Annotated in this window: 53 protein-coding genes and 1 pseudogene (1 of these 54 running past the window's edge); 25 read left to right on the top strand and 29 right to left on the bottom strand. The window is 58.2% G+C overall.

What is annotated here, in order from left to right; translation table 11 throughout:
• From ACR0EL_RS01730 to argS, 6 genes are all read right to left on the bottom strand, one after another.
• A protein-coding gene (locus tag ACR0EL_RS01730; protein WP_480497682.1) for a hypothetical protein crosses the window boundary here: on the bottom strand, window positions 1-223 show its 5' portion. It extends 5 nt beyond the left edge of the window; the window shows 223 of its 228 coding nt (coding positions 1-223); it begins with the start codon at window positions 221-223; its stop codon lies off the left edge, out of view.
• 64 nt (window positions 224-287) lie between these two features.
• On the bottom strand, window positions 288-938 hold the full coding sequence (gene scpB, locus ACR0EL_RS01725) for an SMC-Scp complex subunit ScpB (RefSeq protein WP_480497680.1): 651 nt from the start codon (window positions 936-938) through the stop codon (window positions 288-290).
• Window positions 931-1,725, bottom strand: coding sequence for a segregation and condensation protein A (locus ACR0EL_RS01720; protein ID WP_353006715.1), 795 nt, complete (start codon window positions 1,723-1,725; stop codon window positions 931-933). The genes scpB and ACR0EL_RS01720 overlap by 8 nt, the downstream gene beginning before the upstream one ends.
• The gene (nagZ, locus tag ACR0EL_RS01715; protein WP_480497678.1) at window positions 1,715-2,722 is read right to left on the bottom strand and encodes a beta-N-acetylhexosaminidase; all 1,008 of its coding nucleotides are present in this window, start codon (window positions 2,720-2,722) and stop codon (window positions 1,715-1,717) included. The genes ACR0EL_RS01720 and nagZ overlap by 11 nt, the downstream gene beginning before the upstream one ends.
• A complete protein-coding gene (locus ACR0EL_RS01710) occupies window positions 2,719-3,750 on the bottom strand; it encodes an SPOR domain-containing protein (protein ID WP_480497676.1) in 1,032 nt (343 codons plus the stop codon). Before ACR0EL_RS01710 ends, nagZ begins: the two co-directional genes overlap by 4 nt.
• 86 nt (window positions 3,751-3,836) lie before the next feature.
• Window positions 3,837-5,582 carry an arginine--tRNA ligase gene (gene argS, locus ACR0EL_RS01705; RefSeq protein ID WP_480497674.1) on the bottom strand — a complete coding sequence of 582 codons (1,746 nt, stop codon included), beginning with the start codon at window positions 5,580-5,582 and terminating at the stop codon, window positions 3,837-3,839.
• 133 nt (window positions 5,583-5,715) lie between these two features.
• Here argS and ACR0EL_RS01700 point away from each other — a divergent pair, with 133 nt between their 5' ends.
• Entirely contained in the window at window positions 5,716-6,267 is a 552-nt protein-coding gene (locus tag ACR0EL_RS01700; RefSeq protein ID WP_480497672.1) for a putative pterin-binding protein, read from the top strand.
• On the opposite strand, the gene ACR0EL_RS01695 is transcribed toward ACR0EL_RS01700, so the two are convergent.
• Window positions 6,268-7,410, bottom strand: coding sequence for a deoxyguanosinetriphosphate triphosphohydrolase (locus ACR0EL_RS01695; RefSeq protein WP_480497670.1), 1,143 nt, complete (start codon window positions 7,408-7,410; stop codon window positions 6,268-6,270).
• 76 nt (window positions 7,411-7,486) lie between these two features.
• Here ACR0EL_RS01695 and ACR0EL_RS01690 point away from each other — a divergent pair, with 76 nt between their 5' ends.
• Both ACR0EL_RS01690 and xth read left to right on the top strand, forming a co-directional pair.
• Window positions 7,487-7,810, top strand: coding sequence for a HesB/IscA family protein (locus tag ACR0EL_RS01690; protein ID WP_170530516.1), 324 nt, complete (start codon window positions 7,487-7,489; stop codon window positions 7,808-7,810).
• Window positions 7,811-8,091: 281 nt separating this feature from the next.
• Entirely contained in the window at window positions 8,092-8,871 is a 780-nt protein-coding gene (xth, locus tag ACR0EL_RS01685) for an exodeoxyribonuclease III (protein WP_480497668.1), read from the top strand.
• A 4-nt stretch (window positions 8,872-8,875) separates the two neighbouring features.
• Here xth and ACR0EL_RS01680 read toward each other — a convergent pair whose 3' ends face one another.
• Together ACR0EL_RS01680 and dksA are read right to left on the bottom strand one after the other, a co-directional pair.
• Window positions 8,876-10,027: an FAD-dependent oxidoreductase gene (locus ACR0EL_RS01680; protein WP_480497666.1), complete on the bottom strand. Its 1,152-nt coding sequence runs from the start codon at window positions 10,025-10,027 to the stop codon at window positions 8,876-8,878.
• Window positions 10,028-10,097: 70 nt separating this feature from the next.
• Window positions 10,098-10,520 (bottom strand): RNA polymerase-binding protein DksA, encoded by a 423-nt coding sequence (gene dksA / locus ACR0EL_RS01675; RefSeq protein ID WP_170450050.1) that lies wholly within the window; start codon window positions 10,518-10,520, stop codon window positions 10,098-10,100.
• Between the two features lie 378 nt (window positions 10,521-10,898).
• On the opposite strand from dksA, the gene ACR0EL_RS01670 reads away from it, so the two are divergent.
• The 5 genes from ACR0EL_RS01670 (at window position 10,899) to ACR0EL_RS01650 (ending at window position 15,022) form a co-directional block, all read left to right on the top strand.
• Window positions 10,899-11,744, top strand: coding sequence for an AAA family ATPase (locus ACR0EL_RS01670; RefSeq protein WP_480497664.1), 846 nt, complete (start codon window positions 10,899-10,901; stop codon window positions 11,742-11,744).
• A gap of 158 nt (window positions 11,745-11,902) precedes the next feature.
• Complete coding sequence (locus ACR0EL_RS01665; RefSeq protein ID WP_480498406.1) at window positions 11,903-12,292, top strand: N-acetyltransferase family protein; 390 nt, start codon at window positions 11,903-11,905, stop codon at window positions 12,290-12,292.
• Complete coding sequence (locus ACR0EL_RS01660) at window positions 12,292-13,656, top strand: DUF2927 domain-containing protein (RefSeq protein WP_480498405.1); 1,365 nt, start codon at window positions 12,292-12,294, stop codon at window positions 13,654-13,656. The genes ACR0EL_RS01665 and ACR0EL_RS01660 overlap by 1 nt, the downstream gene beginning before the upstream one ends.
• Before the next feature lie 7 nt (window positions 13,657-13,663).
• Window positions 13,664-13,834, top strand: a complete 171-nt coding sequence (locus tag ACR0EL_RS01655) for a hypothetical protein (protein ID WP_480497662.1) — start codon at window positions 13,664-13,666, stop codon at window positions 13,832-13,834.
• Window positions 13,835-13,837: 3 nt separating this feature from the next.
• On the top strand, window positions 13,838-15,022 hold the full coding sequence (locus ACR0EL_RS01650) for a vWA domain-containing protein (protein ID WP_480497660.1): 1,185 nt from the start codon (window positions 13,838-13,840) through the stop codon (window positions 15,020-15,022).
• A gap of 86 nt (window positions 15,023-15,108) precedes the next feature.
• Here the strand turns inward: ACR0EL_RS01650 and ACR0EL_RS01645 are convergent, their stop codons facing one another.
• Window positions 15,109-16,239: a tetratricopeptide repeat protein gene (locus ACR0EL_RS01645; protein ID WP_480497658.1), complete on the bottom strand. Its 1,131-nt coding sequence runs from the start codon at window positions 16,237-16,239 to the stop codon at window positions 15,109-15,111.
• A gap of 428 nt (window positions 16,240-16,667) precedes the next feature.
• On the opposite strand from ACR0EL_RS01645, the pseudogene ACR0EL_RS01640 reads away from it, so the two are divergent.
• The 3 genes and pseudogenes from ACR0EL_RS01640 to ACR0EL_RS01630 form a co-directional block, all read left to right on the top strand.
• Window positions 16,668-16,826: pseudogene (locus ACR0EL_RS01640) on the top strand (VWA domain-containing protein); the annotation flags it as partial.
• Window positions 16,827-16,990: 164 nt separating this feature from the next.
• On the top strand, window positions 16,991-17,704 hold the full coding sequence (locus tag ACR0EL_RS01635; protein WP_480497655.1) for an FkbM family methyltransferase: 714 nt from the start codon (window positions 16,991-16,993) through the stop codon (window positions 17,702-17,704).
• An 82-nt stretch (window positions 17,705-17,786) separates the two neighbouring features.
• A complete protein-coding gene (locus tag ACR0EL_RS01630) occupies window positions 17,787-18,482 on the top strand; it encodes a M48 family metallopeptidase (RefSeq protein WP_480497653.1) in 696 nt (231 codons plus the stop codon).
• A 64-nt stretch (window positions 18,483-18,546) separates the two neighbouring features.
• Here ACR0EL_RS01630 and ACR0EL_RS01625 read toward each other — a convergent pair whose 3' ends face one another.
• The 5 genes from ACR0EL_RS01625 to ACR0EL_RS01605 are packed head-to-tail and all read right to left on the bottom strand — an operon-like array spanning window position 18,547 to window position 23,814.
• Window positions 18,547-19,089 carry an RSP_2648 family PIN domain-containing protein gene (locus ACR0EL_RS01625; protein WP_480497651.1) on the bottom strand — a complete coding sequence of 181 codons (543 nt, stop codon included), beginning with the start codon at window positions 19,087-19,089 and terminating at the stop codon, window positions 18,547-18,549.
• Entirely contained in the window at window positions 19,086-20,288 is a 1,203-nt protein-coding gene (locus ACR0EL_RS01620) for an RSP_2647 family RNA methyltransferase (protein WP_480497649.1), read from the bottom strand. The genes ACR0EL_RS01625 and ACR0EL_RS01620 overlap by 4 nt, the downstream gene beginning before the upstream one ends.
• 38 nt (window positions 20,289-20,326) lie before the next feature.
• Window positions 20,327-20,599, bottom strand: a complete 273-nt coding sequence (locus ACR0EL_RS01615) for a hypothetical protein (protein ID WP_480497647.1) — start codon at window positions 20,597-20,599, stop codon at window positions 20,327-20,329.
• A complete protein-coding gene (locus ACR0EL_RS01610; RefSeq protein ID WP_480497645.1) occupies window positions 20,583-23,378 on the bottom strand; it encodes a [protein-PII] uridylyltransferase family protein in 2,796 nt (931 codons plus the stop codon). Before ACR0EL_RS01610 ends, ACR0EL_RS01615 begins: the two co-directional genes overlap by 17 nt.
• 49 nt (window positions 23,379-23,427) lie before the next feature.
• On the bottom strand, window positions 23,428-23,814 hold the full coding sequence (locus ACR0EL_RS01605) for a DUF4440 domain-containing protein (protein WP_480497644.1): 387 nt from the start codon (window positions 23,812-23,814) through the stop codon (window positions 23,428-23,430).
• Between the two features lie 143 nt (window positions 23,815-23,957).
• Between ACR0EL_RS01605 and ACR0EL_RS01600 the strand changes: the two genes are divergently transcribed.
• The 4 genes from ACR0EL_RS01600 (at window position 23,958) to ACR0EL_RS01585 (ending at window position 26,173) form a co-directional block, all read left to right on the top strand.
• Window positions 23,958-24,380 carry a DUF2852 domain-containing protein gene (locus ACR0EL_RS01600; RefSeq protein WP_480497641.1) on the top strand — a complete coding sequence of 141 codons (423 nt, stop codon included), beginning with the start codon at window positions 23,958-23,960 and terminating at the stop codon, window positions 24,378-24,380.
• A 65-nt stretch (window positions 24,381-24,445) separates the two neighbouring features.
• Window positions 24,446-24,877 carry an RDD family protein gene (locus tag ACR0EL_RS01595; protein ID WP_480497640.1) on the top strand — a complete coding sequence of 144 codons (432 nt, stop codon included), beginning with the start codon at window positions 24,446-24,448 and terminating at the stop codon, window positions 24,875-24,877.
• 75 nt (window positions 24,878-24,952) lie between these two features.
• The gene (locus ACR0EL_RS01590) at window positions 24,953-25,777 is read left to right on the top strand and encodes an arginyltransferase (RefSeq protein ID WP_170530531.1); all 825 of its coding nucleotides are present in this window, start codon (window positions 24,953-24,955) and stop codon (window positions 25,775-25,777) included.
• Window positions 25,778-25,783: 6 nt separating this feature from the next.
• The gene (locus tag ACR0EL_RS01585; RefSeq protein ID WP_480497638.1) at window positions 25,784-26,173 is read left to right on the top strand and encodes a VOC family protein; all 390 of its coding nucleotides are present in this window, start codon (window positions 25,784-25,786) and stop codon (window positions 26,171-26,173) included.
• A gap of 136 nt (window positions 26,174-26,309) precedes the next feature.
• On the opposite strand, the gene ACR0EL_RS01580 is transcribed toward ACR0EL_RS01585, so the two are convergent.
• From ACR0EL_RS01580 to ACR0EL_RS01570, 3 genes are all read right to left on the bottom strand, one after another.
• Window positions 26,310-28,664 carry a TRAP transporter large permease subunit gene (locus ACR0EL_RS01580; protein WP_480497636.1) on the bottom strand — a complete coding sequence of 785 codons (2,355 nt, stop codon included), beginning with the start codon at window positions 28,662-28,664 and terminating at the stop codon, window positions 26,310-26,312.
• Window positions 28,665-28,681: 17 nt separating this feature from the next.
• The gene (locus ACR0EL_RS01575; RefSeq protein WP_480497634.1) at window positions 28,682-29,608 is read right to left on the bottom strand and encodes a TRAP transporter small permease subunit; all 927 of its coding nucleotides are present in this window, start codon (window positions 29,606-29,608) and stop codon (window positions 28,682-28,684) included.
• Between the two features lie 120 nt (window positions 29,609-29,728).
• Window positions 29,729-30,811, bottom strand: a complete 1,083-nt coding sequence (locus ACR0EL_RS01570; protein WP_480497632.1) for a TRAP transporter substrate-binding protein — start codon at window positions 30,809-30,811, stop codon at window positions 29,729-29,731.
• 250 nt (window positions 30,812-31,061) lie between these two features.
• Between ACR0EL_RS01570 and ACR0EL_RS01565 the strand changes: the two genes are divergently transcribed.
• The gene (locus ACR0EL_RS01565; RefSeq protein ID WP_480497630.1) at window positions 31,062-32,495 is read left to right on the top strand and encodes a cache domain-containing protein; all 1,434 of its coding nucleotides are present in this window, start codon (window positions 31,062-31,064) and stop codon (window positions 32,493-32,495) included.
• Window positions 32,492-33,130, top strand: a complete 639-nt coding sequence (locus tag ACR0EL_RS01560; protein WP_353006645.1) for a response regulator transcription factor — start codon at window positions 32,492-32,494, stop codon at window positions 33,128-33,130. Before ACR0EL_RS01565 ends, ACR0EL_RS01560 begins: the two co-directional genes overlap by 4 nt.
• An 80-nt stretch (window positions 33,131-33,210) precedes the next feature.
• Here the strand turns inward: ACR0EL_RS01560 and ACR0EL_RS01555 are convergent, their stop codons facing one another.
• A complete protein-coding gene (locus ACR0EL_RS01555) occupies window positions 33,211-33,594 on the bottom strand; it encodes a bleomycin resistance protein (protein WP_353006642.1) in 384 nt (127 codons plus the stop codon).
• A 46-nt stretch (window positions 33,595-33,640) separates the two neighbouring features.
• Entirely contained in the window at window positions 33,641-34,486 is an 846-nt protein-coding gene (locus tag ACR0EL_RS01550) for a HalD/BesD family halogenase (RefSeq protein ID WP_480497627.1), read from the bottom strand.
• A 420-nt stretch (window positions 34,487-34,906) separates the two neighbouring features.
• Here ACR0EL_RS01550 and ACR0EL_RS01545 point away from each other — a divergent pair, with 420 nt between their 5' ends.
• The 3 genes from ACR0EL_RS01545 to ACR0EL_RS01535 all read left to right on the top strand — a co-directional run bounded on the left by ACR0EL_RS01545 (window position 34,907) and on the right by ACR0EL_RS01535 (window position 38,304).
• Window positions 34,907-36,658, top strand: coding sequence for an acetolactate synthase 3 large subunit (locus tag ACR0EL_RS01545; RefSeq protein WP_480497625.1), 1,752 nt, complete (start codon window positions 34,907-34,909; stop codon window positions 36,656-36,658).
• Between the two features lie 66 nt (window positions 36,659-36,724).
• Complete coding sequence (gene ilvN / locus ACR0EL_RS01540) at window positions 36,725-37,285, top strand: acetolactate synthase small subunit (RefSeq protein WP_170530541.1); 561 nt, start codon at window positions 36,725-36,727, stop codon at window positions 37,283-37,285.
• Between the two features lie 311 nt (window positions 37,286-37,596).
• On the top strand, window positions 37,597-38,304 hold the full coding sequence (locus ACR0EL_RS01535; RefSeq protein WP_480497622.1) for a helix-turn-helix domain-containing protein: 708 nt from the start codon (window positions 37,597-37,599) through the stop codon (window positions 38,302-38,304).
• Between the two features lie 31 nt (window positions 38,305-38,335).
• On the opposite strand, the gene ACR0EL_RS01530 is transcribed toward ACR0EL_RS01535, so the two are convergent.
• The 3 genes from ACR0EL_RS01530 to prfB form a co-directional block, all read right to left on the bottom strand.
• Complete coding sequence (locus tag ACR0EL_RS01530) at window positions 38,336-39,112, bottom strand: DUF2189 domain-containing protein (protein ID WP_480497620.1); 777 nt, start codon at window positions 39,110-39,112, stop codon at window positions 38,336-38,338.
• Window positions 39,113-39,137: 25 nt separating this feature from the next.
• Window positions 39,138-40,538 (bottom strand): amidase, encoded by a 1,401-nt coding sequence (locus ACR0EL_RS01525; protein WP_480497618.1) that lies wholly within the window; start codon window positions 40,536-40,538, stop codon window positions 39,138-39,140.
• A gap of 185 nt (window positions 40,539-40,723) precedes the next feature.
• Window positions 40,724-41,848, bottom strand: coding sequence for a peptide chain release factor 2 (prfB, locus tag ACR0EL_RS01520; protein WP_480497616.1), 1,125 nt, complete (start codon window positions 41,846-41,848; stop codon window positions 40,724-40,726).
• A gap of 77 nt (window positions 41,849-41,925) precedes the next feature.
• Between prfB and ACR0EL_RS01515 the strand changes: the two genes are divergently transcribed.
• Complete coding sequence (locus ACR0EL_RS01515; RefSeq protein WP_480497614.1) at window positions 41,926-42,759, top strand: aminoglycoside phosphotransferase family protein; 834 nt, start codon at window positions 41,926-41,928, stop codon at window positions 42,757-42,759.
• Here the strand turns inward: ACR0EL_RS01515 and ACR0EL_RS01510 are convergent.
• The 3 genes from ACR0EL_RS01510 to ACR0EL_RS01500 all read right to left on the bottom strand — a co-directional run bounded on the left by ACR0EL_RS01510 (window position 42,753) and on the right by ACR0EL_RS01500 (window position 47,787).
• Window positions 42,753-45,242 (bottom strand): penicillin-binding protein 1A, encoded by a 2,490-nt coding sequence (locus tag ACR0EL_RS01510; protein ID WP_480497612.1) that lies wholly within the window; start codon window positions 45,240-45,242, stop codon window positions 42,753-42,755. The two genes, ACR0EL_RS01515 and ACR0EL_RS01510, sit on opposite strands and share 7 nt — an antisense overlap.
• A 94-nt stretch (window positions 45,243-45,336) precedes the next feature.
• Window positions 45,337-46,557: an N-acetylmuramoyl-L-alanine amidase gene (locus tag ACR0EL_RS01505; protein WP_480497610.1), complete on the bottom strand. Its 1,221-nt coding sequence runs from the start codon at window positions 46,555-46,557 to the stop codon at window positions 45,337-45,339.
• Between the two features lie 66 nt (window positions 46,558-46,623).
• Window positions 46,624-47,787 (bottom strand): pyridoxal phosphate-dependent aminotransferase, encoded by a 1,164-nt coding sequence (locus ACR0EL_RS01500; RefSeq protein ID WP_480497608.1) that lies wholly within the window; start codon window positions 47,785-47,787, stop codon window positions 46,624-46,626.
• Here ACR0EL_RS01500 and ACR0EL_RS01495 point away from each other — a divergent pair.
• The 3 genes from ACR0EL_RS01495 to ACR0EL_RS01485 are packed head-to-tail and all read left to right on the top strand — an operon-like array spanning window position 47,786 to window position 51,007.
• The gene (locus ACR0EL_RS01495) at window positions 47,786-49,171 is read left to right on the top strand and encodes a M48 family metalloprotease (protein WP_480497606.1); all 1,386 of its coding nucleotides are present in this window, start codon (window positions 47,786-47,788) and stop codon (window positions 49,169-49,171) included. The two genes, ACR0EL_RS01500 and ACR0EL_RS01495, sit on opposite strands and share 2 nt — an antisense overlap.
• On the top strand, window positions 49,168-49,926 hold the full coding sequence (locus tag ACR0EL_RS01490; protein ID WP_480497604.1) for a DsbA family protein: 759 nt from the start codon (window positions 49,168-49,170) through the stop codon (window positions 49,924-49,926). The genes ACR0EL_RS01495 and ACR0EL_RS01490 overlap by 4 nt, the downstream gene beginning before the upstream one ends.
• A gap of 10 nt (window positions 49,927-49,936) precedes the next feature.
• A complete protein-coding gene (locus ACR0EL_RS01485; RefSeq protein ID WP_480497602.1) occupies window positions 49,937-51,007 on the top strand; it encodes an agmatine deiminase family protein in 1,071 nt (356 codons plus the stop codon).
• Between the two features lie 6 nt (window positions 51,008-51,013).
• On the opposite strand, the gene ispG is transcribed toward ACR0EL_RS01485, so the two are convergent.
• From ispG to hemA, 3 genes are all read right to left on the bottom strand, one after another.
• Window positions 51,014-52,135, bottom strand: a complete 1,122-nt coding sequence (ispG, locus tag ACR0EL_RS01480; RefSeq protein WP_480497600.1) for a flavodoxin-dependent (E)-4-hydroxy-3-methylbut-2-enyl-diphosphate synthase — start codon at window positions 52,133-52,135, stop codon at window positions 51,014-51,016.
• A gap of 71 nt (window positions 52,136-52,206) precedes the next feature.
• Complete coding sequence (locus ACR0EL_RS01475) at window positions 52,207-53,412, bottom strand: helix-turn-helix domain-containing protein (RefSeq protein ID WP_480497599.1); 1,206 nt, start codon at window positions 53,410-53,412, stop codon at window positions 52,207-52,209.
• A 131-nt stretch (window positions 53,413-53,543) separates the two neighbouring features.
• Complete coding sequence (gene hemA, locus ACR0EL_RS01470; RefSeq protein WP_170531660.1) at window positions 53,544-54,767, bottom strand: 5-aminolevulinate synthase; 1,224 nt, start codon at window positions 54,765-54,767, stop codon at window positions 53,544-53,546.
• 332 nt (window positions 54,768-55,099) lie between these two features.
• Here hemA and ACR0EL_RS01465 point away from each other — a divergent pair, with 332 nt between their 5' ends.
• Window positions 55,100-56,485: a dipeptidase gene (locus ACR0EL_RS01465; RefSeq protein ID WP_480497597.1), complete on the top strand. Its 1,386-nt coding sequence runs from the start codon at window positions 55,100-55,102 to the stop codon at window positions 56,483-56,485.
• The last annotated feature ends 97 nt before the right edge of the window (window positions 56,486-56,582 follow it).

Raw genomic sequence — 56,582 nt, 5'->3', positions numbered from 1 at the left:
ACTTCATGAACCGGCGCATCTGGCGTGTTACCCGATGCGCTTGTCTTAGGTTTTGCCCGTGACGCGGCGCGCCAGTTTTCTTCTGCGTACCCGCGTCCGAGGGTGCCTGATCCGGATTCCCACCCCGACGGCTGGCCATATCAATGCCCTTGTCGATCCCTTTGTTCACTAGGCGGCGCATGACCTGTCGCACGATCATGTCGATGATCCGATTGGCGTTCATTGCTCAACTCCGTTTCCTATGCCTCAAGATAGCGTTCATCTGCGGCAACAAAAGGGCCAGCTGATCACTCTTCCTCGAACAGCTCGGTTTGATCCTCGTCTTCGGCCTCATCCTGCCCCTCGCCCAACGGCATGGCACCCGGTGGCGGGCGGTTTTCCAGCAGCCCGGCGGCGCGCAATTCCTTGAGGCCCGGCAGATCGCGGGCGTTTTCCAACCCGAAATGATCCAGAAACTCTGGGGTCACCACAAAGGTTACTGGACGACCCGGTGTCATGCGTCGACGGCCCAGACGAATCCACTCCATTTCCAGCAGTTGATCAATCGTCCCGCGTGACACAGAAACCCCGCGAATCTCTTCGATCTCGGCCCGAGTGCAGGGCTGGTGATAGGCCACGATGGCCAGCGTCTCGATCGCAGCGCGGCTCAGCTTGCGTGTCTCAACCGTTTCTTTCTGCATCAGGAACCCAAGGTCAGGGGCCGTGCGGATCGCCCAGGCCTCACCCACCTTGACCACGCGCACTCCGCGCCCTTCATAGCGTTTCTGAAGCAATTCAACCGCTTGCGCCGCATCGCTGCCATGCGGCATCCGCGCTTCGAGATCGGCAACCGTCACTGGTGCGGCGCTGGCAAACAGCACAGCTTCGACCATGCGTTCCTGTTCGGCCAGCGGGGGCGCTTCAAACAGGGTGCCGGTCTGTTCGGGTGTGTCAGTCACGTGTTTCAGTCCTCTTGCGCAATTGGATCGGAGCAAAGGTCTCGCTTTGCTTCATTTCCATATGTCCTTCTTTCACCAGCTCCAGCGAGGCCGCAAAGGTCGCCGCCGTGGCTGAGCGGCGGCGAACTGGATCAGCCTCCCATCCGTCCGGCAGGTAGGTCTCCATATCGGTCCAGGTCCCGGCAAACCCGATCAGTGGGCGCATCCGTTCCAGCGCCTGTTCCATGGTGAACACCGCATCACGGTCCATCACAAAAGGCCGGAACTCATCGCGTGTGCGGATACGGGCATAGCCCTGCATCAGGTCCAGCAGCGTCGCGGAATAGGTCACCGTACGGATGCGGGTGACGTCCTCGCCCTGCCCGCGCTTGAAGAAATCACGCCCCAATTGGTCTCGTGCCATCAGACGTGCGGCAGCATCTCGCATGGCTTGCAAGCGTTCCAGCTGGAACGCCAGATGCGCGGCCAGTTCCTCGCCCGAGGGGCCTTCGTCATCCGGGTCGGGCGGCAGCAACAGGCGCGATTTCAGGAAGGCCAACCATGCGGCCATGACCAGATAATCCGCCGCAAGTTCGATCCGCAGCGCGCGGGCTTTTTCTACGAAAGCCAGATATTGCTGCGCCAGTGCCAGAACCGAGATTTTGCGCAGATCCACCTTTTGCGTACGCGACAGGGTCAGCAGCACGTCCAGCGGGCCCTCAAACCCGTCGACATCAACGATCAACGCCTCGGCGGCCAGCCGATCGGCGACCGAGACCGGGTCTTCGCTGAAAAGGTTATCGTTCATATACCTGCCCGCCCATTAGGGCAGATAGTTCCGCTTCGGTGGCCTCGATGTCAAGTTCCTGCGGGGGTTTGCGCATCGCCAAAGCCCGTTCAGCGCGGGCCTGAGCAAGATCGGTCATCTGACCGGCGGCCTTAAGCACCTCGGCGCGTTCCATCAAGCTGGCATTGCAGTGCAAAACCACGTCGCACCCGGCCTCGATCGCCTGACGCGAGAGCTCGGCCGCCGAGCCGCTCAGCGCCTTCATCGAGATATCGTCGGTCATGATCAGGCCCTCAAAGCCAATGACATCTCGGATCACCGTCATCATTTCGGCCGAGATGGTCGCCGGGTGAGAGTCGATCTGCCCGAACACCAAATGCGCGGTCATGCCCATCGGCAGATCGTTTAACGCGCGAAACGGTGCGAAATCAGTCTCTTTCAGCTCCTCCAAGGGCAGATCGACCAGAGGCAACTCAAAATGAGTGTCCAGCGTTGCACGTCCGTGACCCGGCATGTGTTTGACCACAGGCAGTACACCGCCGTCCAGATGGGCCTGCGCCACGGCACGTCCGATCTTGCCGATGGTGTCCGCGTCTTCGCTGTAACACCGGTTGCGCAGAAACGCATGGGTCTCAACCCTAGCCAGATCCAATGTGGGTGCGCAGTTGCTATCGATCCCGAGCTCGAACAGCTCATGCGAAATCAGGCGATAGCGCAAATACATGGCCCGCTCAGCCTGTTCTCCGGCCCGCTCTGTATGATCCAGCGGAGGCGTCCACTCGCGGGCCAGAGGCGCGCGCAGACGCTGCACGCGCCCGCCCTCCTGATCGATGGTGATCGGGCAATTACGTCCGACCGCCTCGCGGAAATCATCGCATAAAGCCCGGACCTGATCGGCGCTGTCGATATTGCGGGCAAACAGGATGAACCCAAACGGGTTCATCTCGCGGAACAGGGCCCGTTCGTCGTCGGTTAGCCGCAGTCCCTCAGCATCGGTGATCGCGGCGCCAAATGTCACCGGACGGCGACCGGGATACAGTCAGCACCTTGTGCAACGAGTGCGGCACAGAACTGACGAGAATCGCTCAGATCCTCGAACCCCAGCACGCGCAGCCGATAGAAGGTGCGCCCTCCGCTTGAGGTTTTCTGGATAACACGCTGTTTTCCATCCATATACTCGCCGAATTGGCCGCTCAGGCGCACCCATTCGGCCTTTGCCACATCCGGGCTTTCAAATGCACCCAGCTGGGCCAGCCGGGTTCCTTTGCTGAGTGTATCGGGGTCGATATCCAATCCAACAGCCGCCTTCACTGCTGCATTTATCGACGCCTCGGAGGTATCGACAGCAAGCGCGCGGCGCGCCGGGCGCGTATGCGGACGCAGTGACCGGCGCACGCCGGGCAGTTCCGCAATCGCCGGGTCCGGCAGTGCAGCTGCCAGATCGGCCGGGTCGATGGCGGGTTCTTCCTCGGGCGCGGCAAGGGATGCAACCTGCACACCTGGTGCAGCCTCTTGATCGGCACGCGCCGCCTCGCCTGCCAGTTCCGCCACCAGAGCATCAACCGCGTTCTGCCGCAGCGCCGCAGCCTCTTGGTTTGAGATCGGTTCTTCCACCACATGCAACGCCGGAGTGGGCTGCAATTCGCCTGCCGGCAGGTCCTCATCCGTCAACGACACCGGACGCGGTGCAAGGATCAGACGATCCGCAGGGGCAGCAGCCGTACCTTCGGCAGCCACGGCGTTCACCGCCAGCCCCTGATGATCGGCAGGCCGCCCGCCGGGATTTTCAGGTTGGATGCGCATCGGACCTTCGGCGGCCCGCACAACTGGTACACCGCTGACATCGCGCATCACCAGCTTGTAGCTCCAGACACCAACACCGGCAACCAACGCCAAAGAGGCCACCGCCCCCAGAACATTCACCATCCGCGCGAGCCCTACGGTGCCGCGTGCTTCATCCTCGGGATAGACATCCTGAGCCTGTGATTGATTCGGGTAATGCATATGCTCGGGGTCGTGATGCCCCGAGTAATCGTAACTCGCCATTTTGCCTCACCGCCCGATTGCGCCTGAAATCAAAGCGCGCGGGTCATTTCTTGTCTGCCTCAGACCGGCGGTTCGGGCGGTATTGATTACCGCATCTCCTGCGCCGGAGTAACGCCAAGAATACCCAAGCCTGCTGAAATCACAACAGAAACGGCACGGGCCAATGCGATTTTCGACTGGCTTGTGGCAACATCGCCATCCTGAATGAAACGCAGCTGGGTTTCGTCATTGCCCTTGTTCCACAGAGCATGAAAATCCCCAGCCAATTCATAGAGATAGAAGGCAACCCGGTGCGGTTCATTGGTCCGCGCAGCAATCTCGACCAGCCGCGGCCATTCCGCCAGTTTCTTGGCAACCGTTAACTCGGAGGCGTGATCGTTTTTGCTAAGATCCGCGTTCGACAGCGCCGCATCATCAGCGGCAATCCCGGCCTCGGCTGCGCGACGCAGCACGCTCATGACCCGGGCATGGGCGTATTGCACGTAGAACACGGGGTTCTCGCGGCTTTGTTCCAATACCTTGTCGAAATCGAAATCCAGCGGCGCGTCGTTCTTGCGGGTCAGCATCACGAACCGGGTCACATCAGGGCCGACCTGATCGACCACGTCTCGCAAGGTGACAAAGTTCCCGGCCCGTTTGGACATCTTGAATGGTTCGCCATTCTTCCACAGCTTCACCAACTGGGTCAGCTTGATATCCAGCGGCACCTTACCGTCAGACAGTGCCGAAACGGCGGCCTTCATCCGTTTGACATAGCCACCATGGTCCGCGCCAAACACGTCGATCAGCGCGTCAAAACCACGGCTGACCTTGTCATAGTGATAGGCGATATCCGGTGCGAAATAGGTCCAGGCGCCATCCGATTTCTTCACCGGGCGGTCGACGTCATCGCCATGTTCGGTCGATTTGAACAGTGTCTGCTCGCGCGGTTCCCAATCCTCAGGCTTCTTGCCTTTGGGTGGCTCGAGAACGCCTTCATAGATCAGACCCTTGTCGGTCAGCGACTGCAAAGCCGCCTCAATCCGGCCCGTGCCATAAAGGGATTTCTCCGAGAAGAACACGTCCATCTCAACGCCCAGCGCCTTCAGGTCGACACGGATCAGATCCATCATAGCGTCAGTGGCGAAGTTGCGAAGCTCTTCCAGCCATTCGCTCTCGGGCTTGTCGATCAGGCTGTCGCCGTATTTCTCTTTCAGCGCCTCGCCGATTGGGATCAGATAGTCACCAGGATAGAGGCCCTCAGCAATCTCGGGGCTCAGACCGTTGGCTTCGCGATACCGCTCGTAGGCGGACCGAGCGAGCACGTCAACCTGCGCTCCGCCATCGTTGATATAGTATTCGCGCGTCACATCATGGCCGGAATAGTCCAGCAAGCTCGCCAGAGCATCCCCGATCACCGCGCCCCGCGTATGGCCCACATGCAGCGGCCCGGTCGGGTTGGCGGAGACATATTCCACGTTGACCTTCTGCCCCTGTCCCATGGTCGAGCGGCCATAGTCCGTTCCCATCTCCAACACGCGCGCAAGAACACCCTGCCAGACCGTCGCGGCCAGACGCAGGTTTAGGAACCCCGGCCCTGCAACCTCGGCGCTGGTGATCCGGTCATCAGCGGCCAGCTTGACCGCCAAAGTATCCGCAATGTCGCGCGGCTTCATCTTGGCGGGCTTTGCCAGCACCATCGCCGCATTGGTCGCCATATCGCCATGCGCCGCATCGCGCGGAGGCTCGACCGCCACGTTGTCAAAGCTCAACCCCTCGGGCAGCGCGCCTTCGGACTGCATCTGCGCCAGCGCGTCCAGTACCAGGGCACGGATCTCGGAAAACAGGTTCATTACGGATGTCCTTTTGCTTGCCGGGCGGTTTACCACGCAAAGCGTCAAGGTCAATGGATCGCGCAAGTTTGCGCTTGGCTTCAAACCAGAGCCCGCTAATCTCGATAGGGCCTGACCAACCGGAGACTACCTTATGCGCCTTGCCTTGCCCCTTGCCCTGCTGCTGACAACCTCACTGCCTGCGGTGGCTGAGATGCCCTCCCCCACCGGTCACGTCTTACTGACGCTTGGTGGCGCGGTGACCGAAACCAATCTGCCAGCCCGTGGCGAGAATGACGGCGGTCTACTGGGCTTTCTAGATGTTCAGCACGATGGCGCCGCCGGGTTCGACGCGGTGACACTGGACAGCATGAAGCAGGTCGAGATCACGATCCCCTATGGCCCCGAAGGCAATCAGCGAGAGATCGTTTTTTCCGGACCTTTGTTGGCAGATGTTATGACATTGGCGGGCGCTGCCGGCAAAACCGCAAAACCCATGGCCATGGACGGCTATCAGTCGGAGATTTCGTGGGACAGCATCACGTCACATCAACCCATCTTGGCCACGCATGCCGATGGGTTCCCGATGGGGATCGGCGGCTACGGCCCAACGATGATCGTGTTCCGTCCGACAGATGATGAAGAACTGGCGCAAGAGCAAGCCGGGCAGCAGGTCTGGGCGCTGGCTTACATCGAGGTTGAATAATCAACGCCCGGTCAGCCGGGCGTGATCCTGCAGCGCGAACCGATCCGTCATCCCGGCGATATAGTCTGAAACGATCCGGGCCAGTGCAGTTTCATCCTCCGCAGCCTCGATATCCCCATGCCAGCGCACAGGCATCTGTTTGGGGTCATTGAGGTAAATCGGAAACAGTTCCTCAACAACCGCGCTGACCTCGGCCCGAACCTGCATCACGCTGGGCGCGCGATACATGCGCGCAAACAGGAAGGCGCGGATCTCTTTCAGTTGTGCCCAAAGCGCAGCTGAAAACTGGACCACCGGATGGCTGAGATGGCGAATATCTTCAACGCTCTGCGCCCCAGACTGGTCGATCAGGTCCCGCGAGGTGTCGATCACATCCGAGACCATCACCCCAAACACCCGCCGCAACGCCTCGTGCCTGCGGCGATATGGGTCCAGACCCGGATATTTGCGATCCACCTCAGCATAACAATCCCCCACGATAGGCAATTGCTGAATGTCCTCATCCGTGAACAGATCAGCACGTAAGCCATCCAGCAGATCATGATTGTTATAGGCAATGTCGTCTGACAATGCAGCAACCTGCGCCTCGGCGCTCGCATGAGTGTACAGTTCCAGATCGAAACCGGCATTGCATTCTGCCAAGGCCCACGGAAGCTCTCCGACAACCGGCCCGTTGTGTTTGGCAATGCCTTCCAGACATTCCCAGGTCAGATTGCAGCCGTCAAATTGAGCATAATGCCGCTCCAGCCGGGTCACGATCCGAATGGCCTGTGCGTTATGGTCAAAACCGCCATAGGGTTGCATCAATGCGTGCAGGGCGTCTTCACCGGTATGCCCAAACGGGGTATGGCCCAGATCATGCGCCAATGCCACCGCCTCGGTCAGTTCCGGGTTGAGGCCAAGCGCGCCGGCAATCGTACGCGCCACCTGAGCGACCTCGATGGAATGCGTCAACCTGGTGCGATAGCTATCACCTTCATGTTCGACAAAGACCTGCGTCTTGTGTTTCAGCCGCCGAAAGGCGCTGGCATGAATGATCCTGTCCCGATCCCGCTGAAAGCACGATCGGAAACTGCTTTCTTCCTCTGGCACAAGCCGCCCCCTGGCGCGGCCTGGATCCGAGGCAAAACCCGCTCTGTTCAAAGGTCTTGTCCTTGTCGCCCGTCCTTTGGTTGCATATATTGCAGCGCGAGAAGGAAATAAACCTTTGGAGTCTGGCATGAATCTGCCCCCAACAGTGACTGAACGCGCCTTTGAGCGGCTCGCCGAAATCGGCGCGGCGGATCAGGGGCAAGCTTTGCGCGTCGCAGTGGAAGGCGGCGGATGTTCCGGTTTTCAATACGAAATTGCGCTGGACCAGCCAAAAGAGGACGATCTGGTGCTGGAAGGCAAAGGGCAAAAAGTCATCGTCGACTCGATATCTCTGCCATTTTTGGAAAATGCTGTCATCGATTTCACCCAGGAACTGATTGGCGCGCGGTTTGTGATCGAAAACCCAAACGCCACGTCTTCCTGCGGCTGTGGCACCTCGTTTTCGATGTAACGCCACGTGGGGGCTTTGCCCCCACACCCCCAAGGTATTTCCCGCCAGATGAAGCAGAGATCCGCTCTCCGATATATCCATCGGAGAGCTTCACCTGGCGCGGCCATCGGCGCCTCCGCCTGTACCGCTCAGGAACTTTGAGAGATCATGGTTAATAATCCGTTTCTTCATCTGGCCAAAAATACCTCGGAGCGCGAGGCAGAGCCTCGCAACCCTGCCTCCACCTTGCCGTTGGGCCAGTTCTGCGCGATAGGTTGCCCTGAGGCATCGGAGGACCGCGCATGAAAATCGCCACGTTCAACATCAACGGCATCAAAGCACGGGCCGAGGCCCTGCCCCGCTGGCTGGATGACGCGCAGCCCGATGTGGTTCTGTTGCAAGAGATCAAATCCGTCGACGAAAACTTCCCGCGCGAGATGTTTGAAGACCGAGGGTACAACGTCGAAACCCATGGCCAAAAAAGCTTTAATGGCGTTGCCATTCTATCCAAGCTACCGCTCGAGGACGTCTCGCGCGGCTTGCCCGGCGATGACGAGGACGAACAGGCGCGCTGGATCGAGGCCACCGTTGTCGGCAAGCAGGCCATCCGGATTTGTGGGCTCTACCTGCCGAATGGAAATCCAGTGCCCGGGCCAAAATACGACTATAAGCTGGCCTGGATGGAGCGTCTCTATGCGCGCGCCAAAGACCTTATTGCAAGCGAGGAGCCCGCATTGATGACGGGCGACTACAATATCATCCCGCAGGACGAGGACGCCAAACGCCCCGACGCTTGGCGCGAGGATGCGCTGTTTCGCCCCGAAAGCCGCGCGGCGTTTCGCAAAATCCTGAATCTTGGATTTACCGAAGCTTTTCGCGCCCGCACGCAAGGTCCCGGACATTATTCATTTTGGGACTACCAAGCTGGTGCTTGGAACCGAAATGACGGCATCCGGATCGATCACTTCCTGCTGACGCCGCAAGCCGCTGATCTGATGCGGGATTGCCGGATCGATGCCGAAATTCGCGGGCATGAGAAGCCATCAGATCATGTGCCGGTCTTGGTGGATCTGGATATCTGACTGGTCAGGCCGTCACATCGTGGCCGTAGATCCACTCATAGCGGCGCGACAGATGTGGGCCGATCACTGAGAGCACAAGCTGCGCCGCGATCCTTTTGGGGCCTTGCGGGTGAAAATTGCGGGCATTTGCGGCAGCAGCTGCAACAACGCGCTCTGCGCGCGGAAGACGCGCCGCCTCATAAGCTGCCAGAGCGCTGCTCATCTCTGAGTGGTCGTCAAAGCACCGGGCCAAAACCCAGGCGTCTTCCAGCGCCAGGCATGCCCCTTGCGCCATGAAGGGTAGTGTTGGATGCGCGGCATCGCCCAACAAAGCCATGCGGCCATCCTGCCATGTTCGCGCAACAGGCCGCAGGAAAAGCGCCCAAAGATGTGCTTCTTCCACGTCGGCCAATATGTCGCGCACTTCGCCTCCGAAATCCGCAAAGCGGGCGCGCAGATCATCCGGATCGCCCTGTTTACGCCAGCCTTCCTCCTGCCAATCCGACCGTTCTTCGATGGCAACAATATTCATCAGACTCTGGTCACGTAGCGGATAGGTCACCACATGGCGGCATGGACCCATGGTGAGTGCGGCGCGCGGTTCGGCCTCAGCCTCCTGCAATGGAATCGTCGCGCGCCAAGCGATCTGATGAGTGAATACGGGTGTCTCAGACCCGTTCAAGCTGGACCGGAGGGTACTGCGCCCGCCATCGGCAGCGATGACGCAATCGGCCCGCAGATGCGCGCCGCTTTCAAAAACAAGTTCAACCTCGGTCGGGTGTTTGCGCAACTCAGCAACACATGCGCCCAAACGGATATCTACCCCGGCGGTTTGCGCCGCCTCATGCAACAAGTCCAAAAGATCAGCACGATGATAGTAATATGTCGGCCCAGCCTTCGGACCCGGCAGACGGCTGATCACTCGACCGTTGCGATAGTCACGCAGCACGGTTCCGTAGGACCTTTGGCCCAACGCCGGTGTATCGGACACGACATCCAATGCGCGCAGTACACACATCCCGTTTGGGCTGATCTGCAAACCCGCACCCACTTCAGTCAGGGCGGCGGCCTGCTCGAATACGGTTACCCGCGCCCCGCGTTGCTGCAAGGCAAGCGCGGCGGCAAGTCCACCTATGCCACCGCCCACAACGCAGAATTTCAGCCCGTCGAGTTTCATCCCTAGGGCTTAACGCAAAAACGCCGAGGCGACAGGCCCCGGCGTTCCGATTTTTTGCGATTTTCAGCGATCAATCGTCGCGGTGAACCTTCTCGCGGCGCTCGTGGCGCTCTTGCGCTTCCAGTGTCATGGTCGCGATGGGTCGCGCATCCAGACGCTTCAACGAGATCGGATCACCAGTCTTTTCGCAATACCCGTATTCGCCCTCGTCGATGCGGCGCAGGGCCGAGTCGATCTTGGCGACCAGCTTGCGCTGGCGATCCCGCGTGCGCAGTTCCAGCGCGCGGTCGGTCTCTTCGCTTGCGCGATCAGCGACATCGGGAATGTTTCGGGTATTGTCCTGCAGCCCTTCGATCGTGTCGCGGCTGCCTGCAAGTAACTCTGTCTTCCAATCCAGCAGCTTGCGTCGAAAATACTCAAGCTGACGATCATTCATGAAAGGCTCATCTTCGGCCGGGCGGTAATCATCCGGCAGAAAAACTTCCTGCTTCATATCTGCTCCCTCGGTATGGCCAGAAACGTCGGTCGCGGTTGTATCACCTGACATTTGGCACCCCCTTCTGCGCAGCGTTTATCCGACGGGCACGGGATTGTCACTACACAAACTTAGGTCAGGCGCGCCCAACGCCTGACTGGTCTAAATGTGATACTTGAAACGGAAAAAACGCGTTTTTCGGTGAATTTCTAAGGGTGATTTTGTGGCAGTTCACAATCAGTGAAGCAGAAAAATCGCCGCGAATCGCGTTAGGCGATGGCGTTTGCACGGCAAATTGCGGTTGAGTCGACGCAGCGACCCGGGTTGTCAAAATCACTGGCTCTCTGTAACCGGGATTGCACCACGCGCAGCCGCGCGCAAGAGCTTGAGGGGCCCATGACTGCACGTTTCCAAGGCACAGCCGAATATGTTGCCACTGATGACCTGACCATCGCCGTAAACGCGGCCGTGACGCTGGAACGCCCCTTGCTGGTCAAGGGTGAACCCGGCACCGGCAAGACCGAGCTTGCCAAACAGGTGGCAGGTGCTTTGGGCCTGACGATGATCGAGTGGAATGTGAAATCCACCACCCGCGCACAGCAGGGCCTGTACGAATATGATGCCGTCAGCCGGTTACGCGACAGCCAGTTGGGCGATGAGCGTGTGCATGATGTTTCGAACTATATCCGCAAGGGTAAGCTGTGGCAGGCCTTTGACGCCGACGAAAAGGTCGTGCTGTTGATCGATGAGATCGACAAGGCCGATATCGAGTTTCCCAACGACCTTTTGCAAGAGCTCGATAAGATGGAGTTCCACGTGTACGAAACCGGTGAAACGATCCGGGCCAAGCATCGCCCTATCGTCATCATCACGTCGAACAACGAAAAAGAACTGCCCGACGCCTTCCTGCGCCGCTGTTTCTTCCACTATATCCGCTTCCCGGATGAGGCGACGATGCGCCGGATCGTCGAAGTGCATCATCCCGGGATTAAGGACGCTCTGCTGACTACGGCCCTGACCCAATTCTACGAAATCCGCGAAACTCAAGGCTTAAAAAAGAAACCCTCAACCTCAGAGGTATTGGATTGGCTGAAATTGCTGTTGGCCGAGGACCTGACACCCGAGGATTTGAAGCGCGACGGGGCAAACGCGTTACCCAAGCTTCATGGGGCGTTGCTGAAGAACGAACAGGACGTGCATCTGTTCGAGCGGCTGGCCTTTATGGCGCGCAGCAAGCGTTAGCCTGCTGTTGAATAGGTCGTGAACGCGGCTTGCCTTGGGGCGGGGCGGATGTCAGCATCGGGCAATCGGGGCTCAGTTTATCAATAGGGACGTATCGCTTGGCCAACGCACTAGAAATTCGCCCCTTGCGGGCTGCGGACAAAGATCAATGGGCCGAGATGTGGCAGGCCTATCTGGCCTTCTATGAAACCACCCTGCCTGATGAGATTTATGAATCGACGTTTGCACGTTTGCTTGGGGACGATCCGCAGGATTTTTCCGGTTTCGTTGCCGAACAGAACGGCGCGTTGGTTGGGTTAACGCACTATCTGTTTCACCGTCACGCTTGGAAAGTGGAGCGGGTCTGCTACCTGCAAGACCTCTATGCCCGCCCCGAGGCGCGCGGGACCGGTGTAGGGCGCGCGTTGATCCAAGCGGTGTATGACGAGGCCGACCGGCAGGGCGCGCCAGCGGTCTATTGGCTGACACAGGATCACAACCAGACAGCACGCCAGCTCTATGACCGGATCGGCACGCTGACGCCCTTTATCAAGTACAACCGCTCATGATGCGATGGGGCGCCCTTGCCGCGGTATGTCTCCTCTCGGCCTGCGCATCGGTCGAGCGGATTGAACTGCCGGGCAATGTGACGACTATTGAACAGGCCCTGCCCCCGGCCAACAGCTTTACGACGTCACGGCCTACCCCTCCGGCCAGGTCCAACAAAAACATAGCCGCTGATTTCTTAGACCTGCACTTTGCCCTGGAAAGTGGCACACAGCTGCCCGTTTTCACCCGATTTGAAACCCCGGTCACGGTGCGGCTGACGGGCAAGCCCACCCCCAGCATGCAGAGCGATCTTGCCCGATTATTGACCCGTTTGCGGCGTGAAGCGGGGATCGATATCCGGCAAGTTTCCGAAGGTCAGGCCAGTATCACCATCGAGGCCGTCAGCCAGCGTGACATTCACCGTATCCTGCCGAATGCTGCGTGCTTTGTGGTGCCTAATTCCTCCAGCCTGGAAGAATACCGCCGGGATCGTCGCAAGGCCAAAAGTAGCTGGACCGAACTGCGACAGCGGGAACGCCTGGGCATATTCATCCCTTATGACGTCAGCCCGCAGGAAATGCGCGATTGCCTGCACGAGGAACTGGCGCAAGCGCTAGGGCCGCTGAACGACCTGTATCACCTGCCCGATTCCGTGTTCAACGACGACAATATCCATACCGTTCTGACCGGCTTTGACATGTTGATCCTGCGGACGGCCTATGCACCGGAGTTGAAAACAGGCATGACGCGCGAACAGGTTGAGGCCGCCCTCCCAGGTGTGCTGAGCCGCCTGAACCCGCGTGGAGACAGGTTGCCAGTTCAACCCTTCACGACAACACCGCGCGCGTGGATTGACGCGATCAACAAAACGCTTGGCCCCGGTCCCGGATCACCTCGACAATTCCGCTTTGCGCAGAAGGCCGCAGAGATTGGCCAGCAACAGGGTTGGACCGACCACCGCCGTGCCTATCCGCACTATCTGATGGGGCGCATGATCCAGTTCCGCGATCCCGCAGCAGCCCTCCAGCAATATCAGATCGCCCTGCAATTCCTGAATGCTACGCCGGGAACCGAGGTACATCGCGCCCATGTCACGGCGCAAACCGCCTCATTCGCGCTGGCTCAGGATCAAGGCCCTAACGTGTTGCCTGATCTGGATAAGGCCATAGATGTAATGACGCGAGCCGAAAACGCTTCGCTTCTAGCAACGCTCCTCTTGTTGAAATCCGAAGCGCTTATGCAGGCCGGGCAGGTTCAGCAGGCACGCGCCGTCAGACTGGACAGTCTGGGGTGGGCGCGATACGGGTTTGGCGCAGATGTGGTGGTGAAATCCCTGGCAGAAAGCCGCGCGACCAGATCAGCCGGTAACAATATAGGCGGATGACAAATACATGCTGGTAGTCCTGGGAATGGCTGTTTTGGGTGCGATACTCGGCGCTTGGAACGCGCGCAAACGCAACGGGAACGGCGCCGATATAGCTCAGTACGCTGCTGTCTATGGCATTGCCTTTGCCTTGCTGGGGCTGGTGATTTCGCTGATCCTGGTTCGACTGGTGATCTGACCGATGTTCCTGCCCTTTTATGAGAACCTCCGTAAGGCTGGCATACCCGTTTCTCTGCGGGAGTATCTGACCTTTCTGGAGGGGATGAAAAAGGGTCTGGCCACTTATGATGTCGAGGCGTTCTATTACCTCGCCCGCGTGTCGATGGTGAAGGATGAGCGCAATATCGACAAGTTCGACCGTGCCTTTTCCGCCAGTTTCGAAGGGTTGGGCGAGATCAGCTTTGATCAGGTTCTGGAGGCGGTCGACATTCCCGCCGACTGGCTTGAGAAAATGGCCGAAAAGCACCTGTCGGCCGAAGAAAAAGCAGAGATCGAGGCGCTTGGTGGGTTCGACAAGCTGATGGAGACTCTGCGTGAGCGTCTGAAGGAACAGCAGGGCCGCCATCAGGGAGGCAATAAATGGATCGGCACCGCTGGGACCTCTCCGTTCGGGGCCTATGGTTACAACCCCGAAGGGGTGCGGATCGGCCAGAAGGAAAGCCGCCATCAGCGGGCTGTGAAAGTCTGGGACAAGCGCGAATTCAAGAACTTGGATGACACAGTTGAACTAGGTACGCGCAACATCAAGGTCGCCCTGAAACGCCTGCGCCGCTGGGCGCGCGAGGGCGCTGCCGAAGAGCTTGATCTCGACGGCACGATCCGCGCCACGGCGGAACATGGCTATCTGGACGTCAAGACCCGGCCCGAACGTCACAACGCGGTCAAGGTTCTGCTGTTTCTGGACGTTGGCGGGTCAATGGACCCACATATCAAAGTGGTCGAGGAGCTGTTTTCCGCCGCACGAACCGAGTTCAAGCATCTGGAGTATTACTACTTTCACAATTGCCTCTATGAGGGCGTGTGGCGCGACAATCGCCGCCGCTGGGACCAGCAGACGCCCACACATGAGGTGTTGCGCACCTACGGCCCCGACTACAAATGCATCTTCGTCGGCGACGCCTCGATGAGCCCTTACGAGATCGCCTATCCCGGCGGCGCCAATGAGCATTGGAACCAGGAGGCCGGTCAGGTCTGGTTGCAACGCGCACGCGAACAATGGGCGTCAAACCTGTGGATCAACCCGGTGCCCGAGAAATACTGGGAATACACCCATTCCATCGGCATGATCCGCGAGATTTTCGAGGACCGCATGGTCCCGATGACCCTGTCCGGCCTGGAACAAGGCATGCGCGAGTTGACGCGGTAGGCCGCAAGATTTGCTTCGAGACTAAAGCCACCTTCACTGACATGCATTGCGATAGAACGACATTTCTTAGCCGGCGTTTTTTGTGTTCATTCAAGGCACTCAGGGTCCGACGCGCATTTTGACAGCCCATCCAGCAACGCATCACTGATTTCACCATCTGGCCCGCCCGCATAGTGACCGGCGGATTGAAGGCGAAGCTGCCAGAGCGAAATGTCTTCTGAACTTGCGTTTTCCAAACCTCGGCGCCATGCGGCAAGCGCAGCTTGCGGGTCTCCTAGACGATGGTGAGAAAAGCCGAGTTTCGTGTATTGTCGATCAATCACCTCGTCCGAGATTTCATTGCCCTCTTCCCGTTTCGATGCAACTTCAAAGAAATCATTAAGTGAGGTGATTGCCGCTTCGTCGTCCCCGAGATCAAAATAGACATCTGCTTTCCCGGCATGTGCAAAAGCATTGTCCGGCAGATTCGCAAGAACCGTATCGAATTCAGCAAGCGCGCGCTCCGGCTCATCAAGATCTGCAAAGCTTCGAGCCAGCAGTGTACCAAAAGAAGGCCCAGCAATCTCGCGAGCAGCGGGTGTACTCAGCCTTTCGCTCCTTGCTATTGCTTCGGCAGTTTCCCGTACAAACCGCTCTGCAGTACGGAGCGCGAAGTCGTATTCCGGTTTGATTCCCAAAGCACGTTCAATCGCCGTCTCAGATTCTGCGTATCGACCAAGTCGCAGCAGGACATCACCAAGGACGGCCCATGCAACGTGGTCATTTGGGTATAGAGCCAAAACATGATTGAGGTCGACTTCTGCGTGATACGGCAGTTCAAGATGCTGGTAGTATAGCCAGGCGCGATCCAGTCGCACTAGAGCATAGTTGGTGTCAAGCAAAACGGTTCGGGAGTATGCCTCAAGCGCCGCATCATAATCCTCAAGCTTCTCCAGAATTCGCCCTTCGAGATGTTGATCTATCACTTCGTTCGGATCAGACGCGAGAACAAACCTCGTATCTGCCAAAGCTTCCGAGTACCGCTTCATTTCATAGTATGTGCTCGCCCGACCGCTGTGGCCAAAATCAGATGCCGGATCAACCTCCAGAAGACGGTTGAACAGCGACAAGGCTTTATCATACTCATCCCTGTTCAAGTAGATCAGACCCAGATTGTGTAGAGGCGCTGTCCAATCTGGCGTGATTTCAAGAACTGCAAGATAGTCGACCTCGGCCAAACCGGGATCTTGTCTAGCCAGACGCAGCGCGCGGTGAAACAGGGCCTGAGATCGAGTGTGTTCGGGAAGATCGTCATAGGCCAGAAGCGATGTGCAACCAGCGATGACCTCCTTATCGGAATTGCCTCTTAAGAGGCACTTCTGGGCTTTCGCTTCAACGCCAAAAGGCGCGGAAACCGCTAGAACAACGGCGGCCAACGCGACACCAACAGCGGCCAGTCGAATTTTGTTCATGAGATGCTTTCGAAGTATGGAATAGGGCAGAATAACTCTTAAGAGTTAGATACATTCTCAGCATCGCGCGTCAATCACGAGATGCAACCCGCGTCACTTCATGCGTCCCTTAGAATGGGACCTTGCAGCTCATAACAAACAGAACAGACGTTTGTTGCGTCTGGAGCCTTCTCTTATTAGGAGTGCAAAACACGCGCGAACAATGGTCGTCAAACCTGTGGATCAACCCGGTGCCCGAGAAATACTGGGAATACACCCACTCTATCGGCATGATCTGCGAGATTTTCGAGGACCGCATGGTGCCGATGACCCTGTCCGGGCTGGAACAAGGCATGCGGGAACTGACGCGGTAGGAGATGCTCCTTGAGGCCATCGCGCTGATGGTTCGAGGGCAAAAGGCCGTTGATCTTTAAGGTTTTACAACCCGGCCACTCCGACTAATGTGCATCCGGAAAAGTGGAACTTTCGCCTGCGTTTCTGGGCGCTCGATACTCCCTACCAGATCTGAGGTTTATTGATGTCAGAAGAGTTCTTTGAAGATGATGGCTCGGTGTCTTATCGCGGGGTCAGGATTCAAAAGGCGCCCGGATTGTTCACACGTCGAATTTTGAAATCCATGAGATTGGGGCGGTATGAAACAGCAGAACTGCGTCATGCCGAGCGGTGCATCGAACAAGGCGAGCGTGTTCTGGATATCGGGGCTGGAGTTGGTTTCTTGTCGACCAAGATCGCGCAGATCGAAAAGGTGGATAAAGTAATGTCAGTCGAAGCAAACCCCGCATTGATTGACGTAATACGCACGACGTTTGAAGGAAACGGGGTTTCCCAAAAGGCCGAGTGTCTTCATGGTATTCTGGGGCAATCCTCAGATGGTGAAACAATCGATTTCTATATTAGAAAGAACTTCTGGGCGTCGTCCCTGAGTGGTGACGAACGCGCCTACATTGACAAAGTCGAGGTACCGATTTTGGATTTCGACGCGTTAATTGCAAGGTTTGCCCCGACGATGATCATTTGCGACATCGAAGGCGGCGAGTTGGAGCTTTTCCAGAAATGTGACCTCCGCTCTGTACCGCGCCTTGTGATTGAAGTTCATCCGGGAATTTACGGCCAAACCGGACTGGCCAAGGTGTTTCAGGCCGTGATGGATCAGGGGTTTGTTCTGGATATCCGTGCCCCGCGCGCGGGTGATGTACTCACCTTTCTTAATATGGATCACTTCGCGGAGTGAGACCGAGGGATCCGGATTATGGGCATTCGATCTGCTGAAGAATTATGTTGCCCTGCTGCTGCGGCGCCCCCATATCTGAGCCATGTTGCGTTTCACCCCGATCCTTCTGGCCATTGCTTATGGCCTTGTGATGTACCGGATTTCGGTTTGGCGCACCCATCGTGAGCTGGATCAGAAATCAACCGAACTGGCCGATCCTGTATTGAAGAGGATGACCGACCGGTTGGCCGCCGCTTTGGATATCGCGCGGGTTCCGGTTTATATCTATGAGATCGATCCGGTGAATGGGTTGGCCGCACCCGATGGGCGCATTTTCATCACCCGCGGGTTCTATCGCAAGTTTCGCAACGGAGAGGTTTCAGCCGAGGAAATGGCCAGCGTGATCGCGCATGAGCTCGGACATGTGGCATTGGGTCATGCCAAGCGGCGAATGATCGATTTTTCCGGTCAGAACGCGATGCGGACAGCGCTGATCATAGTGCTGAACCGGTTCATTCCCTTTATCGGTGCGATGATCGCCAATGCGCTGACCTCATTGCTGGCCTCGCGCCTGTCACGCCAGGATGAATATGAGGCCGACGAATACGCCGCCGCCTTGCTGACCAAGGCTGGGATCGGCATCGAACCGCAAAAGTCCTTGTTTCACAAGCTGGAGGACCTGACCCAGCAACGGGCTGGAATGGTGCCAGCATGGTTGATGAGCCATCCGAAGACGGGAGAGCGGATTGCAGCGCTGGAGGCACTAGAGCAGCGTTGGAGTGCGGGTGGCCGGGCTTAGGCAGCGAGGGGCCAGCCCCTCGCGCTCCCCGGGATATTTATAGCCAGATGAAGGGGGATCACGCCTATTGGGAGAGGGCTTTGCCCAAGCGTGGGAGGCGTGCCTTTTTCATCAACGCGCGCAGGGTCCATTGGTCGCCAGAGAGGCGGTTGGCCTCATCGAGAACGCGGTTGGCGATAGTGGCCATACCGTCGGGGTCCGAGAGCCAGAAACCGTGCAGCAAGCCATCGGGGTCACGACGGTCGAGTCCCTCTTCTGCCAGGATATTTTTCGGGAAGTCCTTCGCGTTGACGGTCACGATAATGTCGGCTGAAGCGGCTATCGCGGTTGCCAGAACGTGGATATCTGCAGCATCAGGCAGCCAAAGGCGGTCTTCGAGCCCTTGTGTGGGTGCGCGTTCGGCTTGTGGCCAGTGCGCCTGCGCCAGGGTAATTTCAGCGCGGGCTTGCGCCTCGCCCTCGGGACCCAGCTTGCGGGCAGCGCGGGCCCATTCTTCCAGAATACGGGCGGACCAGATCGGGGTGAAATGGCCCAGGCTTGCAGCGCCCAGCAACATCTCTCGCATCACTGTCGGGTAGATGACGCAGGTATCGAGAACCGCCCTCACAGACGGTAGAACACGGCTTTGAGGTAACCGCTTTCTGCCAGTTGAGGCAGTTGCGGGTGATCGGGGCCTGCGAAACCAGTGTGGATCAGCTGTGCCTGTCGTCCGGCGCGGCCAATCCCACGCGAGGACGCATCACGAAAGCGGCCTAGATCGGCGGCGTGTGAGCAGGAGCAGAGGCCCAGATAGCCACCGGGTTTGACCAAAGGAGCGGCCAGGCGCGCGATACGTTCATAGGCGCGAAGGCCTGCATCCAGTGCTTGTTTTGAGGGTGCAAAGGCGGGCGGGTCGCAGATGACCACATCGAATAGGGCGCTCTCATCACCCAGCTGGGTCAGAACGTCGAACGCATCGCCCTGGCGGGTCTGAAAACGATCCGCGCAGCCTGTGGCTTTGGCCCCTTTGCTTGCCAAGTCCAAAGCGGCGGCTGAGCCATCGACGCAGGTTGCTTGTGCAGCCCCTCCGGCCAACATGGCAAGGCCAAAGCCGCCTACGTGGCTAAACACATCCAACACGGTTGCTTCTGGGTGAACCAAACGGGCGGCGAAGGCGTGGTTTGGGCGCTGGTCGTAGAACAGGCCGGTTTTCTGGCCTCCGGTCAGGTCGGCCATATAGGTTGCTGCGTTCATGGGCACCGGCAGCGGTGCGTGTGGTGCTCTACCGCGTAGGGTTTGGTTCACGTCATCCAGCCCTTCCAAACCGCGGGTGCGGCCTGAGGCGTTTTTCAGAACCGTCGTCACGCCGGTCACCTTTAACAGCGCGTCGGTGAGCATTTCCAAATGCGCTTCTGCCCAGGCGGCGTTGGGCTGAATGACACAGGCGTCTCCGAAACGGTCGATGATCACGCCGGGGAAACCATCGGCCTCGGCGTGGATCAGGCGGTAGTATGGCGCGTCGAACAGGCGTTCGCGCATCTCAAGCGCGCGTTGCAGGCGGGTTTCGAACCAATCGGCGTTCAGATCGGCCTCAATATCGCGATCCAATAGGCGACACATGATTTTTGAGTCGGGGTTCACCGCGACCAAAGCGATAGGTGCGCGCTTTTCATCCTCAAGCACGGCCAGCGCTCCGGCCGGGATTTTGCGAGTGCGGCGATCGGTTACGATGTCATTCGCATAGACCCAGGGAAACCCATGTCGCAGGCCGCGCGCATTGGCTTTGGGTTTCAGACGGATACGTGGGCGATCAGTGGTATTGGTCATGACCCCCTCTTAGTGATGCACGCGCCGGGGGAAAAGCCCTAACGCGGGCGCGAGCGCCAACCGCCACGTCGTTTAGGCGCTTCTGAAGCCCGCAGCCCCTCGGCCATGACCTGTGTCATCGGGTGGTCGGCATCCTGCGCGGCATAGGCGGCATGCAGGGTGGTCAACGCCTGCTTCTGGTCCTGCCCCTCCGGCAGGCTGAGCGCCCAATCTAGGAAGATGCTGCGGCATTCCGGCAGGGCGATACCTTCGATGTTATAGGCTTCGCGGATCAGGCCCTTTGGGTCATTGGGATCAGTGCTGCGTGCCATCTTCGCCCTCTTTGATGACGCGGCCGATGATTGCGGCAGCGGTCGTGTAAGTGTCTTGCAGCGCGGATTGCAGTTGCTCAACCTGTTCGAACCCAGTGGCCCTGCACAGGAAAGCCGCACCACCCTCGCCAATCTTGTCAGCTTCGATCACCTTGCCCGAAAGAAGCCGGGCCGCGCATTGCACGGACCAGCATAAATCGTAGCCGTCTTTCAGAGTTTGCGCCTGCGCGACATCCAGCAACCCGGCAGCGACGGCGCCATCAAGGCCAGAGGGCACATCGCGATCCGCGAGACCTGCCATCAACACGCCGGTTTGCGCCATCAATTCTATATCCATCAGGCGACCGGGGCCATTTTTGGCATCCCAAACTCCGGCAGGGGCCTTTGCGGCGGCCAGCCGCGTGCGCATTTCAGCCACCTCGTGCAAAACCTTCTTCATATTGCGCGGACGCGACAGGAAATCAGCCCGGAAGGCTTCGATATCCGTGGCCAGCCCCGCGTCACCCGCCACCACATGCGCGCGTGTCAGGGCAAGGTGCTCCCAAACCCACGCTTCGTTCTGCTGGTAATTGGTGAAGCTGGCCCAACTGGTCGCCACCGGCCCCTGATTGCCCGACGGGCGCAAGCGCATGTCGACTTCATAAAGCCGCCCCTGAGACATCGGGGCGGAAAGCGCCGTGATCAGTGCTTGCGTGAACCGCGCATAGTAGGTGCGGGTGGCCAGTGGGCGCGGACCTTCGGATATCTCCTGATCCGACGGGTCGTAGATTACGATCATATCCAAATCGGATTGCGAATTGATCTGCCCTGCCCCAAGCGACCCCATACCCAGAATGGCAGCACCACGCCCCGGAGCGGGGCCATGCTTGCGGGCGAAATTCTCGGTCACATGAGGCAGGATCGACGCGATAACAGCCTGCGCCAGTTCTGCATATTGACGACCCGCTTGTGCGCCGTCGATCAGCCCGCGCAAATGGTGCACCCCCACCCTGAAATGCCATTCCTTGCACCAGCGCCGCGCCAGATCAAGCTGGGTTTCGTAGTCCGACTCGGCCGCCAAAGCCTGTTCCAGCTCGGCCTGCAGATCTTGCTGCCCCGGCCAGTCAGCGAAAAAACTGCCACCTATGACCGCATCAAAGACGGAGGCATTGCGGGACAGATGCGAGGCCAGCGCGTGGGACGTACCGACGATGTCGATCAACAGATCAATCAGCTGCGGATTGGCCTCGAACAGGGAAAACAGCTGCACCCCGGCAGGCAACCCAGCCAGAAACCCATCCAAAGCCACCAGCGCCTCTTCGGGTTGCGCGGTTTTGGCGAGGCGCGACAGGAGTTCTGGTTTGAGCCGGTCAAAGATGCGCCTGCCCCGTTGCGATCGCAGCGCCGGGTAAGAGGCCCAACGGGCCAGGATGCTTTTGTCGAACGTGACCTCCTGCTCCGGCGTCGGAGTTGCACCGGGCCCAGGGGCAAAGAACCCCTCGGTCAGGTCATGCACCTCAGTCAATCGGCGGGTCAGGTCGGTCGTCAGTTCAGTACTACTGAGTCCCATCAGACAGGCCACGCGTTCGATACCGTCCTCGGATTGTGGCACTTTGTGGGTCTGAGCATCATGGATCATCTGAATCCGATGTTCGACCTCACGATGCGCGCGATAGTGATCGGTCAGTTTATACGCGACGTCGTCGGGCACCCATCCCTTTGCAGCCAAAGCAGCCAAACCGGGAGCCGTTCCACGTACCCGCAGATCCGGGTCGCGCCCCCCCGCGATCAGTTGTCGAGTTTGGGTGAAGAACTCAATCTCACGAATGCCACCCTGTCCCAGTTTCATATCATGGCCAGGAATCGAGAGGCTGCCACCCGTCCCCTTGTTCTCACGAATGCGCAAGCGCATGTCATGCGCATCCTGAATAGCGGCAAAATCCAGATGTCGACGCCAAACAAAGGGGCGCAAAGTTTCCAAAAACCGCTCTCCGGCAGCGATATCGCCCGCACAGGCGCGCGCCTTGATATAGGCGGCGCGTTCCCAAGTTCGGCCAAGGCTTTCATAGTACCGCTCGGCCGCCTCCATCGCCATACAGACCGGTGTCACCGCCGGATCAGGGCGCAGGCGCAAATCGGTGCGAAAGACATAGCCGTCAGCGGTTTTGTCGCTGAGCGTGGCACAGAAGTTGCGCGTGGCGCGGACCATCCCATGCCGTGCGTCGTAGAAGTCATCCGGGTCATAAACTGTTTCATCGAACAGCACGATCAGGTCGATATCCGAGCTGTAGTTCAGCTCATGCGCGCCCATCTTGCCCATCGCCAAAATGACCATCCCGGCAGCGGTTTCGACATCATCTTCGATCATTCCGGGCAGTTTCTTGCGTCGAATCAAGGCGGCGATCTCAGCCTTGGCCGCGACATCCGCCGCCAACGCTCCGAAATCAGTCAGTGCGGCGGTCACTTTTTCCAAAGGCCACGCGCCCGAGATATCGGCCAGCGCTGTCAGCAGTGCCATTCGGCGCTTCGCGACCCTCAGACCCGGCTTCAGCTGATCTGGGGCCAAAGCCCGCGCCACACCCATAAGCTCAACCATGGCCTGATCCGGCCTGGACAGCGCTTGTGGCAGCCAGTCTCTCTCGCGCTCAATCAACCCTTTCAGATAGGGGCTGGTTCCGGCGGTTCCGGCGATCAACTCCCCTTGTTCAGGTGTCAAATCCACCAGCAAATCACGTGCTTCATCGCCCAAAGACGGGTCGAACGCGCGTGGCAAACGGGTGATGGCCAGACTGTCATTCATAACGCGACCCTGCGCATTGCCTCACCCTAAGGTCAATGGGTCAAACACATCACGCGTTCTGAACCGGCGTGTCCTGACTGAAACTGTTGACCCACTTGTCATGCCGACGCTCCCACAGCGAGGAAATCAGCATCGCCTCCCACTCGGCAGCGCCAGGCCGCACGTAGTCGGCGCGATAGGACAGCAAGACGATATCTGCAGTCAGCACCCGCAGCTTTTCCTCGCTCAGCCTGAATTCAGCCATCGTAGGCGCATCGGCAAACTGCCCGACATGATCGTCCCGATTGGCAAAGCCCGACGGGTAGACACCCAGAAAGTCGGTGCTCAAGAGCGCCCTGTCAGCGTGGGCGTCGCCTGTTACCAAAGCAGACCATACCTGCTTTTCCAGCTCCAAGATCTCTGCAAGCGTCGGTGCGGTTGTGTTCTCATTCATCATGTCGACACCCTGCGACCCGAGGCTTACGTCGTCAACCAAATCCGGAAATGTAAATCTTTTTCACATAAACCCCTTGCAACCCCGCAAGCACTTCCCATCTAGACAATGTGAAAGGAATTTACATCAACCCCTGGAGAGACCAAATGACCGCATTGTCCGAACCCACCGTCCCTGCAAACCCGGGATGGCTGCATCGCACCGAGGCCTGGATGGACGACAAAGGCAAAGGTGCCTGGATCGCCGCCATGGTCCTTGGTTTCATCTTCTTCTGGCCCGTTGGCCTGGCCCTTCTGGCCTATATGATCTGGAGCAAACGCATGTTCAGCAAATCTTGCAGCCGCCGCAAATCCTGGCACAGCCACATGAGTGCGATGAAACCTTCGGGCAACACAGCATTCGACGCCTACAAGGCCGATACGCTGGCCCGCTTGGAACGCGAGCAGCAAGATTTCGAAGCCTTCCTGCATCGCCTGCGCGAAGCCAAAGACAAGGCCGAGTTCGACCAGTTCATGGATGAACGCGCCCGCGACAACCACGAAGAGGACGGTAAAGGCGAACCTGCCTGATCCCCCTTGCCCTGTCCCGGTCTTCGGGACAGGGTAATACGACCTTCATTTTCGGAAATCTGTTTATGACCCACCTGCCCAACCCTGACACACAACCCGAGTTTTATCAGTCCGTCACATCCAAACGCTTTGTCGCCTGGCTGTTCGATATCGCGCTGATCTCGCTGCTGTGTATTGTTCCCGTCTTTTTGACCTTTGGTTTCGGGCTGTTTTTCCTGCCCCTGATTTATGCGGTCATCAGCTTTGTCTATCGGGTCATCACCATCTCAAACGGCTCGGCCACGCTGGGCATGCGCTTCATGGGGATCGAATTGCGCGATGCATTTGGCGAACGTATGGATATGGGCAAAGCGCTTGCGCATACCGCCGGATATTTCATCAGTATGGCGTTTTTCGTAGTCCAGATCATCTCGATCATCATGATGCTGACCAGCGCGCGCTGTCAGGGTTTGACAGACGCCTTCCTTGGCACCGTCATGATCAATCAACGGGCCTGACCACCCATCGCGTGAATCACTTGGCGGCGCCAAAAACCGTTGCTATCATCGGGTCCGAGGCTACATGGGACCTTCATGCGACATACGCTGCCAATTGCGCCACAATTCTATGTGACGGCCCCACAGCCCTGCCCTTACCTTGAGGGCAGGCTGGAGCGTAAGCTGTTCACCGCCCTGCAAGGCGAAGGTGCAGACCAGCTGAACAACTCCCTGTCACAACAAGGGTTTCGCCGGTCTCAAAACGTACTCTATCGCCCGTCCTGCACCGATTGCGCGGCTTGCCTGTCCGCTCGGATCGATGTTGCTGCCTTCCGCCCGACCAAAAGCCAAAAACGCGCCGCTAAACGTAATTCCTACCTGCAGCGGCGCGCCACATCGCCCTGGGCCACGGACGAGCAGTACGAGCTGTTCCGCCGCTACCTCGACACCCGCCACGCCGATGGTGGCATGGCCGATATGGATGTGTTCGAATTTGCCGCGATGATCGAGGAAACCCCCATCCGCAGCCGTGTGGTCGAATATCTGGACCCTGAAACCGGAGACCTGATCGCCGTCAGCCTGACCGATGTGCTCGATGACGGGCTCAGCATGGTCTATTCCTTCTACGACCCGCAGCAACCGCAGAACTCTCTGGGCACCTATATGATCCTTGACCATATCGACATCGCGCGCGAGGCGGGCCTGCCTTATATCTACCTGGGCTACTGGGTGCCCGGCAGCCCGAAGATGGGGTACAAGGCCAAATTCTCAGGCCTCGAAGCCTATGTTCAAGGGCAATGGCAAAAGGTTCAGAACCCTGCGACCTTCTCAGATGAGTCGCATCATCCGCTCTCTGCGGCCCCTATCGCGGAACAGGTTGCCAATATTCAATTGCCCGACCGCCACCCCACCAAGGGTTGATCCGATATGAAACAAAGCCTGCATGCCGTCACCCTTGTGGTGCCGGATTATGACGCCGCGATCGCCTTCTACACCGAAACGCTTAGCTTCACGCTGGAGCAGGATATCGATCTGGGCAGCGGCAAACGCTGGGTGCGGGTTGTCCCACCCGGCAGCAATGGCGCCTCGCTTCTGCTGGCCAAAGCCGTTGGTCCTGATCAAAACGCTGCCATCGGCAACCAGACCGGAGGCCGCGTCGGGTTCTTCCTGCAAACCGATGACTTCCAACGTGATCACACAGCAATGCGCGCAAGCGGTGTGCACTTCGAAGAAGACCCTCGCACCGAACCCTATGGCATTGTCGCTGTCTGGCAGGACCCGTTCGGCAATCGATGGGATCTGATCCAGTTCACCTGATCCACTCTTCATCTGGCCAGAAAATATCCCGGGGATGAATTGGCCGCAGGCCAAGAAGGGGCTGGCCCCTTACCCCCAACACAAAAAGAAAAAGGGGGCCATCAGGCCCCTTTTTCAATTTGACGATCCGATCAGATCAATTCGGGATCAGATCCGGAACGATGGTCACAATCGCCGGGAAGAACCACAGGATTGCGATCCCAACCACTTGAATGATCACAAATGGCGCGACCCCTCGGTAGATATGGCCCGTGGTCACCTCTTTCGGCGCAACGCCGCGCAGATAGAACAGCGCAAACCCAAAGGGCGGCGTCAGGAACGAGGTCTGCAGGTTCACCGCCACCATGATGGTCACCCATTTCGGATCGAACGACCCGCCATAGATCACCGGGCCCACAATCGGGATCACGATGTAGATGATCTCGAGGAAATCCAGCACAAAGCCCAGAATGAACAGCACCAGCATCACGATCAGGAAGACCGTGAACTCGTTGTCAAAGCTCTTTAGGAACTGCTGGATATAGTGCTCACCCCCGAACGAGATCACCACCAGGTTCAGCAGCTGCGATCCGATCAGGATGGTGAACACCATCGATGTCACCTTGGCCGTTTCCCGCACCACTGGGGTCAAAACTCCGCTCGAAAACAGCACCCAGCAGCCATAAAGCAGGCCAAACAGCGCATAGAGATAAGCCGAATAAGCCAGACCAAAGGCGATCCAGGTTTCGGCGTTTGCTCCGCTCTGGTTCACCCGTAAGTCAAAGTTCACACCCAACAACAGGCAGATGATGACGGCGAAGGTCGACCAGATGATCACACCGCCTGACTGACCCTGCTCACGCAACTTACGATAAGCAGCCAGCATGATCGCGCCACCTGCGCCAAGCGCGGCGGCCGGTGTCGGGTTGGTGATCCCGCCAAGGATCGAGCCAAGAACGGCAATGATCAAAACCAGCGGCGGAAAGACCACGCGGATCAGATCATTGGTCGCGCAACGCGCAGCAGCTTCCTTACAGCCATAAATCGCAATAGCAAACGGGATGGCCAAGAGCAGGAAGGTGGCGCCGGACGAGGTGATTGGTGAGATCAACAGGATATCAACCAGCAACATCAGCAACAGGCCAATCGCCCCAACGATCAGGGGCTGAGGTGACCGTGAAGGTGCAATGCCGCGACCCAGAACCAGGGTCAGGGCCAGCAGCACCACGATGATCGTCACACCTGTCCCAATCGGCGCAGCATCGGCAATCTTGGCCTCACGCGCCGCGGCGATTTCTTCCTCGCTTAGACGTTCCGCATTGGCAATTCCACCAGCCGCATCAATCTCCTGTTGCTCGATCACAGCCTGATCCCAGGCCGCCTGTCCATGCAGGTCGATCATCGAGGCTTTGCATTCCTCCGAAACATTTGTCCGCAGCGATGCATCCTGCCCCACATCCGAGAAGGCCGAGACCGAGATATTCTGGCTGCCAATGATCCCGGCACTGCCCAGAAGCATTGCGCCAACGATGATTGCAACCGGAGCGCCCAGCAGCCATGTCAACCCTTCGGATCGTGTGATCGTCTCACCTGACCCGCCAGACAGTTCGACGGCAGGTGCCTTGTCCGGGTTCAACAGCGCATAGCCAAAGGCGTAAAGCGCATAGAGCAGCGCCAACATGATCCCCGGCAGCAGCGCGGCTTGGAACAATGTGCCCACGGAGACCACCGCTGGCTCGCCCAGATAGGTCAATGCATCGGTGCATCCCGCTGCAACAGCTCGACTTTCTTGCGCCGTGGAATACAGATCTCCTGCCAGTGTGCCCAAAAGGACAATCACAATCGAGGGCGGAATGATCTGCCCCAAGGTGCCCGACGCGGCAATCACACCCGTCGCGAGTTCCGGCGAATAGTTGTTTCGCAACATGGTCGGCAGTGCCAGCAAGCCCATGGTTACCACAGTCGCACCCACAATCCCGGTCGACGCAGCCAAAAAGGCACCCACAACCACAATCGAGACAGCCAGACCACCCGGCAGAGGGCCAAAAACGCGCGCCATCGTGGTCAGCAGATCATTGGCAATCTTCGAGCGCTCCAGCGTGATGCCCATGAGAACAAACATCAACACGGCCAGCAGTGTCTCGATTGATTGGCCCGCCAAAACACGCTCGTTCATACGGTTCACAATAAACGAAACATTACGATCCAGCGCGGTTTCCCAACCCGAGGGGAAGACTGGCACGCCGACCCTCGGCAGGTCCGGGTATCGGAACACCGAGACTGCATCCGGTTTTACCCCGGTTGCAACCAGATCCCGATACACTTGCGAGCTGGTATCGATTGCCTGATGGATCAACAGCCCGGCACTGTCCAGCGCGGCAATGATCCCGAAGGATATGACCCCGGCCCCACCAATGGCAAAGGCCACTGGGAAACCAGAGAGGATGCCTCCGAAAAGGCAGAAAAATACGATAATGAGGCCTATCTCGACGCCATCAAGTCCGAATAGCATTGTCTGGGTCTCCGTCCCTAATGTGCGCCTTCATAGGCTTCTTCACCCGCGCCAAGGCTGTCCTTGTCGAGGTATTTTCCGGCGCTCTCGGGCCCTTCCACATATTCCAGATACGATCGGTAGAGGAACGCAATCGCATGCAGGAACACCATGCCTGCAAATAGGACAAGCAGGATTTTGAACAGGAAATATGCGTTGAAACCGTTGGGGCTGAAGCCGATGGTTTCCACGTTCCACCGCAGCGCGCGTGATTTGGCAACCAACCGGTCCAGGGTATCACTGGCCGATGGTTTCGGCACGATCAGGTGTCGCCACATGAAATACCAGCCATACATCCAAGTCAGCACCGCCATCGGCATCATGAACAGGAGCGCACCACACATGTCGACCACACGCTTGGCGCGGTGACTAATACCCGCATAAATCAGGTCAACCCGCACATGTCCGCCTTGCACAAATGTGTAGGTACAGCATAGGCAGACCACCATGGCGTTATACAGTTTAAGTTCTTCGGCGAACCAACTGATATCCTTTTGAAAAGGAATGCCAAACCCGAACGCCATATCCGCGCGCGTAAAGACGCGCTGCATGAAAACAATGATGATCTGCTGAAGCACCATCAGCAAACCGGCCCAGGCAAAGAACCGCCCGGTGACGTTTGCGAACCCTTCCAGCCCGCGAACCATGCCCCACATGAAATTCCTGTAGTAGAGACCGATGGCCGTCAGCACCAGAAACAGGGCAAAGATCACAAAGAAGAACTCGACCGACCCGCCATAGTAGACAAAGCGCATCACAGCTTCATTGTCCGACCAGTTCAGCCACAGTTGCGGATGCGTGATCGCATATCCAAAATTAAAGAAGGCTTCGGCAATGTTCTGAATGAACCAGATCAGTCCATTCCACAGGGCGCCGAAGAACGAGATACCGTTTTCGTCCTGCATGTTGTCCCCAGGTCGCGTCGGTTGCACTGCCTATTCGTGCGGCATGATGGGTCCGCGCATGTGCAACAGGAAAGGTTTCCCCGCGCCTGCGGGGAAACCGTTTGGTCTGATGATCAGGGCTTAGCCGCGCACGCGATCGCGCTGAGCGGTATAAGCACCAGACGACAGGTTCAGCCAGGCCGAGGACGATGCCATCGACGCCATCGCGCTGTCGTGGATCTTCTTGAACAGCTCGTCGCCCATGTTCTCGTCCAGAACTTCTTGGCTGGCCTGACCGAAGGCGTCCCAAACGCTGTCCGGGAATTCCATAACCTTCACGCCACCCGACTGCAGACGCTGCAGGGCTGCACCGTTGTTGGCCAGGAATTGCGCCAGGTTCCACTGGTGCGCTTCGGCAGCTGCGATCTCGATGATCTTCTGCTGCGCCGGTGTCAGCTCTTCGAACACGTCGCGGTTGGTCGCCAGCGACAGACCTGCGCCCGGCTCGTGGAAGCCCGCGGTGTAGTAGGTCTTGGTGATTTCCTGGAAACCGGCTTTTTCGTCCGCCCAGGGGCCGATCCACTCGGTGCCGTCAATCGCACCCGAGGACAGCGCCTGATACACCTCTGAGCCCGGAATGTTCTGAACCGATGCGCCCAGTTTGCCCAGCGCCTGACCACCCAGACCCGGCATACGGAACTTCAGACCCTGGAAATCCTCGGGGCCGTTGATCTCTTTCGAGTACCAGCCACCCGCCTGCGCACCGGTGTTGCCGGCCAGGAAGGATTTCAGGCCGAAGATCGAGCCCAGCTCGTCATGCAGCTCCATACCGCCATCGTGGTAGTACCAGTTCACCAGTTCCTGAGCGGTCATGCCGAACGGAACAGCGGTGAAGAAGGCATAGCCCGGGTGCTGACCCACAAAGTAGTAGTCTGCCGCGTGGTACATGTCGGCCTGACCCGAAGATACAGCGTCAAACACTTCAAACGCGCCAACCAGCTCGCCTGCGGCCTTGATGTCAACATTCAGGCTGCCATCGGACATCGCATTGATGCTGTCGGCGCAGCGCTGTGCACTGTCAAACACGCCGGCCAGACCACGACCCCACGAGGTTACCATCGTCAGGGTCCGCTGACCCTGCGCATAGGCTGGTGCCGCCAGTGCGGTTGCCGCGGCAGCCGAGCCGCCCAGAGCAGATTTCTTTAGAAATGAACGACGATCCATATGAGTGTTCCTCCCCTTACATAGTCGTAACCCGGAAACACTCCGGGCCTGTCACATTCAGTAGGCCGCAGCCTAATGCCGAAGATGTGAAAAGGAATACCTAGTACTGCGTAGAAACGCAGGTTTCTGACGGGTTTTTATAGGAAAACAACCAGCAAAAACGGCTCGAACCCCGGATTTTCGGTCGTTCTGGTCCTTAAGATGTCCATTCTTTTTGCATTTCTGCCGCCTGTTGCGTATCGATTCGACAATGCAGAGATTAAGAAATCTGGTTTCGCTGACCTATGCGCAGAAGCTGTCCCTTGTCGCCGCGATACCCTTGGTTGTGGCCGTGGCAGCCATTGCCGTGCTGGTAGCCTATGAAGCGCGTGCAACAGCCGAACGCGAAATCGAAGCGTTGGAGCGCAGCCTGATCGAGGCCAAGAAAGAAGAGCTGCGCAACTACGTCACGCAAGCCCGCAACGGGTTTGCTTATATCTATGGTCGGGCGACACCTGATGACGAGGTGGCCAAGAACCTCGTGTCTCAGATCCTGTCGGCCATGATCTACGGGCAGGACGGGTTCTTCTTTGTCTACGACTATGACGGCAACAACCTTGTCAGCCCGCGGCAGACCGAATTCATCAACCGCAACTGGGAAGGCCTCACCGATAGCGATGGCACGCCCGTAGTTGATGAGTTTATTAGCCTCGCCCGCCAAGGCGCAGGGTGGCATAGTTTCATGTGGCAAAAACCGTCTACCGGAGAAGAGGCGCAGATGATCGCCTATGTGGTCGGGCTGCAGGATTGGCGCTGGGTGGTCGGTACGGGCGTGTTCATCGACGACATCGTTGCCGCTGTTGCGAATGCACGCGCCGAGGTCGAAGCCCGCGTGCAGCGCACCTTTATGTATATCGGAGCTATTGTTGTGGCGGCTGTCCTGATCGTGTTTGCCTCGGGCATGTTGCTGAACATCCGCGAACGGCGGCTGGCTGACGCAAAGCTGAAAGAGCTGACGCAGCGTGTATTTGATGCACAGGAAGAAGAACGCGGACGAGTTGCGCGAGAATTGCATGATGGGATCAGCCAGATATTGGTTGGCGTCCGCTATGCGCTGGACACCGCTCGGCGGCGGGTATCTCGTGGAGATTTTTCAAATGCAGAAGATCCGTTGGACAAAGGGATCGAACATTTGGGCACCGCCATAACTGAAGTGCGCCGGATCAGTCGCGACCTACGCCCTGGTGTGCTGGATGATCTCGGTTTGGGCCCTGCCCTTAAATCGCTGACGGATGATTTTCGGGACCGCACCGGGATCGAGACCGAATTCTCGACCGTTGTATTCCGCAATCGGCTGGATCAGGACAGCAAAATCGCGCTCTATCGCATTGCGCAAGAAGCGCTGACCAATATCGAACGTCATGCCGATGCGTCACATGTTACCATCGATCTGCGCGGCCATAAGAAAGGTGCGACGATGCGGATCACCGACAATGGGCGCGGGTTGCGAAACGAACCGGGCCGTGTGGCCACCGGGATCGGGCTGCGCAACATGCAGGAGCGCATCGAACAGCTTGACGGGACGCTGCGTATTCTGTCATCACGCGGCCCGCATGGCGGCACGGTGATCGAAGCAAGCTTGCCGCTGAGCCACCTGCTCCCACCGCAGGAAGACGCAACACCAAAGCGAAAGGCCGGGACATGACCATCCGAGTCCTTATTGTCGACGATCACCCGATGGTGGCCGAGGGCATCCAGTCGATCCTTGAAAGCTATAGCGAGATCGAAGTGGTCGGTACGCTCAGCAGCGGTCAGTCTGCTGTGGATCAGGCCGCAAGCCTATCCCCCGACGTGATCTTGATGGATCTGAACATGCCGGGCCTGGGGGGCCTGAGCGCAACAGAAATGATCCTTGAACGCTTGCCTCAAACGCGCATCCTGATCCTGTCGATGCATGACAGCCCAGAATACATCTCAACCGCGCTCAGCCACGGGGCTAAAGGCTATCTTCTCAAGGATGTGCCGACAGACGAAATCAAACAGGCCATCGATGCGGTCATGGCGGACGAGCAATATCTGTGCACCGGAGCAAGCGGGTCGCTGAAACCCAAAGGCGACAGCACCCGAGAGGCTCTGACCGGCCGGGAACAGACGATCCTTCTGGAGCTGGCGCAGGGCAAATCCAATAAAGAAGTCGCCCTGGCCTTGGATATCTCGGTTCGCACGGTCGAAACTCACCGCAAGAACATCAAACGTAAACTGGGTATTTCCTCCACCGCTGGGCTCACCCGCTATGCGCTGGAACATGGGGTCTTGCAGGGCACTGGCGTGGGGTTCTGATCCAGACGCGGCGCGGCACGCGCCGCCCGGCCCAACCAGAGAAGACGCGCCAAAGGCGCGTTGCCGATGGGCGGGAGGCTTTAATTCCGAGGGCGAATATCTTCCCCGAAAAAGATCAAAGTCCCGTCCTCATCAAGAACGTGAAACTCGCGCTGTAGATAGGGCTGATCAAAAGGTGGCCGCACCCGTCCCTCGGGCAGGTCGCTCAAACCATCTTTCAGACCGTCATAGAGCGCATCGATACCTTTCACATCGATGTAAAAGGACTGGTTATCGCCCAAAGCTTTGCCATCGGTGCGCGGCGGGCATTCCAGCAACCGGACAGCAACTGGCCCCCGCGACAGAAAGGCATAGTTGTCCTGTTTAAATCCGCATTCAAACCCCAAACGTCGGCAATAGAAATCAATCTGCGCCTCCAGTGACGCGCAGAGAACAAACGGCGTAATCTGTAGCACTTCGGGCATCGGAACCTCCGGCCTGCATCGGGATCATGCTACACGTTCTGCTGGCTCAATCCAGCAATTGATCCTGCCGTGTACCTTCACGCTCATAATGATGCGGCAGAACACGACCGTATAGCTGCCGGGTCCGCTCGACCCCGCCGCACATGCCTTCGGTTTCCACAAAGGAAAAGATGCCGACATATCTTTGGCGGGTCCCAAAAACCGGTGCGACCCGGTGCAGGGAATACCGCCCCTTGAAGATTTGCAGATCGCCTGGCTGCAGTTCCAACCGGCGCACGCGCGACATGTCACCATCCAGAACGGCAGAGACTGCACCGAAATTCTCATCCTCCGAAGTCCGCAGGTTCGGCGCATATTCGAACGCACCCCCGTCTTCACCATTTTGAATGGCCAGAGTCACCGTGAAGTTGTTGGTGTCGAAATGCCAGGGAAAGCCCTGCCCCGCTTCCACGACATTGATGATCACATCTGCCAGCGGGTCGTCATAGCGAAAGAACCGATCTGCAGGCTCCTCCAGCGCAGTCCGGATGAAGGGCATGAACCCGTCAAACTCATATATCCGTCGCAGGGGTCCGGATTTAGGGAAATTGTCCGCCGGGACAAAGGCATTCGATCGTTCATAGAAGCGGCGGATGGGATGGCCGGTTCCGAACCGCGGGTCATCTTTGGTGAAATAGGCGTTCGTTCGGTTGAAGGAGCGATGGGCCTGCGGCGACACCGCGTCGGCCTCTTTCACCAACAATTCGAGCCCGTCGGGATGCACAAAACCCGGCAACACCGCACAGCCATCTTCGCTCAGTTCGCGCTGAACATCATCGATCATCCGGTCATAAGCCTGTGAACCTGGCCGGTCGATGGGATAGCGGCCCAAATCCACCAGATCATGCAGCATGACATACCTCCCTCGTAGTCCCGTCTCTGTCAGCGTGACCCAGTTAAACCGCCCAATCATGCCCATTTTGGACATTTGCTTGACGCATTCAGACCGGCGAATATCCATCCCATCCGGCGTCTAAGACATCATTTTTCGCTAAAATTCCCAACCTGCGGCAATCTGCGCAATAAAATGTCGCAGAATAACATCTTGAAGATAGAAAATTGGCGCAATTGCCTGTTGACGCCCTTGCGCGCCGCTCATAATGTCCCTGCACGCAAAAAGGAGCCTCTGGCGATGAGAACGCTAGTCGTAATCGTGGGAAACAAGCGCATGGGCCGGTAACGGTAAACCATAATCGAACCCATGCGCCTCCGAAAACGTCGGGGGCTTTTTTTTGTCAAACGCAAGACACATGTCGCGAACGGAGCAAAGCAGATGACACGTGAGATGACCGGCGCAAAGATGGTGGTTCAGGCCCTCAAGGATCAGGGCGTGGACACGGTATTCGGATACCCCGGCGGCGCCGTGCTACCGATCTATGATGAGATCTTTCTGCAAAACGACATTCGCCACATTCTGGTACGCCACGAACAGGGGGCCGTGCACGCCGCCGAAGGCTATGCGCGGTCGACCGGCAAACCCGGTGTTGCGCTGGTGACATCCGGACCAGGCGCGACCAACGCGGTAACTGGCCTGACTGACGCGTTGCTGGATTCGATCCCGATCGTTGTTCTGACCGGCCAGGTTCCGACCTTCATGATTGGCTCGGACGCGTTTCAGGAGGCCGACACGGTTGGAATTACCCGCCCCTGCACGAAACATAACTGGTTGGTGAAAGACACGGATTCTTTGGCCGAGACCATGCACGAAGCCTTCCACGTCGCCACCTCGGGCCGCCCTGGCCCGGTATTGATCGACATTCCCAAGGACGTGCAGTTTGCCTCGGGCGAGTACGCTTCGCCCAAATCCTCAACCTCGCATTACCAACCCATCCTGAAAGGCGATCTGGAAGAGATCACCGAGTTGGTTGCGGCGATAGAGACGGCGAAAAAGCCGGTATTCTATACAGGTGGCGGCGTCATCAACTCGGGTCCTGCAGCCAGCCAGCTGCTGCGTGAGTTGGTCGATGCGACTGGCTTTCCGATCACCTCGACCCTGATGGGACTTGGCGCCTATCCGGCTTCGGGCAAAAACTGGCTGGGCATGCTTGGGATGCATGGTCTCTATGAGGCCAACATGGCGATGCATGATTGCGATCTGATGATCAATATCGGCGCGCGGTTTGATGATCGGATCACCGGACGGATCGATGCGTTCTCGCCCAATTCAAAAAAGGCGCATATCGATATCGACCCCTCCTCGATCAACAAGGTGATCCGCGTGGATATCCCGATTGTGGGCGATGTGGCCCATGTGCTTGAGGATATCCTGAAGATCTGGAAAGCACGGGGTCGCAAGACGGATGCGGCGAATGCCAAACAATGGCAGGCACAGATTGCGGATTGGCGCAAAGTGAACTGTTTGGCCTTTACCGCCAGCAAAAAGACCATCAAGCCCCAGCACGCACTGCAACGGCTTGAGGAACTGACCAAGAAGCATGACCGCTATATCACCACCGAAGTGGGCCAGCACCAGATGTGGGCCGCACAGTATCTGGGCTTTGAAGACCCCAACCGCTGGATGACATCCGGTGGTCTGGGCACGATGGGCTACGGTTTCCCCGCCTCGATCGGTGTGCAGATGGCCCACCCCGAGGCGCTGGTGATCAACGTTGCGGGCGAAGCCTCATGGCTGATGAATATGCAGGAAATGGGCACCGCCGTTCAGTACCGCCTGCCTGTGAAACAGTTCATCCTGAACAATGAACGCCTCGGCATGGTGCGCCAGTGGCAGGAGCTGCTGCATGGCGAGCGCTATTCGCATTCCTGGTCCGAGGCCCTGCCCGATTTCGTCAAACTCGCCGAGGCCTTCGGGGCCAAGGGTATCCTGTGTTCCGACCCCGCCGATCTGGATGACGCGATCATGGAGATGATCAACTATGACGGTCCGGTGATCTTTGATTGCCTCGTTGAAAAGCACGAGAACTGCTTCCCCATGATCCCGTCGGGCAAAGCCCATAACGAGATGCTGCTGGGCGAGGCCGAAACGCAGGGCGTGATCGATTCCAAAGGTTCGGTTCTGGTTTAACAACATTTGTCGGAATTGACCGGGCGCCCGACGCCCGGTTTTCGCAAGGTGATGAAAGGGACATAAATGTCTGCCCTACATATCAAAAAAGGCTCTACCCGCCATTCGGCCTATAACCTACGCCCGACGTTTTCGGACGTGCAGGAACGGCACACAATCGCGGTTCTGGTTGAGAACGAGCCGGGCGTTCTGGCCCGTGTGATCGGCCTGTTCTCGGGCCGTGGATACAACATCGAAAGCCTGACCGTGGCCGAGGTCGACCACACTGGGCATCTCAGCCGCATCACAATCGTGACCACCGGGACCCCGCAGGTGATCGAACAGATCAAGACACAGCTGGGCCGGATCGTTCCGGTTCATGATGTACATGATCTGACGGTCGAGGGCCCCTCGGTCGAACGCGAACTGGCGATCATCAAAGTGGTCGGAGAAGGTGACAAACGGGTCGAGGCGCTGCGTCTTGCCGATATCTTCCGCGCCAACGTGGTGGACAGCACGTTGAACTCGTTCATTTTCGAGATCACAGGCGCACCCGACAAGATCGATGCCTTTGCCGATCTGATGCGGCCGCTAGGACTGATTGAAATCGCCCGCACCGGTGTTGCCGCCCTGCTGCGTGGCGATTGATTTTTCTTAAGCCCCGACCCTGCCTCCGAAAACTTCGGGCGGGGTCGATCTGAAATTGGTCGATTTCCACAGATGCTGGCAATCGAGTGGCTTTATGTGCGTTATTTTTACCATAACGCCCCTTCTTCTGAGAAAAACCTCAAACAAATTAAGATAAAGCCTATTGCTTTTGGCTTACGGAGCGTTAGCTTCGGCCCGCAACGCGATTTGGGGATGCGTTGTTTTGGTGATTTTTGTGATTTCTCAGTGCCTGCGGTTATCCGTAAGCCTGAACCTTTAATACGTGAAGCAATAAAGCGCCGGGGAAAAACATGGCCGATAACATTCGCAGCCCTGCTGAGCTTCGGGCTATGTTCGGCTCGAACCTAAGGCACCTTGCGCGCGACTACCCATCTGTCTCGGCCTTGTGCCGGAAGCTCGGCATCAATCGGACGCAGTTCAATCGCTACCTCGCAGGCGAGAGCTTCCCGCGCCCGGATGTTTTGGATCGGATTTGTCGGTTTTTTGATGTTGATGCAAGGATTGTCCTAAGCCCCTTAGGTGAAATTCCTGCTGTGAAAGAACATCCTGCAAGTTCAATTCTTACACAGTTTCTGGGGTCCGGGTCTGAAGTTCGAGGACCAAAGACCTTTGCATCCGGTTTCTACGCGGTCGCCGAAAGCCAGCCCTCGGCACCACAAGTGACCTTGCTTTACGCCAAACGGCGACCTCAATGCACATTGATACGGGGTTATACCCCTCGAGCCCATATGCCCGGCACATCACCACAAGCGCGCGAAATTCAAGGGATTGCGGCGACCACTGGCGATCATGTCTACATTCTGACCTCACAACGCGGTGGCCATAACAGTAAGATATACTTGCTGAATCAGGAAGCCGAATTTTGGCGCGGAACGGTTATCAAACCCTCTGAACCGCATCAGCCACAGCCGGTTGTTCTGCGCCATCTCAAACAGAACGCTGAAACCGTGTTTCAAGCCGCGCGACGATCTGCAAAAACCGGTGGGCCATCAGTCTAGCCGTCGCGAAACGGCGTTTATCGCAGATCAATCAATCTGGTGCGTCGTCACTGCAAATTCCCCGGTACAAATGCCAGCTTGCATGGCCCAACAAAGGCAGCACGATCAATAGGCCCAAAAACCAGGGGAGCATCGCAACAAAGGTCAAAACCGCGATAAACAGCCCCCAAGCCAGCATCACGACTTTATTTTGTGAGACATATGTAAAGCTGGCGATCATGGCGGTGACAAAATCCAGTTCTCGATCCAACAGCATCGGGATCGACAAAACCGAAATCATATAAAGCAGCGTTGCAAAAACCGCACCAACAGCCGTGCCGACAGCCAACATCATCACCCCGTTGGGGGTCAGAAAAACCTCCAACGAACTGGATATGTTCGTCATCGTCGAGAGCCCCATGAACAGGGCAAAGATCATGTGGCCCAAAAAGAACCAGAACAAAAACACCACAACGATGATGGCGCAGATCGAGGGCAATTGGCGGCGGCTTTGCTGCAGCACGACACCGAACACGGCAGGCATATCAAGGGGTTCCCCCTGTTCTAACCGACGAGAGACCTCATAGAGGCCGACAGCCGCAAACGGCCCGATCAGCGGAAAGCCGATCGCGGCCAGAACCAGCCAGAAACTAGTGCCGGTTTGCACGGTGATCCAGGCCATGGCCCACCCGGCCAGAACATAAAACCCCGCGAAAATCAGACCAAACACCGGCGCGCGGCGCAGATCAGCCCAAGCCTGATGCAGTGCCTGCCGTATCATCGCGCGGTTCACCGGGCGCAGGTTCGGTACACCAAAGGGTCTATCCATCTCAACTCCTCCTCGCCGTGAGGCGTTACTGCAAGGCGGGCCGCCTTTGGGGCCACTCTGTTGCCGCATGATAGGCCGCGCCAATGGACAAAAGGCGAGCATCCGACCCACGCGGCCCGAACAGTTGCAGCCCCATCGGCAATCCTTGCGCCCCAAAACCAGCTGGAACCGCCAGGCAGGGCAGACCGATCAGGCTAACCGGCACGGTCACATGCATCCAGCGGTGATATGTATCCATGGCCCGCCCAGAGATTTCGGTCGGATATGGCAGGTTGACATCAAAGGGCCAGACCTGCGCCGCCGGCAGGATCAGGGCATCGTAGCGGTCAAAAACCTCGACTGCCTTACGGAACCAATCGGACCGTACCACGCTCGCCTGATGCACTTGCATCGCCGACAGCGCCAAGCCCCGATCCAGCTCCCACTGCGCGCTGTCTTTTAGGGCATCGCGGTTCTTGGACAATGGCTCAAGACCCGAGGCAACAGACCAAGAGCGCAACGTGATCCAACTGTCCCACAAACGCTCCGCATCAAAAGGCGGGGGTATCCGCTCGATATGGGCCCCCAACTGCCAGAATACACCCAAAGCCGTTTCGCAGAGGTCCAATATCCCCGCCTCCATCGGGAAGGCACCCCCCCAAGCCGCCAGCCAGCCAATGCGCATCCCCGTCAAATCCAAGGGCTCAACCGGCGACACAGACCCATGGGGCGCGTTCAAGGGCAATCGCGGATCAAACCCCGCGATCACATCCAGCAACAGGCCAATATCCTCGGGGCTGCGCGCCATTGGTCCAAGCGTCGACAGCTGGTGCAGGAAACTGTCCCCAACCGCGTCCGACGGCACCAGGCCCCAACTGGGCCGAAATCCGTAAACGTTGTTCCAGGCGGCCGGGTTGCGCAAGCTGCCCATCATGTCCGATCCATCGGCCAGCGTCACCATCCCGGTCGCCAAGGCCACCGCCGCCCCGCCCGAAGACCCACCGCAGGTTCGGGCGGCATCGTAGGGATTGCGTGTCGCCCCATAGACCGGATTGAACGTATGCGACCCAAGGCCAAATTCCGGCGTGTTGGTCTTGCCGATCAGGATCGCCCCCGCCGCCCGCATCCGCGCCGCGATCAAATCGTCCGTCTCGGGCACGAACCCGTCAAACAACGGTGATCCCTGAGATGAAACGACACCCGCTACATTCACCAGATCCTTCACCGCCACAGGCACCCCATGCAGCGGCCCGCGTATCGGCCCCGCATCCATCGCGCGCGCCTCGGCCAACAGCGCCTCTTCATCCCGTAACGCCACGATGGCGTTCACCGCGCCGTTGACCTGCCCGATCCGCTCCAGCGTCGCGCGCATCACGCCTTCCGCAGACACCCGCCGCTCCGATAAGTCCGCGATCAGCATCCGCGCAGAATATTTTGTGATGTCCATTTAGGCTCCAGCGGAAGGGGTCGTGAAAGTCACACCCAGCCTAGCTGCGCCACCAGATCATTAAAACCCACTGTTTCAATACATCTTTTCCGCCCCGGACACGCACACCGGATCCGCTTCATCTGGCCAAAAATATCCCGGGGGAGCCGCGGCCTGCCGCGGCGGGGGCAGAGCCCCCCGCCGACTTACTCGCCTTGCGCCTCGGACCGGCTCTTGCCCGCCACATTCAACGCCAGCGTCGCCGCCATGAACCCATCCAGATCCCCGTCCAACACCCCTTTGGTGTCCGAGGTCTCATGGTTTGTCCGCAGGTCTTTCACCATCTGATAGGGCTGCAACACATAAGATCGGATCTGGTTGCCCCAACCCGCATCGCCCTTCGCCTCATGCGCGGCGTTGATGTCGGCGTTCCGGCGGTCCAGCTCTTGCTGATAAAGCCGCGATTTCAGCGCCTTCATGGCGATGTCGCGGTTCTGGTGCTGGGATTTCTCGGACGAGGTCACAACAATCCCGGTCGGGATGTGCGTAATACGTACCGCCGAGTCGGTGGTGTTTACGTGCTGGCCACCTGCACCGGATGACCTGTAAGTATCGATCCGAATATCCGACGGGTTCACCTCGATCTCGATATTGTCGTCCACGACCGGGTAGACCCAGACCGAACTGAAAGACGTATGCCGTTTTGCCGCCGAATCGAACGGAGAAATTCGCACCAGTCGGTGCACGCCGCTTTCCGATTTCAGCCAACCATAAGCATTGTGACCGGTGATCTTATATGCTGCAGACTTAATCCCAGCCTCTTCGCCGGCCGTCTCCGATTGCAGCTCGACGGTATAGCCCTTTTTCTCTGCCCAGCGCACATACATGCGCGCCAGCATCGAGGCCCAGTCGCAGCTTTCCGTGCCACCCGCACCTGAATTGATCTCAAGAAAAGTGTCGTTGCCGTCAGCCTCGCCATCCAACAGCGCTTCAAGCTCTTTCTTAGCAGCCTTCGAGCCCAGCTTGACGATGGCCTCTTCGGCGTCCTTAACAACCTCGTCATCCTCTTCCATCTCGCCCAGTTCGATCAGCTCAATATTGTCGCTAAGGTCAGTTTTGATGGATTCGTATGTCTCAATGGCGTCGACCAGCATCTGCCGCTCGCGCATCAGTTTCTGCGCGTTTTCAGGGCTGTCCCACAGGTTCGGATCCTCGACCCGCGCATTGAACTCCTCAAGCCGATGAGGCGCGGTTTCATAGTCCATGCGCTGCGCCAGCAGCTCCAGCGACTTTTCAATCTCAGCCACGATATTTTGGGTTTCGGCGCGCATGGTGTTGTCCCAACTTGCTCAATCAGGCCTGCGTGATAGCAAGAGGTGGAGGCCACCACAAGACAGGCGCATCGGGAATGCAGAACCCACCACAAGAGATTCTGGATCAATGGCAGCTGACCTTGATCGCGCCGGTTGCTGAAACCGGCGCGGCCCGTGTTTGGAAGGTTCTGGATTCTGATGATACAGCAGCTGCGCTCAAACTCTATCACCGCCCGGATCGCGGCAACGAAGCAGCGGGAAGCGAAATCCTGAGCGCTTGGCAAGACCGGGGGGCCGTCAGGATTCTCAAAGAAACCGAAACAGCGATCCTGATGGAATGGCTCGAAGGCCCCACACTCGGGGACATCGCGCGGCGGGGAAAGTATGATCAGGCCCTAGTCACTTTGGCAGAGACAGCTAAACGCCTGCACGCTAAGGCCACCCCACATATTTCGGGCTTACGCCCGCTGACCCAGGCTTTCCGCCCCCTGTATGAATGCCAGTTTGCCCCCTCCTGCCCGGCCGATCTGGTTCGGGATATGCAACAGGCCACCCAACTGGCGCAAAGCCTGTTGAACAGTCAGGCAGAAATGACCCCGCTGCACGGCGATCTGCACCCCGACAATGTCATCCTCAGCAGCGCGGGTCCGCGTGTCATCGACGCCAAAGGCTATCTGGGCGATCTTGCCTTTGAACTGGCCAACGCGATCCGGCATCCCAAGGGTATGCCGCAGCTTGTGCGCCAACCAGATCATATGAACAAATGCCTTTCTCTCTATGCAGATACCCTTGGCGTTGACCGACAGCGCCTGGCCCAATGGGCCGCCGCCAAATGCGCGTTGTCGATCTACTGGAGGGCAAGCGGCCCCCTTGCACAAGACAAAGAGGCCGATTTGTTGCGTATGCTACTTAACGCAGCAAATCAGTAAAGACCGCCCGTGCTCAAATCGCCTTGCGAGGCTTTCGGGCCGACGGTGACCGTTTCACCTGTTGAGGTTTGCACCTGTACACCTGCGCGCTGAACCTCTTCGAACAGCGGCAGGTCTGATCCGATGGCAAAACCACCATCATAGATCCGATCGATAAAGCCATCGACGCCATCGCGGAAATATTCGGCCACAACATAGTCGCCCGAAGCATTTGCGGGCAGGCGCGCGCCGCTGAACCGATCGATCTTGATAAAGTGACCACCGGGCGGCACATCAAACGGGCCACCGCCATATTTCTCAACCGCTTTTTCCATGAAGCTTTGGAACACCGGGCCGCACATGGTGCCGCCATAGGCCCCCCGCCCCATCGGGCGCGGGCGATCATAGCCGATATAGCAACCCGCCACGATGTTCGAGGTAAAGCCGATGAACCAGGCGTCTTTCGAGTCGTTGGTCGTTCCGGTCTTACCCGCAGTCGGCACCGGAAGGTTCACAAAGCGCGAGGCCGTACCCCGGTCGACAACACCCTTCATCATCGAGGTCAGCTGATACGCCGTGATCGCATCCATGACCTGCGAACGATTGGTCTCAATCGTGGGCGATTCATCCGGCTCCAGCCAGCTGGAGTTGCAATCCAGACATTGCCGATCATCATGGCGATAGATCGTCTTGCCGAACCGATCCTGAATTCGGTCGACCAGCGTGGGCTCTACCCGTTCACCGCCATTTGCGAACATCGCATAGGCCGCGACCATCTTGTAAAGCGTGGTTTCCTCGGACCCCAGAGAGCTGGCGAGGAAAGCGCCCATGCGGTCGTAGACACCGAACCGCTCGGCATAACCGGCAACAACGGGCATCGTCACTTCTTGCGCCAGACGGATGGTCATCAGATTTCGGGATTGTTCGATCCCGGTACGCAACGGCGTCGGGCCGTAGAACTTGTTCGACGAGTTCTTGGGCCGCCACAGACCCTGCGGCGTGTTCACCTCAATCGGCGCATCCACAACGATGGTTGCGGGGCTATAGCCGCTGTCCAGTGCAGCCGCATAGACAAAGGGTTTAAAGGACGAACCCGGCTGACGCTGCGCTTGCGTCGCGCGGTTAAACACCGTGTCCTGGTACGAGAACCCGCCCTGCATCGCTAGAACGCGGCCTGAATTGACGTCCATCGCAACAAAGCCGCCCTGCACTTCGGGCACCTGACGGGCAGACCACTGCCCCTCTTCCCCGGCCATCACAAGGATCACATCACCGCGTTTAAAATTGTCGAAGAAATTGCCCTGCATCCACTTGATGTCAGAACGCGGGATGATGCCTTCGGACGGACCATTCTCGATCCCGACGGTCAATTGCTGCTCGGCCACGTCCAGTACCACAGCCGGATACCATTGGGTCGGCAGCACCACATCGCGCGGGATTTCCATCAGAGACAGCGCATCGCGCCATTGCGCCTCATCCGCCAGCGCGTCTTCGGCAATCACCTCACCGGTTCCGCGCCATTTGCCACGAGACAGGTCATATTTCTGCAATGCGGTGCGCAGGGCCTTGGCGGCCTCGACCTGCATTTCCTCATCAACCGAGGCACGGACGGTGAAACCACCGGTAAAGAATTCGCCCTCACCGAAATCTTCGCTCAGCTGGCGGCGGATTTCATCGGTGAAATAATCGCGCGGTGGCAGCGCGGTGCGGAAGCTTTCGAAATCGCCGTTCTGCACCGACCGCAGCGGCATCTCGACCTCGGCCTCATAAGTCGCCTGATCGATATAGCCGTTCTGGTTCATCTCGCGCAGCACGTAGTTGCGGCGGGCGAGCAGGCGTTCCTTTTGCCGAACCGGGTGATAATCGGATGGCGCTTTGGGCATTGAGGCCAATGTCGCGGCCTCATGTGGGGCCAGTTCCTGTAAGGTTTTGTTAAAATAGGTCTGGGCGGCGGCGGTTACACCATAAGAGTTCTGACCCAGGAAAATCTCGTTCATATAGAGTTCGAGGATTTGCTCCTTGTCCAAGGTATCCTCAAGCCGGGTGGCGAGGATGATCTCTTTGATCTTGCGCTCGGCCCGGCGGTCGCCGGACAACAGGAAGTTCTTCATCACCTGCTGCGTAATGGTCGAGGCCCCGCGCACGGTTTCACCCTTTGACCGCACCGCCTCAACCCCTGCCGCGATGATCCCGCGCGGGTCATAGCCCTGATGGCTGTAGAAATTCTTGTCTTCAGCCGAGATAAACGCCTGCTTAACCAGATCCGGGATTTCCTCGGACGGGGTGAACAGACGACGTTCCTGCGCGAACTCGTCGATCAGCTGGCCTTCGCCTGAATAAATTCGGCTGATCGTTGGCGGTTTGTATTGGGCCAGTGATTCATGGCTGGGCAGGTCGCGGCCATACATCCAGAACACGGCACCAACCACCAGCGCCGCCATAAAAATACCCAAAGTCACGAGGCTGAAGATCGCCCCGAAAATCGAAAGAACAAACCGGATCACGTTACTGCCTTTTTCTCGCGCTGCCGCCTATATAGGGGCGCACCGCCCAAGGGTCAAAACCACAGGCGCATTCTAGCCGTTTTGGGGCGTCAGGTCACTGTCCAATCAGGGACCGCCTGATCACATCCTGCTGGTTCCAGTCCTCAAGCCCCTGATAAATCCCAAAGGCCATCTTGGCGCGCCAATCGGGGTTCTTGATGTTTTCCAGGTCTCGGGGGCTGGACAAAAATCCCAATTCCACAAGAACCGAAGGTATATCTGCGGCCTTCAGCACCGAAAAGGACGCGGTGCGCAAGGGCTTGCGATTCATCGGTCCGCCCTGCTGCGCCATACCGTTGACCAAGGCCTGCGCCAGCGCGTCTGTGCGGGGCTCTGTCTCTTGCCGAGCCAAATCCAGCAGCACATCGGTGACTTCATCATCCGCGCCTTTCAGATCGACGCCCGCCAGCAAATCCGCGCGATCGTGGCGTTCGGCCAGCTTTGCACTGGCCACATCTGAGGCCTCATCCGACAGGGTGTAAACCGCCGCGCCATGAGCCTGCCCCTCGGACAGCGAATCCGCATGCAGCGAGATAAACACATCCGCGCCTGCCCGATGCGCCAGCGCGATGCGACGTTCCAGCGAAACGAACTGATCGTCTACACGGGTCATGACCACCTCATACCCGCCGGAACGCAACAGCATTTCCCGCAGTTCGCGCGCAAAGGTCAGCATCATGTTCTTCTCGGTGATCCCCCCAACCTCGGCCCCCGGATCGATACCGCCATGACCGGGGTCCAGCATCACGCGCAAAGGGCCATCGGACTTGCGCGGGGTCGCCTGACCGGTCAGCGAGGGTTCAGGCAAATCCCAACCGGGATTCTTGGGCTCACCTGCCGAGGCGTTGAACACGTCGAAATCAACGCCTTTGAGGTTGAGCGTCAGCGTGGCCGTGCCAGCATTCGGATCGATCTGCATCTCGGCCGTATCCACGGCCATCGGTGCACCAAGTTCCAGAACCAATCGAGACCAGCCAGGAACATAAGCGCCAAACCGAACACCGCTGATCAACTCGGATTGCAGGAAGTCTGCGCTGTTCAGGCCACTCCAGTCGACCTCTTGGAAATCCATCACCATGCGGTATGGATCGCGTAGGGTGAAGATACGGTACGGCACCCCCTGGCTAAGGCCAAGATCGACCTGCACACCGGTGCGCCCGGTGTCGACAATGCGGCTTTGATCCGGCTGAATGCGTGCAAGGGCGCTGAAATCCTGCGCGACAGCAGCACAAGACAGCGCCCAGATCAGCGCGATGCAATAGAAAATCCTGCTCATGGCCTCAAGTTATCCCGAGATCGTTTGGCAGGCACCCTACACCAAGCCGCAGCTTTTGTGAACGGGTCAGCCTTGTCGCATCAACGCGCCGCGTTCGGACATGAATGCCTGTAGCCGCACCAACCCCTCTTCGATATCAGCAGTCGCACGCGCGTAGGAAAACCGCAGGGTCCTGTGCCCGCGCGTGGGGTCAAAATCCAGCCCCGGAGTGACCGCAACGCCCGCCTTGTCCAGAATCTCTGCCGCAAATGCGCGGCTGTCATCCGTCAGGTCCGAGACATCGGCGTAGACATAGAACGCCCCATCGGGCGGCGCGATATTGGTGAAGCCCGCCTTGGGCAACCCGTCGAGCATCAATGCACGGTTCTGGCGATAGACATTCAGATTGGCTTGCAACTCGTCCTCGCACTCCATCGCAGCCAGCGCCGCCACCTGACTGGCATGGGGGGCGCAGATGAACATGTTCTGGGCAATCCGCTCGACCACGCGCACCTGATCCTCGGGCACAACCATCCAACCGACCCGCCAGCCGGTCATCGAGAAATACTTGGAGAATGAGTTGATCACATAGCACTCATCCGTCAGTTCCAATGCGGTGACGGCTTTGGCCTCGTATTCCAGTCCGTGGTAGATTTCATCGCTGATGAAGGATGCGCCCTGCCCGTGCGCCGCATTGATCAGCGCGCCCATGGCTGCGCGATTCAGCATTGTACCGGTCGGATTGGCGGGTGACGCCACCATCAGACCCTGCAGGCCCAGCCCTGCGAAATCGGATGGCACAGGCTGCAGGCGATTTTCGGGCGCGGTTGGCAGATCAACGGGAACCAAGCCCAGCGCTTTCAGAATCTGTCGGTAAGACGGATAGCCCGGCGCGCCGATACCCACACGATCGCCGCTGTCGAACAGCGCTGTAAAGGCCAGAAGAAACCCGCCCGACGACCCCGGAGTGATCACCACCCGTTCGGGGCTCAGATCGACATTGTACCATTCGCCATACATTTGCGCGATCCGCTGGCGCAGTGCGGGCAGGCCCAAAGCCACCGTATAACCCAGCGGGCCTTGTTGCATCGCGTGGGCCAAAGCCTCGGTCGCCCCCTTGGGCGCGCCGGTTCCGGGCTGGCCAACCTCCATGTGGATGATGTGACGTCCGGCCTCTTCCGCCTTGCGCGCATCCTCCATCACGTCCATCACAATAAACGGATCGACCCCGGACCGGGTTGAGTTTCTCATGCCCATCTCCCATGTTGCAGCCATGGCTTTTGAACGCGTATCCCGGCTGGCGTCAATCCCGGCCCTGATACTGGCAGCTGTCCTGTGGCTGACGGCGGCGGTGCAGAGCCATGCGCAAAGCCTGATCCGCGACCCCGATATCGAATACGGCCTGCGAGAACTGGCCTTTCCCGTACTCCGCGCCGCCGGGCTGAACACCAACCGGGTTCGAATCCTGGTGGTAAATGACAGCACGTTTAACGCCTTTGTGATCGACTATAACGCGATCTACCTGAACTATGGCCTGATCCTGGGCGTCGACAGCCCCGAAATGCTGCAGGCAGTGATCGCACACGAAGCCGCGCATATCGCCAACGGGCATCTGGCGCGGCGTTCAGAGAACCTGCGGGCGGCAAACCGCAATGCAGGCCTTGGCACTGCATTGGCGCTGATCGCAGCTGCTGCAGGCGGCGGAGAGGCCGCCGCCGGGATTGCTGCGGGTGTGCAGAGCTCTGCGCTGCGCAGCTTTCTGGGGCATACACGGGCCGAAGAGGCCTCGGCCGATCGCAGCGCGGCCAGCTACTTGCGATGGGCCGGTATCTCCCCCAGCGGGATGGTCACGCTTCACCGCAAATTCGCTGGGCAAGAACTGCTGAGCACGGCAAATCAGGACCCGTATATGCGGTCGCATCCCACCAGCCGCGAACGCCTGCGCGCCGCCGAAGCGTTTCTGGAAGAGTTCGGCGACAAGGCCCAGCCCAACGCAAATGCCGACTACTGGTTTGCGCGTGTCAAAGGCAAGCTCTCGGCCTTTTTGCGCACCCCGTCCTGGACCCTGCGCCGCGCCAAGGAAGAGACCGATCGCGACATCCGCATGATGCGAGAAGCCTCGGCCCACCATCAGAACCGCAATCTGGCCAGTGCGCGCGCCGCGATTGACGAGGCGTTGGCCATCCGCCCGGACGATCCGTTTTACTATGAGCTCAAGGGGCAAATCCTGTTGGAAAACAGACAACTGGCTGAGGCGGTTCAAGCCTATGGTCAAGCGGTCGAAATGGCACCGAATGACTCGTTGATCCTGGCAGGCTATGGGCGTGCCCTTTTGGCGCAAGGCAAGACCAAGGACGCCCTGCAGGTGCTTGAAAAGGCACGCGCCCGCGATTTTCGCAATGCCCGCCTGATGCGGGATTTGGGACTGGCCTATGCACAGGTCGGCAACAATGGGATGGCCTCGGCCGTCACCGCTGAACGATACGCCCTGCAAGGCCGGCTGGCGGATGCAGGGATCCACGCAAGGCGCGCCGTCGGGCAATTGCCCGAAGGGTCTCCGGGTTGGCAAAGGGCACAGGATGTGTTGATTGCGTCGGAACGCGCAAAGAAGAACTCGAAAAGGAAACGGAAATGATCCTCAGACATGCAGCCCCCGCCCTTCTGGGGCTTTCCCTGATCGCAGGCCCGGCACAAGCGCTGGATCTGAACGCCATGAGCGATGCGGAGCGCGCCGAATTTGGTGCGCAGGTGCGCGAATACCTTCTGGAAAACCCCGAGGTTATTCTGGAAGCGATCAACATTCTGGAACAGCGCAACGCCGCAGCCGAAGCCGCCGCAGACAAGGACTTGGTGGCCGCAAACGTGGATGAGCTGTTCAATGACGGCTACAGCTGGGTCGGCGGCAACCCGGATGGCGACATCACCCTGGTCGAATTCATGGATTATCGATGTGGCTATTGCCGCCGCGCGGTGCCCGAGGTCGCGCAATTGCTGGAAGCCGACGGAAACATCCGTTTGGTGATCAAGGAATTCCCGATCCTTGGCGATGCCTCGGTTCTATCTTCGCGCTTTGCCGTGGCCACCAAACATGTGGCCGGGGATGACGCGTATAAGCAGGTGCATGACGCCCTACTTGAATTCACAGGTGAACCCAGCGAAGTCACCCTGCGCCGCATCTCGGACGGGCTGGGCCTGGATAGCGACGCCATCGTCGCCGCCATGGACAGCGATCAGGTCACCGATGAGATCACCCGCACCCGTGCCCTGGCGCAACGGATGCAGATCTCGGGTACACCGTCCTTTGTTCTGGGCACCGAAATGCTGCGCGGCTTCCTGCCCGCCGACCAGATGCAGCAGATTGCGGACGGCGTTCGCGCGGACCGGGGATGATCAGCCCCAGATGCGCAGACGTGAATTCGTCCTTGGTATCGGAGCGGTAGGCGCCTTGTCTCAGGCACGCTACGCATCCGCGGGCCCTTCTGCTGGCTACTTCGTACCGGCAGAAGAGGAACCTCACCAGCTTACGTTCATGCAATGGCCGGTAAACCGCGCTGTTTATCGCGACACGGTATGGCTGTCGATGGTTCAGCAGACCATTGCGGATATCGCAAACGCCATATCGGCTTTTGAACCCGTGGTCATGCTTGCGGCGCGGGAACACCATGGTCAGGCGCGCCGCTCTCTCTCGGACAATGTCCAGCTTTGGGATGTTCCAACAGATGATCTTTGGTGTCGGGACAGTGGCCCTATCTTCGTGACAAACGACTCCGGCGACCTTGCAATCAGCCAAATTCAATTCAACGGCTGGGGCGGCAAACAGGTCCACAAAAATGACGCGCAAATCGCCCGTCGTATCGCCGAGCGGCTGGATGTTCCCCTGATCCGCTCCGGTCTTCGTGGCGAAGCCGGTGGCTTGGAACAAGACGGCCATGGTTTGCTCATGGCCCATGAAAGCTCATGGGTGAATGAAAACCGCAATCCGGGACTATCGCGCGCCGAGATCGAAGCGCGGCTGTTGCGGGCCTATGGAGCAGAACGGATGATCTGGTCCGAGGGCGTTTGGGGCCAAGACGTAACGGATTATCATATCGACAGTCTGGCAAGGTTCACTGGGCCGGGGCGCGTCTTGATCAATTTGCCGGATGACCCTGATCCGGACGACCCGTTTCATGCCGCTGCGTTGGACACATATGACAGGTTAATTGCCGAAGGCCTACGTGTTGAGGTCATCCCCGAACCTTACAAGCGGCGCGTGCAGGACCCGGAATTCGTGGCCTCTTACGCCAATTACTATGTTTGCAATGGCGGGATCATTCTGGCGCAATTTGGCGACCCTGAGACTGATCAGATCGCACAGGAGGTCATCGCGAAACACTATCCGGGACGCCAGGTCGTAAGCCTGAACGTGGACGCACTGGGTGAGTTGGGTGGAGGCATTCACTGCGCGACCCAGCAGATGCCAGAAACATAAAGCAGCCTACTCCGCAGCCTCGGCCACAGCATCCAGTTCTGCAGCCTTTTTCTCGACCTCTTCCACGATGTGATCGATCATCTGGTCGTTCGACATCTTGTGGCTGGCTTTGCCCGCCAGATACACCATACCGGACCCGGCCCCACCGCCGGTAAAGCCCACATCGGTCATCAGCGCCTCACCCGGGCCGTTAACGACGCAACCGATGATCGACAGGGACATCGGTGTCTTGATATGCTCCAGCCGCTGTTCCAGCGCTTCAACCGTCTTGATCACGTCAAACCCCTGCCGCGCACAAGACGGGCACGAGATGATGTTCACGCCGCGATGGCGCAGGCCCAGAGATTTCAGAATCTCGTAGCCCACCTTGACCTCTTCCACCGGATCAGCTGACAGGCTGACGCGGATCGTGTCGCCGATCCCCATCCATAGCAGGTTGCCCAGACCAATGGCGGATTTGATGGTGCCGCTGACCAGCCCTCCGGCCTCGGTGATGCCCAGATGGATCGGCGCGTCAGTGGCCTCGGCAATGCCCTGATAAGCCGCCGCCGACAGGAACACGTCGCTGGCCTTCACGCTGATCTTGAAATTATGAAAGTCATTGTCTTGCAGAATGCGGATATGCTCCAACCCGCTTTCGACCATCGCCTCGGGGCAGGGTTCTGCATATTTTTCAAGCAGGTGCTTTTCCAGACTACCCGCATTCACGCCGATCCGGATGGAGCACTCGTGGTCGCGCGCGGCCTGGATGACCTCTTTCACGCGCTCTTCACTGCCTATATTGCCCGGGTTGATCCGCAGGCAGGCGGCACCTGCCTCGGCGGCTTCGATGCCACGGCGGTAATGAAAGTGGATGTCGGCCACGATCGGCACCGGGCTTTCGCGCACGATCTCTTTAAGAGCTTTTGATGATGCCTCATCCGGCACCGAAACGCGCACAATATCGGCCCCTGCCTCGGCCGCCGCCTGAACCTGTGCCACCGTCGCCGCCACATCCGTGGTCAACGTGTTGGTCATTGTTTGAACTGCAATCGGGGCATCGCCACCGACCGGCACGTTCCCCACCATGATCTGACGGGACTTACGACGATAGATGTTCCGCCACGGGCGCACATGATTGAGGGACATAGGGACCGGTCCGCATCTGCCTGAGTTGCGTCTTTAGATAGTCCGCCAACAGGGGTACCGCAATGGCTAGATCACTCAGAGGGCTGTTCTGCCACGTCTGTCTGCAGCTCAGCGACCAACTGCTTAAGGGCACTGTTCTGTTCCGCCTCAAGATCGGCCACGGCATAGGCTTCTGACACGGCATCCTTGGACAGAACGACCCCCTTTGCGACCGTGCCAGGGGCACCTGCCGGGCCAAAATGCTGGCCGTCCATCGAGAAATAGACCGAACCAGACGCCCCTGCCCGCAGCTGAGGTGGTTCTTCAGTCAATGGAACCTCGAACACGTTGCCCTGTTCGACGGTGCCAAGCGTGCCTTCAAATATCACGCTGCCATCGGCGGCCGTAACGCGCATCCACGCTGGATCAACGGCCACGATTTTCAGAGTTGTGTCGATCTGTTCAACAACCTGCGGCAAGCTTGGGCGTTCAACGGTATGAATGTCTGCCACAACAACTTCAGGCAACTCCGGCGGACGGAAGGCTCCTACATCACGCGGGTCGAGCGTTGAGATAGGCGCATCGCGCGCGACCAGAACAGGGACATCCAGCGCTTGCGGGCGATACAGACGGTCCAGCGCTTCAGTGTTGGCCGCCGCTGTTTCGACTTCGGCTGTATTGGTCCGGGCAGCATCCAAAGGATCCAGATCTGACAGAACCACCGGTGCCTGCTCAACCGGGCTGACCTGCACCTGTTGAATCTTGTTCAAAACAGACCAGCCGCCATAGCCGATGCCGGCAATCACTGCCAACAGCACCAAAGACGAGCCAATCGCGCGTGGCTCAATCTGGCTGACCAGAGATTCCTTGCCCGGAATGTAAGGCGTGTTCGGCGAAATGAACGGGTCACGACCCATCGGTCCGCGTGCCAGAACATCGCCAGAAGGTTTGCGCACAACCGAGGCCTCGGCCGACATCCCATGCGCGACCTCAAAACCACTTTCCGCGCAGAAGCTGGCAAAGGTCTCATCCGGGTTCATGCCCAGATACCTAGCGTAGGAACGAACATACCCGGCGATGAAGCCGGGTGTATCAAACGCATCAGGATCGGCGTTTTCGATTGCAGCGATGTAATTGGCCTTAATCCGCAGCTCTCGCTGCACATCCAGAAGCGACTTGCCCATGGTGGCGCGCTCACCGCGCATCTGGTCGCCCAGACGAACTTCGTAGTCGTCAAAACCCTTCGGTCTGAACTCCACGCCTTCTTCAGATTCGCGCTGTGATCTGCGCCCAATCATGCCTGCCGCCCCATTCTGCCTGTCACGCGTTTTGCGCTAACGCCGAATCGTCCCCCATAGACGATTCGTCCGCTTCTTTTGTTAGCGTAAGCTTAACACGTGGCAAATAAGTTGCACACTTTAGCGTTAGGTTATCCGGCAAGTTCGGCGCGATTTAGCGCACAATGTGACCAAAGTTCGTCCATCGCCTGAACCAAGCGGTTCATTTCGCCCGGCCCATGCACCGGAGACGGCGTAAACCGCAACCGCTCAGTTCCGCGCGGAACGGTCGGGAAATTGATCGGTTGCACATAAATGCCATAGTCATCCAGCAACCGGTCGCTCAGAATTTTCGTATGGACCGGATTGCCCACGATGACGGGCACAATATGGCTGCCATGATCAATCAACGGCAGCCCCATCCCCTTCAGACGCAGTTTGAGGATCTTGGCCTGGGTCTGATGCTGCTCGCGCAGCTCGGGCGCCGTTTTCAGATAGGCCACCGAGGCAGCAGCCCCCGCGGCAACGGCAGGCGGCAGAGACGTGGTAAAGATGAAGCCCGGCGCGTAAGAGCGTACCGCGTCACACATCTTTTCGCTGGCGGCGATATAGCCACCCATCACGCCATAGGCCTTGGCCAGCGTGCCGTTGATGATGTCGATGCGATGGGCCAGACGATCCCGCTCGGTCACGCCACCGCCACGTGGGCCATACATGCCAACCGCATGCACCTCATCAATGTAAGTGAGCGCGCCGAATTCATCGGCCAGATCGCAAATCTGTTCGATGGGTCCAAAATCCCCATCCATGGAATAGACCGATTCAAACGCGATCAGTTTGGGTGCTTTGGGGTCGTCGGCTTCCAGCAGCTCACGCAGATGTTCCACATCATTGTGGCGGAAGATGCGCTTAGACCCGCCGTTGCGGCGTACGCCTTCGATCATCGAGGCATGGTTCAGCGCGTCGGAATAGATAATGAGGCCCGGGAATAGCTTTGGCAAAGTGCTGAGCGTTGCGTCATTCGCAATATAGGCACTGGTGAACAGCAGAGCCGCTTCTTTGCCATGCAGATCGGCAAGCTCGGCCTCAAGCCGCTTGTGATAAACGGTGGTGCCCGAGATATTGCGGGTGCCACCTGAACCTGCGCCAGCAGCATCGACGGCTTCGTGCATCGCATCCAGAACCACCGCATTCTGCCCCATGCCGAGATAGTCATTGCCACACCAAACAGTGATATCCTGCGTCGACCCATCCGGACGCGTCCGCACCGCATGGGGGAAATGCCCCTTGCGGCGTTCGATGTCGATGAAAGTCCGGTAACGTCCTTCATCATGCAGCCTGGCAATCGCTGTATCGAGCTGAGCAGTATAGTCCAAAGGACCCTCCTTGGCCGCCCGGTGAACGGTCAGAAAACCGGGCATATTCTTTCCAGCGTCACAGCTTACACTGTTTAGGACGCGTTTGCATTCACCTGCTATTCGGCCTATCGCCAACGGGTAAACCCAACTTTGATTTGCATCAAATACAGCCTTGTTCTCGCCCCGACAAGTAAAGTTGCGGATATCTGGCGCGAGGAAACGACGCAGGCGAAAGTCGATGTTTCAAATAAGTTCCAATACAATACTCAGTTTACTAACTCCGCCGACTGGACCTTGGCGATAACGCTGATAGGTTTCGGCCAACACAGTCTACCACAAAGGAATCCTTCATGTCTTTAGACCCTGTGCTCAGTCGGATTGACGATGACCTGCAAAGCGCGATCGACCGTTTGATGGAGCTGCTACGCATCCCGTCGATCTCAACCGATCCTGCCTACAAGGAACAGGTTGATCAGGCTGCCGATTGGTTGGTCGGGGATTTGCAAAGCATTGGTATTCAGGCCGAAAAACGCGAAACACCAGGCCATCCGATGGTTGTGGGCCATGTGGGCGAAGGCCAAGACGGGCCTCATGTTTTGTTCTATGGCCACTACGACGTGCAGCCTGTCGATCCGCTGAACCTGTGGAATCGTGATCCGTTTGATCCGGCGATCGAAGATACCGAGCATGGTCAGGTCATCCGCGGGCGCGGGTCCTCGGACGACAAGGGCCAGTTGATGACATTTGTCGAGGCCTGCCGCGCCTGGAAAGCGGTTCACGGCACCCTGCCCTGCCGCATCACATTTTTCTTCGAGGGTGAAGAAGAATCCGGTTCACCCTCTCTGGTGCCGTTTCTGGAGGCCAACAAGGACGAATTGCAGGCCGATCTGGCGCTGGTCTGCGATACGTCGATGGTATCGCGGGGGGTACCGTCGATTGCTTCGCAGTTGCGCGGTATGCTCAAGGATGAGTTCACCATCGTCGGGCCGCGCATCGACTTGCATTCGGGCCACTATGGCGGCCCCGGCCTAAACCCCCTGCGTGAGCTTTCGAAAATTGTGGATTCATTCTACGACGATGAAACCGGCCGCGTTGCCGTGGAAGGCTTCTACGAAGGCGTCCACGAAGTACCTGCCGAGCAGTTGCGCCAATGGCAGAATTGCGGGTTTGACGAAGCCGAGTACCTGAATTCGGTCGGCTACAGCCAACCGCATGGGGAAAAGGGTTATTCCACGCTTGAACAGCAATGGGCCCGGCCAACGCTTGAGGTGAACGGGCTGTGGGGTGGCTACAATGGCGCGGGGTCGAAAACGGTGATCCCATCCGAGGCGCATTGCAAGATCACCTGTCGCCTTGTGGGTGACATGGACCCGGACGCGCTGCGTGACAAAATCCGCAAACATGTGGAAGATCGCCTGTCACCAGATGCCAAAGTAGTATGGGACAACGACCTGGAAGGATCGCCAGCCTCGGTCATGAATCTTAACCGACCTGAATTCGAAGCCGCACGCGGTGCACTATCTGACGAATGGGGCCGCGAGGCGGTCTTTACCGGGATGGGCGGCTCTATCCCTGTCGTTGGGTATTTCAACACAGTGCTCGGGCTGGATTCCATGCTGGTTGGTTATGCCAATGACGATGACGCCATCCATTCGCCCAACGAAAAATATGACGTCAAAAGCTTCCACAAGGGCATCCGTTCCTGGGCCCGCATTCTGGACGCTTTGAATAAGTAGAAGTATTTTGCGAGGCTCTGCCTCGCGCTCCGAGGTATTTGGGAACAGAAGAAGTTCGGATGCCCTGCTTCTTCTGTTTGAAAATACCTCGGGGGAG

The organism is Ruegeria sp. AH12 (assembly GCF_056541465.1).
This window is presented reverse-complemented; position numbering and strand designations above follow the sequence as displayed.

Excerpts from the sequence above, each read along its gene's own strand:
- ACR0EL_RS01720 (WP_353006715.1), bottom strand. The coding sequence starts at position 1,725 with ATGAACGATAACCTTTTCAGCGAAGACCCGGTCTCGGTCGCCGATCGG.
- ACR0EL_RS01710 (WP_480497676.1), bottom strand. The coding sequence starts at position 3,750 with ATGGCGAGTTACGATTACTCGGGGCATCACGACCCCGAGCATATGCAT.
- argS (WP_480497674.1), bottom strand. The coding sequence starts at position 5,582 with ATGAACCTGTTTTCCGAGATCCGTGCCCTGGTACTGGACGCGCTGGCG.
- ACR0EL_RS01700 (WP_480497672.1), top strand. The coding sequence starts at position 5,716 with ATGCGCCTTGCCTTGCCCCTTGCCCTGCTGCTGACAACCTCACTGCCT.
- ACR0EL_RS01690 (WP_170530516.1), top strand. The coding sequence starts at position 7,487 with ATGAATCTGCCCCCAACAGTGACTGAACGCGCCTTTGAGCGGCTCGCC.
- xth (WP_480497668.1), top strand. The coding sequence starts at position 8,092 with ATGAAAATCGCCACGTTCAACATCAACGGCATCAAAGCACGGGCCGAG.
- ACR0EL_RS01680 (WP_480497666.1), bottom strand. The coding sequence starts at position 10,027 with ATGAAACTCGACGGGCTGAAATTCTGCGTTGTGGGCGGTGGCATAGGT.
- dksA (WP_170450050.1), bottom strand. The coding sequence starts at position 10,520 with ATGAAGCAGGAAGTTTTTCTGCCGGATGATTACCGCCCGGCCGAAGAT.
- ACR0EL_RS01670 (WP_480497664.1), top strand. The coding sequence starts at position 10,899 with ATGACTGCACGTTTCCAAGGCACAGCCGAATATGTTGCCACTGATGAC.
- ACR0EL_RS01665 (WP_480498406.1), top strand. The coding sequence starts at position 11,903 with ATGTGGCAGGCCTATCTGGCCTTCTATGAAACCACCCTGCCTGATGAG.
- ACR0EL_RS01660 (WP_480498405.1), top strand. The coding sequence starts at position 12,292 with ATGCGATGGGGCGCCCTTGCCGCGGTATGTCTCCTCTCGGCCTGCGCA.
- ACR0EL_RS01655 (WP_480497662.1), top strand. The coding sequence starts at position 13,664 with ATGCTGGTAGTCCTGGGAATGGCTGTTTTGGGTGCGATACTCGGCGCT.
- ACR0EL_RS01650 (WP_480497660.1), top strand. The coding sequence starts at position 13,838 with ATGTTCCTGCCCTTTTATGAGAACCTCCGTAAGGCTGGCATACCCGTT.
- ACR0EL_RS01635 (WP_480497655.1), top strand. The coding sequence starts at position 16,991 with ATGTCAGAAGAGTTCTTTGAAGATGATGGCTCGGTGTCTTATCGCGGG.
- ACR0EL_RS01630 (WP_480497653.1), top strand. The coding sequence starts at position 17,787 with ATGTTGCGTTTCACCCCGATCCTTCTGGCCATTGCTTATGGCCTTGTG.
- ACR0EL_RS01620 (WP_480497649.1), bottom strand. The coding sequence starts at position 20,288 with ATGACCAATACCACTGATCGCCCACGTATCCGTCTGAAACCCAAAGCC.
- ACR0EL_RS01615 (WP_480497647.1), bottom strand. The coding sequence starts at position 20,599 with ATGGCACGCAGCACTGATCCCAATGACCCAAAGGGCCTGATCCGCGAA.
- ACR0EL_RS01610 (WP_480497645.1), bottom strand. The coding sequence starts at position 23,378 with ATGAATGACAGTCTGGCCATCACCCGTTTGCCACGCGCGTTCGACCCG.
- ACR0EL_RS01605 (WP_480497644.1), bottom strand. The coding sequence starts at position 23,814 with ATGATGAATGAGAACACAACCGCACCGACGCTTGCAGAGATCTTGGAG.
- ACR0EL_RS01600 (WP_480497641.1), top strand. The coding sequence starts at position 23,958 with ATGACCGCATTGTCCGAACCCACCGTCCCTGCAAACCCGGGATGGCTG.
- ACR0EL_RS01595 (WP_480497640.1), top strand. The coding sequence starts at position 24,446 with ATGACCCACCTGCCCAACCCTGACACACAACCCGAGTTTTATCAGTCC.
- ACR0EL_RS01590 (WP_170530531.1), top strand. The coding sequence starts at position 24,953 with ATGCGACATACGCTGCCAATTGCGCCACAATTCTATGTGACGGCCCCA.
- ACR0EL_RS01585 (WP_480497638.1), top strand. The coding sequence starts at position 25,784 with ATGAAACAAAGCCTGCATGCCGTCACCCTTGTGGTGCCGGATTATGAC.
- ACR0EL_RS01580 (WP_480497636.1), bottom strand. The coding sequence starts at position 28,664 with ATGCTATTCGGACTTGATGGCGTCGAGATAGGCCTCATTATCGTATTT.
- ACR0EL_RS01575 (WP_480497634.1), bottom strand. The coding sequence starts at position 29,608 with ATGCAGGACGAAAACGGTATCTCGTTCTTCGGCGCCCTGTGGAATGGA.
- ACR0EL_RS01570 (WP_480497632.1), bottom strand. The coding sequence starts at position 30,811 with ATGGATCGTCGTTCATTTCTAAAGAAATCTGCTCTGGGCGGCTCGGCT.
- ACR0EL_RS01565 (WP_480497630.1), top strand. The coding sequence starts at position 31,062 with ATGCAGAGATTAAGAAATCTGGTTTCGCTGACCTATGCGCAGAAGCTG.
- ACR0EL_RS01560 (WP_353006645.1), top strand. The coding sequence starts at position 32,492 with ATGACCATCCGAGTCCTTATTGTCGACGATCACCCGATGGTGGCCGAG.
- ACR0EL_RS01555 (WP_353006642.1), bottom strand. The coding sequence starts at position 33,594 with ATGCCCGAAGTGCTACAGATTACGCCGTTTGTTCTCTGCGCGTCACTG.
- ACR0EL_RS01550 (WP_480497627.1), bottom strand. The coding sequence starts at position 34,486 with ATGCTGCATGATCTGGTGGATTTGGGCCGCTATCCCATCGACCGGCCA.
- ACR0EL_RS01545 (WP_480497625.1), top strand. The coding sequence starts at position 34,907 with ATGACACGTGAGATGACCGGCGCAAAGATGGTGGTTCAGGCCCTCAAG.
- ilvN (WP_170530541.1), top strand. The coding sequence starts at position 36,725 with ATGTCTGCCCTACATATCAAAAAAGGCTCTACCCGCCATTCGGCCTAT.
- ACR0EL_RS01535 (WP_480497622.1), top strand. The coding sequence starts at position 37,597 with ATGGCCGATAACATTCGCAGCCCTGCTGAGCTTCGGGCTATGTTCGGC.
- ACR0EL_RS01530 (WP_480497620.1), bottom strand. The coding sequence starts at position 39,112 with ATGGATAGACCCTTTGGTGTACCGAACCTGCGCCCGGTGAACCGCGCG.
- ACR0EL_RS01525 (WP_480497618.1), bottom strand. The coding sequence starts at position 40,538 with ATGGACATCACAAAATATTCTGCGCGGATGCTGATCGCGGACTTATCG.
- prfB (WP_480497616.1), bottom strand. The coding sequence starts at position 41,848 with ATGCGCGCCGAAACCCAAAATATCGTGGCTGAGATTGAAAAGTCGCTG.
- ACR0EL_RS01515 (WP_480497614.1), top strand. The coding sequence starts at position 41,926 with ATGCAGAACCCACCACAAGAGATTCTGGATCAATGGCAGCTGACCTTG.
- ACR0EL_RS01505 (WP_480497610.1), bottom strand. The coding sequence starts at position 46,557 with ATGAGCAGGATTTTCTATTGCATCGCGCTGATCTGGGCGCTGTCTTGT.
- ACR0EL_RS01495 (WP_480497606.1), top strand. The coding sequence starts at position 47,786 with ATGCCCATCTCCCATGTTGCAGCCATGGCTTTTGAACGCGTATCCCGG.
- ACR0EL_RS01500 (WP_480497608.1), bottom strand. The coding sequence starts at position 47,787 with ATGAGAAACTCAACCCGGTCCGGGGTCGATCCGTTTATTGTGATGGAC.
- ACR0EL_RS01490 (WP_480497604.1), top strand. The coding sequence starts at position 49,168 with ATGATCCTCAGACATGCAGCCCCCGCCCTTCTGGGGCTTTCCCTGATC.
- ACR0EL_RS01485 (WP_480497602.1), top strand. The coding sequence starts at position 49,937 with ATGCGCAGACGTGAATTCGTCCTTGGTATCGGAGCGGTAGGCGCCTTG.
- ispG (WP_480497600.1), bottom strand. The coding sequence starts at position 52,135 with ATGTCCCTCAATCATGTGCGCCCGTGGCGGAACATCTATCGTCGTAAG.
- ACR0EL_RS01475 (WP_480497599.1), bottom strand. The coding sequence starts at position 53,412 with ATGATTGGGCGCAGATCACAGCGCGAATCTGAAGAAGGCGTGGAGTTC.
- ACR0EL_RS01465 (WP_480497597.1), top strand. The coding sequence starts at position 55,100 with ATGTCTTTAGACCCTGTGCTCAGTCGGATTGACGATGACCTGCAAAGC.